57 protein-coding genes (1 of these 57 only partly in view) are annotated in these 56,371 nt (G+C 70.2%); 25 read left to right on the top strand and 32 right to left on the bottom strand.

Annotation, left to right across the window (positions count from 1 at the left end; translation table 11 throughout):
• The 4 genes from IE307_RS19925 to IE307_RS19910 all read right to left on the bottom strand — a co-directional run.
• Positions 1 to 1,338, bottom strand: partial view of an ATP-dependent Clp protease ATP-binding subunit gene (locus tag IE307_RS19925; protein ID WP_191299591.1) — the 5' portion only. 672 nt of this gene lie to the left of the window's left edge; the window shows 1,338 of its 2,010 coding nt (coding positions 1–1,338); the start codon lies at positions 1,336 to 1,338; its stop codon lies beyond the left edge, outside the window.
• A 92-nt stretch (positions 1,339 to 1,430) separates the two neighbouring features.
• Complete coding sequence (locus IE307_RS19920; protein WP_191299589.1) at positions 1,431 to 2,156, bottom strand: DinB family protein; 726 nt, start codon at positions 2,154 to 2,156, stop codon at positions 1,431 to 1,433.
• Positions 2,157 to 2,204: 48 nt separating this feature from the next.
• Positions 2,205 to 2,507: a hypothetical protein gene (locus IE307_RS19915; RefSeq protein ID WP_191299587.1), complete on the bottom strand. Its 303-nt coding sequence runs from the start codon at positions 2,505 to 2,507 to the stop codon at positions 2,205 to 2,207.
• Positions 2,508 to 2,569: 62 nt separating this feature from the next.
• Positions 2,570 to 3,766 (bottom strand): PP2C family protein-serine/threonine phosphatase, encoded by a 1,197-nt coding sequence (locus IE307_RS19910; RefSeq protein WP_229904888.1) that lies wholly within the window; start codon positions 3,764 to 3,766, stop codon positions 2,570 to 2,572.
• 128 nt (positions 3,767 to 3,894) lie between these two features.
• Between IE307_RS19910 and IE307_RS19905 the strand changes: the two genes are divergently transcribed.
• From IE307_RS19905 to IE307_RS19895, 3 genes are all read left to right on the top strand, one after another.
• A complete protein-coding gene (locus tag IE307_RS19905; RefSeq protein ID WP_229904887.1) occupies positions 3,895 to 4,353 on the top strand; it encodes a MarR family winged helix-turn-helix transcriptional regulator in 459 nt (152 codons plus the stop codon).
• A 227-nt stretch (positions 4,354 to 4,580) separates the two neighbouring features.
• A complete protein-coding gene (locus IE307_RS19900) occupies positions 4,581 to 5,021 on the top strand; it encodes an ATP-binding protein (protein ID WP_191299581.1) in 441 nt (146 codons plus the stop codon).
• 82 nt (positions 5,022 to 5,103) lie between these two features.
• Positions 5,104 to 6,300, top strand: a complete 1,197-nt coding sequence (locus IE307_RS19895) for a PP2C family protein-serine/threonine phosphatase (protein ID WP_191299579.1) — start codon at positions 5,104 to 5,106, stop codon at positions 6,298 to 6,300.
• A gap of 3 nt (positions 6,301 to 6,303) precedes the next feature.
• Here the strand turns inward: IE307_RS19895 and IE307_RS19890 are convergent, their stop codons facing one another.
• A complete protein-coding gene (locus tag IE307_RS19890) occupies positions 6,304 to 7,461 on the bottom strand; it encodes a mandelate racemase/muconate lactonizing enzyme family protein (RefSeq protein WP_191299577.1) in 1,158 nt (385 codons plus the stop codon).
• A gap of 74 nt (positions 7,462 to 7,535) precedes the next feature.
• On the opposite strand from IE307_RS19890, the gene IE307_RS19885 reads away from it, so the two are divergent.
• The 4 genes from IE307_RS19885 (at position 7,536) to IE307_RS19870 (ending at position 13,103) form a co-directional block, all read left to right on the top strand.
• Positions 7,536 to 8,261: a FadR/GntR family transcriptional regulator gene (locus IE307_RS19885; protein WP_229904886.1), complete on the top strand. Its 726-nt coding sequence runs from the start codon at positions 7,536 to 7,538 to the stop codon at positions 8,259 to 8,261.
• Positions 8,262 to 8,452: 191 nt separating this feature from the next.
• Positions 8,453 to 9,835, top strand: a complete 1,383-nt coding sequence (locus tag IE307_RS19880) for an ABC transporter substrate-binding protein (RefSeq protein WP_229904885.1) — start codon at positions 8,453 to 8,455, stop codon at positions 9,833 to 9,835.
• On the top strand, positions 9,832 to 11,841 hold the full coding sequence (locus tag IE307_RS19875) for an ABC transporter permease (protein ID WP_191299572.1): 2,010 nt from the start codon (positions 9,832 to 9,834) through the stop codon (positions 11,839 to 11,841). Before IE307_RS19880 ends, IE307_RS19875 begins: the two co-directional genes overlap by 4 nt.
• Positions 11,838 to 13,103, top strand: a complete 1,266-nt coding sequence (locus tag IE307_RS19870; protein WP_191299570.1) for a mandelate racemase/muconate lactonizing enzyme family protein — start codon at positions 11,838 to 11,840, stop codon at positions 13,101 to 13,103. The genes IE307_RS19875 and IE307_RS19870 overlap by 4 nt, the downstream gene beginning before the upstream one ends.
• On the opposite strand, the gene IE307_RS19865 is transcribed toward IE307_RS19870, so the two are convergent.
• Positions 13,100 to 13,840: a ribonuclease activity regulator RraA gene (locus IE307_RS19865; RefSeq protein WP_191299569.1), complete on the bottom strand. Its 741-nt coding sequence runs from the start codon at positions 13,838 to 13,840 to the stop codon at positions 13,100 to 13,102. The two genes, IE307_RS19870 and IE307_RS19865, sit on opposite strands and share 4 nt — an antisense overlap.
• 166 nt (positions 13,841 to 14,006) lie before the next feature.
• On the opposite strand from IE307_RS19865, the gene IE307_RS19860 reads away from it, so the two are divergent.
• The gene (locus tag IE307_RS19860) at positions 14,007 to 16,463 is read left to right on the top strand and encodes a reprolysin-like metallopeptidase (protein WP_229904884.1); all 2,457 of its coding nucleotides are present in this window, start codon (positions 14,007 to 14,009) and stop codon (positions 16,461 to 16,463) included.
• Between the two features lie 44 nt (positions 16,464 to 16,507).
• On the opposite strand, the gene IE307_RS19855 is transcribed toward IE307_RS19860, so the two are convergent.
• Complete coding sequence (locus IE307_RS19855; RefSeq protein WP_191299567.1) at positions 16,508 to 17,404, bottom strand: hypothetical protein; 897 nt, start codon at positions 17,402 to 17,404, stop codon at positions 16,508 to 16,510.
• Between the two features lie 157 nt (positions 17,405 to 17,561).
• Between IE307_RS19855 and IE307_RS19850 the strand changes: the two genes are divergently transcribed.
• Positions 17,562 to 20,414, top strand: coding sequence for an AfsR/SARP family transcriptional regulator (locus IE307_RS19850; protein ID WP_191299566.1), 2,853 nt, complete (start codon positions 17,562 to 17,564; stop codon positions 20,412 to 20,414).
• On the opposite strand, the gene IE307_RS19845 is transcribed toward IE307_RS19850, so the two are convergent.
• The 4 genes from IE307_RS19845 to IE307_RS19830 form a co-directional block, all read right to left on the bottom strand.
• A complete protein-coding gene (locus tag IE307_RS19845) occupies positions 20,411 to 20,827 on the bottom strand; it encodes a hypothetical protein (RefSeq protein WP_191299564.1) in 417 nt (138 codons plus the stop codon). The genes IE307_RS19850 and IE307_RS19845 overlap by 4 nt on opposite strands.
• 90 nt (positions 20,828 to 20,917) lie before the next feature.
• On the bottom strand, positions 20,918 to 21,379 hold the full coding sequence (locus IE307_RS19840; protein WP_191299562.1) for a hypothetical protein: 462 nt from the start codon (positions 21,377 to 21,379) through the stop codon (positions 20,918 to 20,920).
• A 105-nt stretch (positions 21,380 to 21,484) separates the two neighbouring features.
• Positions 21,485 to 22,147 carry a Type 1 glutamine amidotransferase-like domain-containing protein gene (locus IE307_RS19835; protein WP_191299560.1) on the bottom strand — a complete coding sequence of 221 codons (663 nt, stop codon included), beginning with the start codon at positions 22,145 to 22,147 and terminating at the stop codon, positions 21,485 to 21,487.
• A 130-nt stretch (positions 22,148 to 22,277) separates the two neighbouring features.
• Positions 22,278 to 22,958 (bottom strand): alpha/beta fold hydrolase, encoded by a 681-nt coding sequence (locus IE307_RS19830; protein ID WP_191299558.1) that lies wholly within the window; start codon positions 22,956 to 22,958, stop codon positions 22,278 to 22,280.
• A 113-nt stretch (positions 22,959 to 23,071) separates the two neighbouring features.
• On the opposite strand from IE307_RS19830, the gene IE307_RS19825 reads away from it, so the two are divergent.
• On the top strand, positions 23,072 to 24,034 hold the full coding sequence (locus IE307_RS19825; RefSeq protein WP_191299556.1) for a helix-turn-helix transcriptional regulator: 963 nt from the start codon (positions 23,072 to 23,074) through the stop codon (positions 24,032 to 24,034).
• A gap of 80 nt (positions 24,035 to 24,114) precedes the next feature.
• Here the strand turns inward: IE307_RS19825 and IE307_RS19820 are convergent, their stop codons facing one another.
• The gene (locus IE307_RS19820; RefSeq protein ID WP_191299554.1) at positions 24,115 to 24,687 is read right to left on the bottom strand and encodes a DUF3885 domain-containing protein; all 573 of its coding nucleotides are present in this window, start codon (positions 24,685 to 24,687) and stop codon (positions 24,115 to 24,117) included.
• 73 nt (positions 24,688 to 24,760) lie between these two features.
• Between IE307_RS19820 and IE307_RS19815 the strand changes: the two genes are divergently transcribed.
• A complete protein-coding gene (locus IE307_RS19815) occupies positions 24,761 to 25,246 on the top strand; it encodes a DUF6301 family protein (protein WP_191299552.1) in 486 nt (161 codons plus the stop codon).
• Positions 25,243 to 26,043, top strand: a complete 801-nt coding sequence (locus tag IE307_RS19810; protein ID WP_191299550.1) for a TY-Chap domain-containing protein — start codon at positions 25,243 to 25,245, stop codon at positions 26,041 to 26,043. The genes IE307_RS19815 and IE307_RS19810 overlap by 4 nt, the downstream gene beginning before the upstream one ends.
• 2 nt (positions 26,044 to 26,045) lie before the next feature.
• Here the strand turns inward: IE307_RS19810 and IE307_RS19805 are convergent, their stop codons facing one another.
• The 4 genes from IE307_RS19805 to IE307_RS19790 all read right to left on the bottom strand — a co-directional run bounded on the left by IE307_RS19805 (position 26,046) and on the right by IE307_RS19790 (position 32,536).
• Complete coding sequence (locus IE307_RS19805) at positions 26,046 to 27,326, bottom strand: alpha/beta hydrolase (protein ID WP_191299548.1); 1,281 nt, start codon at positions 27,324 to 27,326, stop codon at positions 26,046 to 26,048.
• Positions 27,327 to 27,498: 172 nt separating this feature from the next.
• On the bottom strand, positions 27,499 to 28,677 hold the full coding sequence (locus tag IE307_RS19800; protein WP_229904883.1) for a fumarylacetoacetate hydrolase family protein: 1,179 nt from the start codon (positions 28,675 to 28,677) through the stop codon (positions 27,499 to 27,501).
• Between the two features lie 110 nt (positions 28,678 to 28,787).
• Entirely contained in the window at positions 28,788 to 29,531 is a 744-nt protein-coding gene (locus IE307_RS19795) for a hypothetical protein (protein WP_191299546.1), read from the bottom strand.
• A gap of 134 nt (positions 29,532 to 29,665) precedes the next feature.
• Positions 29,666 to 32,536 (bottom strand): AfsR/SARP family transcriptional regulator, encoded by a 2,871-nt coding sequence (locus IE307_RS19790; RefSeq protein WP_229904882.1) that lies wholly within the window; start codon positions 32,534 to 32,536, stop codon positions 29,666 to 29,668.
• Between the two features lie 171 nt (positions 32,537 to 32,707).
• Here IE307_RS19790 and IE307_RS19785 point away from each other — a divergent pair, with 171 nt between their 5' ends.
• On the top strand, positions 32,708 to 34,507 hold the full coding sequence (locus IE307_RS19785) for an ABC transporter ATP-binding protein (RefSeq protein WP_191299542.1): 1,800 nt from the start codon (positions 32,708 to 32,710) through the stop codon (positions 34,505 to 34,507).
• Between the two features lie 67 nt (positions 34,508 to 34,574).
• Here the strand turns inward: IE307_RS19785 and IE307_RS19780 are convergent, their stop codons facing one another.
• Positions 34,575 to 34,838 carry a GlsB/YeaQ/YmgE family stress response membrane protein gene (locus tag IE307_RS19780; protein ID WP_191299540.1) on the bottom strand — a complete coding sequence of 88 codons (264 nt, stop codon included), beginning with the start codon at positions 34,836 to 34,838 and terminating at the stop codon, positions 34,575 to 34,577.
• Positions 34,839 to 35,130: 292 nt separating this feature from the next.
• Between IE307_RS19780 and IE307_RS19775 the strand changes: the two genes are divergently transcribed.
• The 3 genes from IE307_RS19775 to IE307_RS19765 all read left to right on the top strand — a co-directional run bounded on the left by IE307_RS19775 (position 35,131) and on the right by IE307_RS19765 (position 38,239).
• A complete protein-coding gene (locus IE307_RS19775) occupies positions 35,131 to 36,264 on the top strand; it encodes an acyltransferase family protein (RefSeq protein WP_191299538.1) in 1,134 nt (377 codons plus the stop codon).
• A gap of 68 nt (positions 36,265 to 36,332) precedes the next feature.
• Positions 36,333 to 37,613: a sensor histidine kinase gene (locus IE307_RS19770; RefSeq protein ID WP_191299536.1), complete on the top strand. Its 1,281-nt coding sequence runs from the start codon at positions 36,333 to 36,335 to the stop codon at positions 37,611 to 37,613.
• Positions 37,610 to 38,239, top strand: a complete 630-nt coding sequence (locus tag IE307_RS19765; RefSeq protein WP_191299534.1) for a response regulator — start codon at positions 37,610 to 37,612, stop codon at positions 38,237 to 38,239. The genes IE307_RS19770 and IE307_RS19765 overlap by 4 nt, the downstream gene beginning before the upstream one ends.
• A 44-nt stretch (positions 38,240 to 38,283) precedes the next feature.
• On the opposite strand, the gene IE307_RS19760 is transcribed toward IE307_RS19765, so the two are convergent.
• The 4 genes from IE307_RS19760 to IE307_RS19740 form a co-directional block, all read right to left on the bottom strand.
• Entirely contained in the window at positions 38,284 to 39,513 is a 1,230-nt protein-coding gene (locus IE307_RS19760; RefSeq protein WP_191299532.1) for a hypothetical protein, read from the bottom strand.
• Between the two features lie 101 nt (positions 39,514 to 39,614).
• Positions 39,615 to 40,967: a nitroreductase/quinone reductase family protein gene (locus IE307_RS46850; RefSeq protein WP_229904881.1), complete on the bottom strand. Its 1,353-nt coding sequence runs from the start codon at positions 40,965 to 40,967 to the stop codon at positions 39,615 to 39,617.
• A gap of 14 nt (positions 40,968 to 40,981) precedes the next feature.
• Positions 40,982 to 41,983: an alcohol dehydrogenase catalytic domain-containing protein gene (locus tag IE307_RS19745; RefSeq protein ID WP_191299530.1), complete on the bottom strand. Its 1,002-nt coding sequence runs from the start codon at positions 41,981 to 41,983 to the stop codon at positions 40,982 to 40,984.
• A 2-nt stretch (positions 41,984 to 41,985) separates the two neighbouring features.
• Positions 41,986 to 42,615 (bottom strand): NADPH-dependent F420 reductase, encoded by a 630-nt coding sequence (locus IE307_RS19740; protein ID WP_229904880.1) that lies wholly within the window; start codon positions 42,613 to 42,615, stop codon positions 41,986 to 41,988.
• Positions 42,616 to 42,759: 144 nt separating this feature from the next.
• Here IE307_RS19740 and IE307_RS19735 point away from each other — a divergent pair, with 144 nt between their 5' ends.
• From IE307_RS19735 to IE307_RS19725, 3 genes are all read left to right on the top strand, one after another.
• Entirely contained in the window at positions 42,760 to 43,371 is a 612-nt protein-coding gene (locus IE307_RS19735; RefSeq protein ID WP_229904879.1) for a TetR/AcrR family transcriptional regulator, read from the top strand.
• Between the two features lie 214 nt (positions 43,372 to 43,585).
• The gene (locus IE307_RS19730) at positions 43,586 to 44,146 is read left to right on the top strand and encodes a snapalysin family zinc-dependent metalloprotease (RefSeq protein ID WP_191299529.1); all 561 of its coding nucleotides are present in this window, start codon (positions 43,586 to 43,588) and stop codon (positions 44,144 to 44,146) included.
• A gap of 174 nt (positions 44,147 to 44,320) precedes the next feature.
• Entirely contained in the window at positions 44,321 to 44,755 is a 435-nt protein-coding gene (locus IE307_RS19725) for an HIT family protein (protein ID WP_191299527.1), read from the top strand.
• A 6-nt stretch (positions 44,756 to 44,761) separates the two neighbouring features.
• Here IE307_RS19725 and IE307_RS19720 read toward each other — a convergent pair whose 3' ends face one another.
• Positions 44,762 to 45,796 (bottom strand): aldo/keto reductase, encoded by a 1,035-nt coding sequence (locus IE307_RS19720; protein ID WP_191299525.1) that lies wholly within the window; start codon positions 45,794 to 45,796, stop codon positions 44,762 to 44,764.
• A gap of 30 nt (positions 45,797 to 45,826) precedes the next feature.
• Entirely contained in the window at positions 45,827 to 46,237 is a 411-nt protein-coding gene (locus IE307_RS19715; protein ID WP_191299523.1) for a VOC family protein, read from the bottom strand.
• Positions 46,238 to 46,386: 149 nt separating this feature from the next.
• Between IE307_RS19715 and IE307_RS19710 the strand changes: the two genes are divergently transcribed.
• The 4 genes from IE307_RS19710 to IE307_RS19695 are packed head-to-tail and all read left to right on the top strand — an operon-like array spanning position 46,387 to position 48,701.
• The gene (locus IE307_RS19710; RefSeq protein ID WP_191299521.1) at positions 46,387 to 47,097 is read left to right on the top strand and encodes a type VII secretion target; all 711 of its coding nucleotides are present in this window, start codon (positions 46,387 to 46,389) and stop codon (positions 47,095 to 47,097) included.
• Position 47,098: 1 nt separating this feature from the next.
• Positions 47,099 to 48,118, top strand: coding sequence for a CHAP domain-containing protein (locus IE307_RS19705; protein WP_191299519.1), 1,020 nt, complete (start codon positions 47,099 to 47,101; stop codon positions 48,116 to 48,118).
• Complete coding sequence (locus tag IE307_RS19700; protein ID WP_191299517.1) at positions 48,115 to 48,396, top strand: YbaB/EbfC family DNA-binding protein; 282 nt, start codon at positions 48,115 to 48,117, stop codon at positions 48,394 to 48,396. The genes IE307_RS19705 and IE307_RS19700 overlap by 4 nt, the downstream gene beginning before the upstream one ends.
• A complete protein-coding gene (locus IE307_RS19695; RefSeq protein WP_191299515.1) occupies positions 48,393 to 48,701 on the top strand; it encodes a hypothetical protein in 309 nt (102 codons plus the stop codon). The genes IE307_RS19700 and IE307_RS19695 overlap by 4 nt, the downstream gene beginning before the upstream one ends.
• On the opposite strand, the gene IE307_RS19690 is transcribed toward IE307_RS19695, so the two are convergent.
• Positions 48,698 to 49,468 carry an ESX secretion-associated protein EspG gene (locus IE307_RS19690; protein WP_191299513.1) on the bottom strand — a complete coding sequence of 257 codons (771 nt, stop codon included), beginning with the start codon at positions 49,466 to 49,468 and terminating at the stop codon, positions 48,698 to 48,700. The genes IE307_RS19695 and IE307_RS19690 overlap by 4 nt on opposite strands.
• A 28-nt stretch (positions 49,469 to 49,496) precedes the next feature.
• Between IE307_RS19690 and IE307_RS19685 the strand changes: the two genes are divergently transcribed.
• Positions 49,497 to 50,267 (top strand): helix-turn-helix domain-containing protein, encoded by a 771-nt coding sequence (locus tag IE307_RS19685; protein ID WP_229904878.1) that lies wholly within the window; start codon positions 49,497 to 49,499, stop codon positions 50,265 to 50,267.
• Here the strand turns inward: IE307_RS19685 and IE307_RS19680 are convergent.
• Genes IE307_RS19680 through IE307_RS19660 form a run of 5 tightly spaced genes read right to left on the bottom strand, consistent with a single transcriptional unit; the run spans position 50,182 to position 53,335 of the window.
• On the bottom strand, positions 50,182 to 50,790 hold the full coding sequence (locus tag IE307_RS19680) for a hypothetical protein (protein ID WP_191299511.1): 609 nt from the start codon (positions 50,788 to 50,790) through the stop codon (positions 50,182 to 50,184). The genes IE307_RS19685 and IE307_RS19680 overlap by 86 nt on opposite strands.
• On the bottom strand, positions 50,787 to 51,470 hold the full coding sequence (locus IE307_RS19675; RefSeq protein ID WP_191299509.1) for a hypothetical protein: 684 nt from the start codon (positions 51,468 to 51,470) through the stop codon (positions 50,787 to 50,789). Before IE307_RS19675 ends, IE307_RS19680 begins: the two co-directional genes overlap by 4 nt.
• Complete coding sequence (locus IE307_RS19670) at positions 51,451 to 51,723, bottom strand: WXG100 family type VII secretion target (RefSeq protein WP_191299507.1); 273 nt, start codon at positions 51,721 to 51,723, stop codon at positions 51,451 to 51,453. The genes IE307_RS19675 and IE307_RS19670 overlap by 20 nt, the downstream gene beginning before the upstream one ends.
• Positions 51,720 to 52,898: a PPE domain-containing protein gene (locus IE307_RS19665; protein ID WP_191299505.1), complete on the bottom strand. Its 1,179-nt coding sequence runs from the start codon at positions 52,896 to 52,898 to the stop codon at positions 51,720 to 51,722. Before IE307_RS19665 ends, IE307_RS19670 begins: the two co-directional genes overlap by 4 nt.
• A complete protein-coding gene (locus IE307_RS19660; RefSeq protein ID WP_191299503.1) occupies positions 52,895 to 53,335 on the bottom strand; it encodes a hypothetical protein in 441 nt (146 codons plus the stop codon). The genes IE307_RS19665 and IE307_RS19660 overlap by 4 nt, the downstream gene beginning before the upstream one ends.
• Positions 53,336 to 53,557: 222 nt before the next feature.
• Here IE307_RS19660 and IE307_RS19655 point away from each other — a divergent pair, with 222 nt between their 5' ends.
• Positions 53,558 to 53,932 (top strand): STAS domain-containing protein, encoded by a 375-nt coding sequence (locus IE307_RS19655; protein WP_191299501.1) that lies wholly within the window; start codon positions 53,558 to 53,560, stop codon positions 53,930 to 53,932.
• A gap of 47 nt (positions 53,933 to 53,979) precedes the next feature.
• Here IE307_RS19655 and IE307_RS19650 read toward each other — a convergent pair whose 3' ends face one another.
• Genes IE307_RS19650 through IE307_RS19640 form a run of 3 tightly spaced genes read right to left on the bottom strand, consistent with a single transcriptional unit; the run spans position 53,980 to position 56,233 of the window.
• The gene (locus IE307_RS19650; protein ID WP_229904877.1) at positions 53,980 to 54,975 is read right to left on the bottom strand and encodes a zinc-binding alcohol dehydrogenase family protein; all 996 of its coding nucleotides are present in this window, start codon (positions 54,973 to 54,975) and stop codon (positions 53,980 to 53,982) included.
• Positions 54,972 to 55,883 (bottom strand): catechol 2,3-dioxygenase, encoded by a 912-nt coding sequence (locus IE307_RS19645; protein WP_191299499.1) that lies wholly within the window; start codon positions 55,881 to 55,883, stop codon positions 54,972 to 54,974. Before IE307_RS19645 ends, IE307_RS19650 begins: the two co-directional genes overlap by 4 nt.
• Positions 55,884 to 55,885: 2 nt before the next feature.
• Positions 55,886 to 56,233 carry a 2Fe-2S iron-sulfur cluster-binding protein gene (locus IE307_RS19640; RefSeq protein ID WP_229904876.1) on the bottom strand — a complete coding sequence of 116 codons (348 nt, stop codon included), beginning with the start codon at positions 56,231 to 56,233 and terminating at the stop codon, positions 55,886 to 55,888.
• Positions 56,234 to 56,371 lie beyond the last annotated feature (138 nt).

Genomic DNA, 56,371 nt, shown 5'->3' with positions numbered 1-56,371 from the left:
CTGCCCGAACTCGCTCATGTCGAACCGGATCAGCCGGTCCTGCGAACCGAAGAGCGCCTCCGCCAACGCCCGCGCGACCTCCGTCTTGCCCACCCCTGTCGGGCCGAGGAAGAGGAACGAGCCGATGGGCCGGTGCGGGTGCTTGAGGCCGGCACGCCCCTGGCGGACCGCGTCGGCCACCGCCTCGACGGCCTCGTCCTGCCCGATGATCCGCTGGTGCAGGTGGCTCTCCAGGTGCAGCAACCGGTGCCGTTCGGCCTCGGTGAGCTGCGCGACCGGGATGCCCGTGCTGCGCGACACGATCTCGGCGACGTCGTTCGGCCCGACCTCGGGCGCTTCGGCCAGCGCGGTACGCGCGGCGTCCAGGTCGGCGGCCGCGTGGCGGAGCTCGTCGTCCAGGAACGGCACCTCCTCCTCCGGGGCGGTGTCCCGTTCCCGCTCCAGGCGGCTCACCCGCTGTTCGAGCTCCGCCGGATCCGGTGGCATCGGGGCCTTCTCCCGCAACCGGACGCGCGCGCCCGCGCGGTCCACCAGGTCGACCGCCTTGTCGGGCAGGAACCGGTCGGTCACGTAGCGGGCCGACAGCTCGACGGCGGACACGATCGCCTCGTCGGTGATCCGCACCCCGTGGTGCGTCTCGTACCGGCCGCGCAGACCGCGCAGGATGGTGATCGTCTCGGCGACCGACGGCTCGGCGACGTGGATGGGCTGGAACCGCCGTTCGAACGCGGCGTCCTTCGCGATGTGGCGGCGGTAGTCCTCGGCCGTGGTCGCCCCGATGACCTGCACCCGTCCGCTGGTGAGCACGGGCTTGAGGATGTTCGCGGCGTCCATCGGCGCGGCCTCGGCACTGCCCGCGCCCACGACGGTGTGCAGCTCGTCGATGAACAGCACCACCATCCGGTTCGTGGCGGCCACTTCCTCGATCACGCCCTCGAGCCGTTCCTCGAACTCGCCCCGGTACTTCGCCCCGGCCACCATGCCCGCCAGGTCCAGGGAGACCAGCCGTCTGCCGGCGAGCGTGGCGGGCACGTCGCCACGGGCGATCCGCGCCGCGATGCCCTCGACGATCGCGGTCTTGCCCACCCCGGGATCACCGATCAGGACGGGGTTGTTCTTGGTGCGCCGCGACAACACCTCGAGGATCTCGTCGACGACGTCCTCCCGGCCGATCACCGGGTCGAGCAGGCCGTCCCGCGCGGCGGCGGTGAGGTCGCGTCCGTGGTGGTCGGTGCGCCTCGTCGCAGACGGCGGCTGACCCTGCCCGCCGAACAGCTTCCCGACCAGGTCCTCCCACGAGGTGGACCCGAAGCCGAACACCCAGTCGTCATCACGCACGGCCCGCCGCCTTCACCCGATCGAGGGACTTCCCCTCCGATCCTCCCTCGCAGGAGCCGTGCGCACAGGCCAGAGGCCGCGACGAGCACGTTTCAGGCCGTGGAGGCGTCCCGCGCGTCGATCAGGTCGAGGTCGCGGACGCAGAAGCCGTGGTGCTGGAAGGTCTCGTTGAGCACCGTGCGAAGGCACTGCAGCGCCGAACGCCCACGTGCGTACGGGGGCCAGACGTCGTCCTCGGGCACCGGTGCCGGCGCTGCGAGCTGCTCCGCGGTGACCCCGCCGAGCCAGGCTTCGAGTTCGGCGGCCTGTGCTTCGCGCACGCTCACGATCTCGTCGAGGTCCGGGTCGAGCGACAGGTCAAGGCCGTGCGCTTCGCGGTAGGGCTCGACGTCCGGACCGATGCCCATCGGCGTGAACAGCTCCGCCGAACCCAGGCAGCACCGGCGGAACCACGAGTCGTGGACGAAGACCAGGTGGCGCATCGTCTGCACCGCCGACCACTCGTCGTTCACGCTGCCACGCTCGATGCCGGGCGCACGACGGATCCGCTCGACCGTGGCGGCCCACCCGGCATGCAGCTCACGCGCTGCCTCACGCAGATCGGCGGGGTCGTCGGAACGGAGCAGCAGCCGCACCGGATGACGCCGGTCGAGCTCCGCCTCGACGTACCCGGTGACCTCGACACCGTTCACCACGAGGTTGGTGACGAACCCGTCGATCACGGCGTCCTGCAGGACCACACCGATCAGCCGTGCCCCCGTCAGGTCGCACTCGCGGAACTCCGCACCGTGCAGGTCTTCGCCGATGTACCGCGCCATGCGCCGCATCCTGCCATCGCCGACCGGTTCACGTACGAGATATGGGATTTACTCGGCTTCGAGCTCCTCCAGACCGTCCTGCCAGCGCTGCCGCCGTTCGCCCGCCGTCTGCTCCCACCACGGGGTGCCGCGCTCGCCGAGGGCGGTCTTCGCGAGGTGGACCCGTGCGCGGGCGGCACGCTCCGCCTCGGCGTCCTGGGCGCGGAGGGCGGCGCCGACACCCCGGCGAGCCGCCATCAGCAGGCTGCGCAGCCGTGCCGCCGGTTCGGGCGGGATCTCGGGGTCGGTGGCCCGCCACCGCCGCCCGTTGATGATCACGAAGTGCCCGTCGGGCGTGCGTTCCGGCTCCACCGCACCAGGATCGCACCGGCCGGGACGTCAGGCCTGGCAGGAGGAGTTCGCGCAGGTCGCGGTCACGTGGACGCCACCACGGGCGACGGTCCTCCGTGCCAGTCCAGGCACAGGACCATCGCGTCGTCCGTGACGGTCGTGGTGGTGCGGTGCCCGGTGAGCTGCTGGAGGATCTCCCGGGGGACCTGCGCGGCGGGCAGCAGCCGGGTCAGGTTGATCGCGCGGGCCAGCGCGCGTTCGCCGTAGCGTTCGCCGGCGGGGGAGGCCACGTCGTACACGCCGTCGCTGACGAAGATCAGCCGGTCGCCCGGCCGGACCTGGAAGGCCTCGCTGGTGTACTGCGTGTCCTCGAACATGCCGAGGGGCAGCTGGTCCTCGAACGAGATGGTCTCGATGGTGTTGCCGCGCTGGCGCCACATGCGGGGCGACCCGGCGTCGATGACCTCGACACGCCCGGTCCTGAGCTCGAACCGCAGCAGGAGGACCGCCAGGTGCAGCTTTCCGGCGTGCTGGCCGTAGACCGCCTGGTCGGCCAGCGCGGCCTGGTCGGCGAGCGGGATGCCGGCGCGGCGGGCGTTGCGCAGCGCGTTGATCGCGAGGTTGGTCAGCAGCGCGGCGTTGATGCCCTCGCCCATGCCGTTGGTGACGGTGAGCGTGAGGTGGTCGGCGGAGGTCGACCAGTCGAAGTTGTCGCCGTAGATGGCGTAGGCGGGTTCCAGCTGGGCGCCCAGGTCGTACTCGGAGCGCTTGCAGGACCTGCCGGGCAGCAGCTGCCACTGCATCTCCGCCGCCAGGGTCAGCCGCGCCGCCCGCCTGGCCTGCAGGTACAGGTCGGTGTCGCGTTCCGCGACGACGATCTCGTGACCGAGGGCCTGCGCGACCTTGACCAGTTCTGCCAGGTCGTCCTTGCCGGGTGCCTCCGGCAGGGTGACCGTGAGCACGCCGAGCCGGTCGCCGCGCACGGTGACGGGCAGGTACGCCGTCGCCGTGGCGTCGGCATGGCGTTCGACGAACTCGTGCTGTGCGCCGAAGGCCTGACCAGCGGTGCTGCCGTTCACCGGGATCGGCTGCCGGGTGTAGGGCAGTTCCGAGACCTGCTGCAGCATGGTCAGCGCGTAGTCGGCCAGCAGCAGGTCCACCGTGTTGGCCTTGTACAGCTGTCTCAGCTGTCTGCGTGCGATGTTGAGCAGGTCGTGAGGTGCTCCGGCCCGCAAGGCCTCCTCGACGACGAGATATCTGTTCACTGCTGGTGCGGCCACGAGGCGCCTGCCTTCTGTCGGTACCTGCCGAGCATGCATCGCGGACGTGGCCGGACATGACACGGAATCCTGGAAGTGCGACAGTGGGACATGTGAACCGGATTCGGCCACACGCCACAGTCGACGACGTGCTCCAGGTTCTCACCCAGGTCGTGGAGCAGGTCGAGGTGATGTGGGAGCGGAGCAAGGACGTCTCGCCCGCCCCGCTGTCGGTGTCGCAGCTGCGCGTGATGTTCGTGCTCGAGAACTCGGAGGGTGCCAACCTGCGCACCCTCGGTGAGGCGCTGGACGCGGCCCCGTCGTCGGTCAGCCGCCTGTGCGACCGGCTGCAGGCCGTCGGGTTCCTGGACCGCGACGTGAGCTCCACGAGCCGGCGCGAGGTCGAGCTGTCGTTGAGCGACCGCGGCCGCGCCTACCTGCACGACCTGCGCGAACGGCGCCGGGAGCACCTCCGCGTCGCCGTGGACGCCCTGCCGCCGTCCGCCCGCTCCTCGCTGGCCACGGGCCTGAGGCAGTTGCGCGACGGGGCCGCGGTCCTGCACCGGCTCGACGACGGGGAAGAGGAACCCGGAACGCAGTCCGCCTGACCTCCCGGCTCTCATCCTCATCACCTCCCGCCTCTTCCGCTCCGCGTCTGCTAACGTTTGCCGTGCGACAATAGTTTAGTGACGAGGGCATCTTGTCGTGATCGCTGACACGGCGACAATGGGAGGCTGCTGTGAGCAACTCTCCGGCGTGGCCGTGGTCCTCGCCGAGTGAACTGTGACCGCGCCCGGATCGGTGCACGCACCGATCTCGCGCCGGAACTGGCCGCATGCGGCCCGGTGACGCACCAGTTCGAACGTCACCGCGCGATGTCCTGCGGACCCGGCAGATCAGGTCGGGATCAGACCTGCTCGCCGCGCGGCAGGCGGTGCGCGCGGCGGCCGTCGAGGCGGGGTTCGACCTCGTCGGGCAGACGAAAGTGGTGACCGCGGCGAGCGAGCTCGTCCGCAACGCCTACGTCTACGGCGGTGGCGGCACCATGGGCATCACCCCGATCGTCGCGCCGAGCGGACGCCGCGGACTGCGGCTGGACGTCAGCGACCACGGGCCTGGGATCTTCGACGTCGAGGCGGCACTGGTGGACGGGTTCAGCACGGGCGCGGGGCCGGGACACGGCCTCGGCGGGGCCCGCCGGCTCGTCGACGAGTTCCGCATCGACACCGCCGTGGGCAGGGGCACCACGGTCACCGTGGTGAGGTGGGCGCCGTGATCGCGGAACCCACGTCCAGGCAGGCTGTGCCCACCCCGCGCTCGCACGTCGACGACCTGAGCCCTAATCGGAGATCAACGGCATGACGGCTGACCGCCACGTCACCCCGGCCGCGGCCGGCGACGTCCTCGCGCTGAAAGCACAGATCAGATCGCTGTGCGACGCCCACGACGTGCCCGTCGAACTCCGGGCCAGGCTGGTGCTGAGCGCGACCACGCTGGTCCGCGAGCACCTCGCCACCGACCCCCCGGCCGTCCGCGGCGGCTTCACGACCGAGCAGGATGGCACGCTGGTCGTGACCATGCCCCTGCGCGCGCCCCTCGACCGGACGCGCCTCAACCTCCCCCTGCTCCCGGACGCCTCGGACGCCCCGGAGGCCGTGTGGCGCATCCCCGCCCAGGCGCCGCGACCGGCCCGCCCGACCGACGACGAGACGGCCACCGAACGAGAACTGCGCGCCTCCCTGGCCCGCGTGGACGCCCTGGAACGCGAACACCTGCAGCTCAAGCACGAGCTGTCCGAGACCAACAGCGGCGTCGTGGCCATGTACGTCGAACTCGAAGAACGGGACGAACAACTCCGCCGCGCACACGCCGTGATCTTCCAGGAGCTGGAGGACGCCCTGCGCCCACCGGCTCCCACGGTCGACGGCGTCGAACTGGGAGTCCACTACCAGCCCGCCGACCAGGACGCCCCCACCGGCGGCGACCTCTACGACTGGCTCGTCCTGCAGGACGGCACCCTGCAGATCACCGTCGTCGACGCCATCGGCCACGGCGTCACCTGCACCCGCAACGCCCTGCACGTCACCCACACCATCCGCACCCTCACCCTCGACGGCCACCCGTTCGAGCACCTCGTGCGCCGGGCAGGCGAGATCAGCGAGGGCCTCATGGCCACCGTCCTGATCGCCCGCCTGAACCCCCGGACCGGCGAGCTGCGCCTCGCCGGCGGCGGCCACCCGCCCGCACTGCTGGTCCCCGCCGCCGGCGAACCGGAGTACCTGCCCGCCAAGGGCCGCGGGGTCGGGTTTCCCAACCCCGGCAGCATCGGCATCCACCACAGCGTGCTGCGCCCGGGGGACCAGCTGCTGCTCTACACCGACGGCCTGGTCGAGAGCCGCGGCGACGTGGACGAAGGGGAGCTCCGGCTCATCAGCACCGTCCGGGTCCACGGCGAGAAGCCCTTCGGGTCGGCGCTTCCCGCCATCGTCGAGGACATGCTGGAGATCGTCCGGTACACCGACGACACGCTCCTGCTCGGTGTCCGCTTCGGGTGAGCCCTACTCGAACACCCCGTACCCCGCGACGGCGTGTTTCCGCACCCCGTCCATGTCGAGCTCCACACCGATCCCCGGCGTGTCGGGCAACGTGATGTACCCGTCCTTGACGATCGAACCGCTCCCGTCGGGAGCGCGGACGTAGCTGTCCCACACCTCGCGTTCCTCCAGCGCGTGCCACTCCTGCACGAAGAAGTTGGGAATGGCCCCGCACTGGTGCGACGTGGCCATCGTGCCCAGCGGCGTCGACACCAGGTGCGGCGCGAACGGGATGTAGTGCAGCTCCGCGAGGTTGGCGATCTTCTTGGCCTCCGCCAGCCCGCCGCACTTCGGCACGTCCGGCTCGATCACGTCCACGGCGCCGCGTTCGAGCAGCTCGCGGAAACCCCAGCGCAGGTAGAGGTTCTCGCCCGCGCAGATCGGGGTGCGGGTCTGCTCCCGCACCCGCACCAGCGCGTCGACGTTCTCCGCCGGCAGCGGTTCCTCGAGCCACATCAGGTCGAACGGTTCGAGCTCCCAGGAGATGCGGCACGCGCTCGGCACGTCGTAGCGGGCGTGCAGGTCGATGGCCAGGTCGACGTCCGGTCCGATCGCCTCGCGGACGGCGGCCACGCGTTGGACCATCGACCGCAGCTCGGCGGCGTTGATCGTGTGGTTGAAGTCGTCGAACTTGCCGGGGTGGTGCAGGTCGTCGATGTCGAACTTGATCGCGGTGAAGCCCTCGGCGACCATCCGGTGGGCCCGGTCGACGCACCCGGAGACCGAGCCCGCCGGGTCGTCGCCGTCGCCGCAGTCGGCGTAGAGGCGGATGCGGTCGCGGAACTTGCCGCCGAGCATCCGGTACACGGGCTGGCCCGCCGCCTTGCCCGCGAGGTCCCACAGCGCGAGCTCGATGCCGGACAGGGCGATCACGAACACGCCGCCCTGCGGTCCCGCGAAGACCTTGCTGCGGCGGAGTTTCTCCCAGCAGCGCTCGACGTTGCGGGGGTCCTCGCCGATCAGCAGCGGGGTGAGGAACTTGATCATTCCGACGACGCCGGCGGCGCCGGCGTCGGGGTTGGCCTCGCCGAAACCGCTGAGACCCTCGTCGGTGTCGATCCGGACCAGCGTGGCCTCGCCGTGGTAGGCGACCACTGCCGTGGTGACGTTCACGATCCGCATTTCTCTCCCGTCGCCGGGTGGTGCAGGTGAACGGAGACTGTCGCTACATCCAACTTGTCCTATAAGCTGATGACATGCAAAGGGGACAAGAGTCTCCGGACGTTGTCAAGGTCCGCACTCTGCCGGTGCAGGTGGCAGCACACCTGACCCGGCGCATCGTCAGCGGTGAGATCGAAGACGGCCGGGGGCCGTCGGAGCTCGACATCGCCCGCGAGTTCGGGGTGTCCCGCGTGGTGGCGCGGGAGACCCTCAAAGTCCTGGCCTCGCTCGACATCGTGGACGTGGCGCAGGGCCGCCGCGTCGTCGTGCGCCCACCCGCGGAATGGGACTACCTGAGTCCGTTGCTGATCGAGTGGCTGCCCGCCGAGCTCGTCGGGGAGCTGCTGCAGGAGCTGGACCAGATGCGCGTGCTGCTCGAACCCGAGCTGGCCGCCATGGCCGCGGTCAGCGTCACCGAGGAGACGCTGGAGCGGCTGAGGAACGAGATCGGCCGCATGGCCGCGCTCGAGGGGGATCCCAACGCCTACCTCGAGGTCGACCACGAGTTCCACATGGAGATCTGCCGGGCGGCGGAGAACCGCATCCTGGACCGGATCATGTACTCGGCCCGCTGGCTCGGCACGGCCAGCCGGCGCATCACCAACGAGGCGCCGGCCGCGCTGTGCAAGGCCACCGCCGACCACACGGAGATCTACGAGGCGCTCGTGGCACGCGACCCGGACCGGGCCCGCGCGGCGATGCGCAAGCACCTGGCCAACAACTCCACGCTCCTCGCGGAGAAGCAGAGCAAGCGGTCTTAGACGGCGCTGACATGGTGCCGTGCAAGCAGTTCGTCCCCTTCACCACATGAACGACCCGGCAGTGGGGCTCTCGCCCCGCTGTCCCGCCGGTTGCAACGTCGCCCCGTCGGCACGCGTCCGCTCAGCCGGACGCGGGAGGAGTTGTTGTCATGGAAGCGAAATCAGACTTATCGAGGCGGACCTTCCTCGGGATGAGCGCGCTCGGCGTGCTCGGTCTCGCAGGCTGCGGAGGCGGTACGCCCGCTCCACCGCAGGTGGACGTCCAAGTGCCCCAGGCACTACTGGACCAGGCGGCCTCGCTGCGCGGCGGGTCGGCCGGGATGCTCTCGCAGAAGCTCTACTCCGAGGCCGCGAACCAGGCCCTGGACAAGTCGTTGCAGGTCTTCGCGCAGGCCACCGGCACGACGGTCCGCAACGACCTCGTCTCCGGTGACGCCGGGGACATGGTCGCGAAGATGGACGCCGAGGTGAAGGCCGGCACCAGCCGCGACTTCGCCTTCGTGAGCGATCGGCGGTTCGTCGGCCAGCTCCACAACCTCGGCGCCCTCACCGACGTCACCGACGTGGTCGAGGAGATGCGCAAGCTCTACGGGGAGCCCGCGACGGAGGCGACCAACTACTGCGTGTTCGGCGGGCGCTGGTTCGCCATCCCGTACCACTTCATCGCGTCCGCGATGTACCTGCGCAAGGACTGGTACCAGGAGAAGGGCCTCCCGCTCAAACTGCACTACACGTGGGAAGAGTTGCGCGACAACGCCTTGGAGGTCTCCGACCCGGCGAAGAAGCGCTTCGGCTGGGGCCTCACGGTGAACCGCTCCGGCGACGCCAACGGCTTCATCGCCAACGTCATCAACTGCTACGGCGGCGCGCTCGCGGACAACACCGGCACGAAGGTGGTGCTGAACTCGCCGGAGACCGTCGCCGCTGTCACGTTCATGGGCGACATCTACACGAACCCCAAGTACACGCCCATGTTGCCGCCCGGGATCGGCAGCTGGACCGACTCGAGCAACAACGAGAACTGGCTCGCCCAGATCCTGGGGCTCACGCTCAACCAGTTCAGCGTCTACGCCGACTCGAAGACCAAGAACAACCCGGTCTACAACAACACGCACCCTTTCAACGGCGCCACCGGTCCGGCGATCGACCAGCCGCTCGCGTTCGGCGAGTCCAACTCGTTCGTCGTGTTCAAGGGCGCGAAGAACCCCGACCTCGCCAAGCTGGTGGCGAAGTACATGGTGAGCGGGACCGCGCTGCTCGGCGTCGCGAAGGGAGCGCCGTGCCTGGTGAACCCCTCGTGGGACAAGGTCTGGGACTCGGACCCGTACTACACCAGCGGTGACCCGGCCTTCCCCGCGCTGCGCGAGCAGACCCGCACGAAGCTCCCGCTGAAGACGAAGACCGGCTTCACCTTCCCCCAGACGCCTAGCCCCGGCGAGCAGGCCGCCACCGCCGCCTACCTGCTGACCGACATGATGCAGTCGGTCATCCAGGGCACCAAACCCGCCGACGCCGTCGCCGCTGCCCACACTCGAATGGTCCAGGTCTTCGAGCAGCAGGGCTACAAGCAGTGACCGACCTGCGCACGAGGCCGGCGCCGGTCCGTCCGGCACCGCGCGCGTCGTCCTCGCTCAGCCCGTCGCAGCGGATGTTCGGACGCGACTGGCGCCTCGCCGCGGTGTTCGTCGGGCCTACGCTGGTGCTGGTCGCCGGCCTCATCCTGTTCCCGATCGTCGACTCGGTCGTCACCAGCACCACGGAACGCCACGGTGCCGAGACGGTCTTCGTCGGGCTGGACAACTACACCGCACTCTTCGGCGACTCCCTGTTCCACAAAGGAGTCCTGAACTCGTTCGTCTTCACGGCGTACGCCGAGATCTTCAAGGTGACCCTCGGGCTCATCGCGGCGCTGATGCTGCACCACATGCGCCGCGGCAGGGCGATCGTCGCCGGGCTGATCCTGCTGCCGTGGGTGGTGCCGACCGTCGTCACGGCGTTCACGTGGCGGTCGCTGTTCGACCCGATCTTCGGCAGCGTCAACACCCTGATGACCGACTCCGGCATCGGACCGGCGCTCGCCGCGATCGGGCTCGTCGACCGGTGGCCCGCGGAGTGGCTGTCCGATCCCGCGCTCGCGATGCCGTCGGTCATCCTCGTCAACGTCTGGAAGGGCATCCCGTTCTTCACGGTGACGTTCCTCGCCGGGCTCAAGGCGATCGACAGCCACCTCTACGAGGCGGCCATGGTGGACGGCGCGTCGCCGTGGCAGCGCTTCGTGCACATCACGCTCCCCGGACTGCGCCACGTCATGATCGTGACGGTGCTGCTGTCGTCGATCTGGACGTTCAACAACTTCGACCTGATCTGGCTGATGACCCAGGGCGGGCCGGGGGACGCCACCGCGCCGTACGTGATGGTGGCCTACTCGAAGGCGATCCAGCAGCTGCAACTGGGCGCGGGCGCCGCGGTCACGCTCGTGATGCTGCCGATCATCGCCGTGCTCGTCGTGATCCTCGTGCGGATGATGCGGCGCAACGACCTGCCGGCGGCGAGCGACCTGGGACGCCGGCGGCTCACGCCCGCTCAGCGCGCCGCGATGCCGTGGGTCGTCGTGATCGCCTCGGTTCTCGTGCTGGCCTGGGCCTCACCGCACATCGTGTGGAAGGCCGCGTTGGTGCTGGGCGTGTTCGTGGTGCTCGCGGCCGCGGTCGGACGGCTCGTCTCGGTGCTCGCCGCGCGCGGCAACCGGCTGGCCGCACGCCTGGTCGGCGGCACCGGTTCGGGCATCGCGCTCGTCGGCCTGCTGGGGTTCGTGCTCGCGCCGCTGTACTGGATGACGGTCACGGCTTTCAAGTCCGACAACCAGATCGTCGCGCGCACCGACGACCTGTGGCCGACCCCGTGGACCACCGAGCAGTTCACGAACCTGTTCACGGGCAGGGCGTTCGGCACCTGGTACGTCAACACGATCCTGGTGTCGGTGGCGTCCACGGTGATCGCGTTGATCTGCGCGGCGCTGGCCGGTTATGCCCTGGCACGGCTGAGGTTCCGGGGTTCGGAGAGCTTCACGGTGACGATCCTGCTCACCTACGTGATGCCGGGCGCGTTGCTGTTCATCCCGCTGTACCAGTTGATGAGCGGGATCGGGCTCAACGACTCGTTGTGGTCGCTCGTGCTCGCTTACCCGACGTTCACACTGCCGTTCGCGACCTGGCTGCTCGTCGGGTACTTCAAGTCGATCCCGGCCGACCTGGAGGAAGCAGCGCTGGTCGACGGCTGCACGCGGTTCGGCGTGTTCCTGCGGATCGTGCTGCCGCTGGCGAAACCGGGCCTGCTCGCGGTCGCGCTCTTCACGCTCACCAACGCGTGGAACGAGTTCCTGTTCGCGTTCGTGTTCATCACCAAGGACGACTACAAGACGCTGCCCGTCGGGATGCAGTCGATGATCTTCGGTGACGTCGTCCCGCAGGGACAGCTGGCCGCGGCCTCGCTGTTGATCAGCATCCCGGTCGTGACGATGTACGCGTTCGGGCAGCGGTTCCTGACCGAGGGGCTCACCGCCGGTGCGGTGAAGGGATGAGCATCACGGAGGAGCACGTCGCCACGGGATCCCGCCCGAGCGACCTGCGCATCACCGACCTGCGGGTCGCCAACCTGACCGGCGTGCCGTTCCGCTCGTCGATCATCAGGATCGACACCAACCAGGGCATCGCCGGCTACGGGGAGGTGCGAGACCAGGCCAGCGCCACCTACGCGCTCATGCTCAAGAGCAGGCTCGTCGGCGAGAACCCCTGCAACGTCGAGAAGATCTTCCGCAAGATCAAGCAGTTCGGGCACCACGGACGGCAGGGCGGCGGGGTCTCCGGCGTCGAGATGGCGCTGACGGACCTCGCCGGCAAGGCGTACTGCGTGCCCGCCCACGCGCTGCTCGGCGGCCGGTTCCGCGACCGGATCCGGTGCTACGCCGACACTCCGTCGTTGCCGGACCCGCACGCCATGGGCGCCAGACTGCTGAACCGCAAGCGACGCGGGTTCACGATGCTGAAGATGGACGTGGGCGTCGACCTGCTGTGGGACGTCCCGGGGGCGCTGATCGCGCCACCCGGCGCCCGCGAGGACCTGACGACCATGCACCCGTTCACCGGGATCCAGGTCACGGCGAAGGGCGTCGAGCACCTGGCGTCCTATGTGGACGTCGTCCGCTCCGTCGTCGGCTACGACATCGCGCTCGCCGCCGACCACTTCGGCCACATCGCCCTCGACTCCTGCATCAGGATCGGCCGCGCGCTGGAACCGTTCACCCTGGCGTGGATCGAGGACCTGATCCCGTGGCAGCTGACCGACCAGTGGCGTCAGCTCACCGCGGCCGTCGCCGTCCCGACGTGCACGGGGGAGGACATCTACCTGCTCGAAGGCTTCCGCCCGCTGCTCGACACGGGCGCCATCCGCGTCGTGCACCCGGACCCGGCGACGGCGGGCGGCATCGCGGAGACCAAGCGGCTCGGCGACTACGCGCAGGAACGCGGAATCCCGATGGCACTGCACCTCGCGGCATCACCGATCGCGACGATGGCGAGCGTGCACCTCGCCGCCGCCACCGAGAACTTCCTCGCGCTCGAACACCACGCGGCCGAGGTGGAGTTCTGGAGCGACCTCGTCACCGACCTGCCCCGCCCGTTGATCCAGGACGGCCACATCACCGTGCCGGACACGCCGGGACTGGGTTTCGGCGACCTCGACGAGGAGCTGCTGCAGTGCCACCTCGACCCGCGCGACCCGGTCTTCTTCGCCGAGACGACCCACTGGGACGGCGAGTCGAGCCACGACCGCCTGTGGAGCTAAACCTTGCCCTGCTCGGCACGCCACCGCTCGTACTCGGGCCGGGCCTCCTCCGACAGCGGGTAGTACCGCCGCAGGTCCCCGCCCTCGGACAGCCGGATCCGGGAGAACTCCTCCCACTCCGCGTGTTCCTGAGCGACGGCGACAAGAGCGGGCGCGAGCTTCACCGGCACCACCACCGCCCCGTCGTCGTCGGCGACGACGATGTCACCGGGCTCGACGATCGTGCCACCGCACGCCACCGGCACGTTCACGGCCGTCGGCACGATGTTCGTCTGGGCGTGGTAGTTCGGCGTGGCACCACGGATCCACAGCCCGAGACCGAGCTTCTTGGCCTCACCGACATCGCGCAGGCACCCGTCGATCACCACACCGGCACCACCACGACCCTTGAAGTACGTCAGCATCATCTCGCCGAACACACCGCTGCTCATGTCACCGCGCGCGTCCACGACGATCATGTCCCCGGCCTGGGCGTGGTACATGACGTGCCGGTGCAACTGCTTCTCCGGCTCCTCGTACTCGTCGACGGGGTACAGATCCTCCCGTTTCGGCATGAACTGCAGCGTCAACGCCGGCCCGGCCACGCGCAGACCGGGCGTGGCCGTGACCGGCCCGCGGATGAACGCGCTGCGAATGCCCATGCGGCTGAGCTCGGCGCTGGCCGTCGCGCTGCCGAGGACCGCGAGGGCCGCGCTGAGTTCTGCGGGCGGGCGAACGATGTCGTGCGTCTCGACCACGTCGACAGCTCCCTCGGGTTCGCGATGACCACCGGTGAATCTCGATGAGACGTTCACCCGAGCCTATCCCGTGTCCGGCACTTCTGGTGCGGACAGTCTTTGCACAAAGCCAAAAAAGTAGCTTGGTGAGCCCCTCGGGGCATCGACCTCACCCAGGAGAGCTGACGTGGCACCACGTTCGTCCACACGCCGAGCACTGATCCTCGTGCTGACCGCCGTCACCGCGGGCGCGTTGCTGACCACACCGGGCGCGGCCGCCGCAGCGGACAACCCGTGGGCCAGAGCGGACAGCGGCGTCCTCACGTCACGGCAGGGGTTCACCCTCGACCGGTCCGCCATGGCCGCCGCCCTGTCCGGAACCGGCACCGTCGAGACCCTGCTGCCGACACCCGCGGGCACCTTCGAACGGTTCGCGCTGGAGGACGCACCGGTGATGGAACCGGGGCTGGCCGCACAGCACCCGGAGATCAGGACGTACGCGGGCCGCGGCCTGGACGACCCGACGGCGTCGGTCCGCGCCGGCCTGACACCGCTGGGCTTCCACGCCTCGGTGCGCTCGCAACGGGGACAGTGGTCCGTCGCCCCGCACTCCCACCGCGACCAGAGCCTCTACACCAGCTCCTACAGCCGCGACCAGGCGCCGCCCGACCCGCTGCGGGAAGCCGATGTCGAGTACACGTCACGACGGCCACACCTGACGACCAGCACCCCGAGCCCGGTGGTGCGAGCCCGCACCTACCGCCTGGCCCTGCTCACCGACCCGTCCTACGCGCGCTACTTCGGCGCGGAGAACGTGACGGCAGCCAAAGCCGCCCTGGTCAACCGGATCGCGCAGATCTACGAGGACGAGACCGCGATCCGCCTCCTCCTCGCCGACGGCAGCGACAAGACCAACCTCAACACCGACGCCGAGGCCACCGGCCCGGACGGACCGTGCGGCGCGGCCCCGTGCTTCCGCCCGGACGAGCTGGAACGGTGCGTGACCGGCACCCTCGGCAACGCGGCTACCGTGCTGGGCCAGCTGATCGGCGCGAGCAACTACGAGATCGGACACGTGGCGCTGGGCGTTCGTGGCGGGGGAGCGGGAGTGCCCGGCGTGGGCGGCCCCCACAAGGCGGCGGCCTGCACCGGTCTCGCCACTCCCACCGGCGACTACTTCGCCGTCGACTACGTGGCGCACGAGATGGGACACCAGTTCGGCGCGGAGCACACGTTCAACGGAAACCAGTTCGGCTGCGGCACGGGACAGCGCGTCGCCGCGTCCTCCTACGAGCCCGGCAGCGGTTCGTCGATCATGTCGTACGCGGGCATCTGCCAGCAGGACAACCTCCAGCGCCACAACGACCCCTACTTCTCCCACCGCACCCGCACGGAGATCAGCGCGTTCACCACGTCAACCACGTGGGACGCGGACCAGGTGCAGAACATCTCGCTGCGCGACTTCGACAGCGGCGACTCGTTCACCCTGACCTACAACGGCCGCAGGACGACCCCCATCACCCACGCCACCTACAGCCAGGAGGCGATCAAGACCGCCGTCGAGGCGATCCTGCCCACCGGCGGTCAAGTCGACGTCGCAGGCCTCGGCGACAACGTCAACCGGCCGACACCCTTCGACACCACCGGGTTCCAGGTGACGTTCAACGGAACCTTGAAGGGGCGGAACGTACCCGCGCTGGGCCTCACCGGCGCTTCTGGACTGGTCGGCGAGACGGTCAAGGGCGGCCCGCAGGACAACGCCGGCCACCGAGTCCAGCCCACCGGCAACCACGCACCGGTCGTGACCGTGCCAACACGACGAACCATCCCGGCACGCACCCCGTTCGCCTTGACCGGCAAGGCCTCCGACCCCGACGGCGACCCGGTGACCTACCTGTGGGAGCAGAACGACCCCGGCGGCGACACCAGCACCGCCCTGGTGAACAACACCAAGACCGACGGCCCCCTGTTCCGCGTGTTCGGCACCGCCGCCGTCGTCAGCGACGACGACGCGCTCAAGTACCGCTCGCCAGGAGGCAACACCGCGACCACCGACCCGAAGCGCGTCTTCCCCGACCTGGCACAGATCGCCGCGAACAACACCAACGCCACCACGGGCCGATGCCCGGCCGCGCCACCACCCCCGGCCCCGGAAACCGGCTTCGGCACGAACGTGCCGGCCGCCCTCGTCGACTGCTACTCGGAGTTCCTGCCTACCGCCGACTGGGTGGGCGTGGACGAATCCCGCACCCTCCACTTCAAGCTCACCGCCCGCGACGGCAGACAGGGCGGAGGCGGGGTCGGCAGTGCTGACACCGAACTCGCGATCGCCCCGAACGCAGGCCCGTTCCTCGTGACCTCCCACGCTTCCCCCGCGTCGTACCGCGGCGGTTCGCGGCACCAGGTCACGTGGGACGTGGCCGGGACGGCGACGGCGCCGGTGAGCGCGCACGCGGTTCGGATCACCTTCTCCACCGACGGTGGGCTGACGTTCCCGCACGTGCTCGCCGCGCACACCCGCAACGACGGGGCTGAGAACGTGCGGCTGCCGAGGGTGCGGACGGACAAGGGCCGGATCAGGATCGAGGCCGTCGGCAACGTCTTCTTCGACCTGAACGACGCCGATCTGACCATCACCGGCTGAGGCCGGCGTCCATCTCGTGATCGGCCGACACGGCTCGTGACGGTCTACGAGTAGTCGATGTCCAGGCTGGCGAAGCCCTTGGACTTGAACAGCGCCTTGCCGTCCTTCCTGAACGGGTTGCCACAGTCGACGACCATGATGCTCGCCAGTGTCGGACAGTCCAGCAGCGCCTCGACGTTCACGATCCTCTTCGAGTTCAGGACGGTCAGCTGCACCAGCTCGGGCAACGCCTGGAACACGGTGCAGTCGATCTCCGCACGGATCCCGTTGAGCCGCAACGATTCCAGTGTCGGGATCGCGGCCAGCCGGGCCACCGGGAAGTCGCGTCCGGTGCCGCCGATCTCCAGCACGCGCAGCGGCGCCACCAGGTGGTCGAAGACGTCGACGTTCTTCAGGTGCACCAGCTCCAGGTGCCGCAACGAAGGCAGCTCCTCGAGTTGGCGCAGCACCGCGGCGTCACCGGACACGTTGGTGCGGAGGAACCCGAGCGGCGGCAGCGGATCGACCACCTGCGGCAGCCGGGGCGTGGTGTAGGAGCTGACCCACATCAGCGCCCTCAGGTTCGGCAGGGCGGTGTCGGCGGCGAGCGGGCTCGAGGGCGCGCGGCCGTCGTCGTTGCCGATCACGAGCGACGTCAGCGCTGGGGACGCCAGGTGCGCCACGAGCGGTGCGGGCAGCGTCAGCGACTCCAGGTTCGCCAGGTCGGGCAGGTAGGCGGGCAGCACCGCCTTGCGCAGCTGGGCGTCGGTCGGGCACAGGGCCAGGCTGCGGATTCGCGCCCTGTCCTCGGGCCGCGGCGTGCGTCCCCACGGGATCCGGACGGCGCCGTCCTCGGTGTAGTGGTCGCACTCGGCGGCGTTGCCGACGCAGAAGATCCCGTCACCGTAGAGCGGGCTGAGGTACCGCTCACGGCTCGTGCCGAAGAGGTCGACATCGGTCATGCCGGGCATCATCCAGCTTCCGCGGACCGTGTTCGGCACGGGCCCCTGCGGTTGCGTTCCTTAATTGTCCTTCAGGATTTACGCCATCACCGTGAACCTTATTGGTTTCACCGCGCTTTCCGTGCCGAGGTGCCACCGTCTGCGCGGGGAGGTGCTCATGAAGACGGAGTTCGGCGTGCTCGGACCGCTTCGTGTTGCGGTGGAGGGGGAAGAAGTAGACCTGGACCAGCCGATGCTGCGGCGTCTGCTGGCGGTGCTGCTCTGCCAGGCCAACTCGGCGGTGTCGGCGGGTGCGCTCGCGGAGGCGTTGTGGGAGACGAGTCCGCCGTCGTCCGCGCGGAAGACCTTGCAGTTGTACGTGCATCGGCTGCGGAAGAAACTCGGTGACCCGGACCGCATTTCGCACGGGCCCGGCGGTTATCGGCTCGTCGTGGAATCGGGGGAGTGCGACGCCGACGAGATGCGGCGGCTGGTCGCCCAGGCCCACGCGACCGTCGATCCCGGGCTGCGGGCCGGGCTGTTGCGCGCGGCGCTGGGGTTGTGGCGGGGTGCGCCCCTGGCCGAGTTCGCCGACGTGCCCGTCGTGCGGACGACGGCGGACGCGTTGACCGACCGGTGGCTCGCGGTGCTCGCGGAGCGCGTGGACGTCGACCTGGACCTCGGCCGGCACGACGACCTCGTGCCGGAGCTGACCGAGGTGGTGGCGCGGTACCCGTTGCTCGAAGGGTTCCGCGCGCAGCTGATGCTGGCGTTGTACCGCTGCGGCCGGCAGGGGGACGCGCTCGCCACCTACCACCAGGCCCGCGAGGTGCTGCGCGACGAGCTGGGCATCGACCCCTGCGACGCCCTGTGCGCGCGGTACCAGGAGGTGCTGCGCGCCGATCCGGCGCTGGACCTCCCTGCCCGGCCGGGCCGTCCACGCCCGGCACAGCTGCCCGCCGCGCCCCGCGACTTCAGCGGACGCACCGGGGAACTCGCCGAGCTGGACGCCGTCGTGGCGGACGGCGCGGGGCTCGTGACGATCTCGGCGATCGCGGGTGCCGCGGGGGTCGGGAAGACGGCCCTGGCCCTGCGGTGGGCCCACCTGCGGCGGGCGGAGTTCCCCGACGGCCAGCTCTACGTCGACCTGCGCGGCGCGTCGACGGCGGACCCGGTCGACGCGGCCCACGCGCTCGGTGAGTTCCTGCGCGCGCTGGGCGTTCCCGCCGAGCACGTTCCGCAGGACCTCGAGAGCGCGGCGGGTCTCTACCGGTCGCTGGTCGCCGACCGCCGGGTGCTCGTGCTGCTCGACAACGCGCAGAACGTGGACCAGGTGAGGCCGTTGCTGCCCGGCACGTCCGCGACCGTCACCCTGGTGACCTCGCGGAGCCGTCTCGCCGGCCTGGTCGCGATCAACGGCGCGCGCCGCCTGCTGCTCGCCCCGTTGCCCGCGCACGAATCGCTCGACCTGCTCACGACCCTGCTCGGGGTCGACCGGATCGCCGCCGAACCGGAGGCCGCGGCCGCCGTCGCCGAGGCGTGCGGCCACTTGCCGCTCGCGTTGCGCATCGCCGCGGCGAACCTGCTGGACCAGCCACGCCGCCGGCTGGCCGACTTCGCGGCCGACCTGACGGGCAACCGGCTGGGCGTGCTCGCGATCGCCGAGGACGACCAGGCGGCCGTGCGGTCGGTGTTCGCCCTGTCGTACGAACGCCTCGAACCGGCGGCGCGCACGCTGTTCCGGCGGCTCGGCCTGGTCCCGGACCTCGACGCCACCGCCGAGATCGCCGGCGTGCTGGACGCCGGGTGCGGCGCCCGGTCGCTGGACGTGCTGCACGACGCCCACCTCCTGGACTGCCGCACGCCCGGCCGTTACGCGTTCCACGACCTCATCGGCCTGTACGCCGGGGAACGTGCGGAGGCGGAGGAGGACTCGCGGTGCCGGAACGCCGCGCTGGACAGGCTCCACGCGTGGTACGTCGGCAGGCTGGCCGCGGCGGACCGGCTGCTCGTGCCCTACCGCCCGACCGTGGTCGAGGCAGGCCCGGCGCCGTTCGACACGGCACTGGAAGCGCTCGCGTGGCTGGACGACGAGAAGTCCAACCTCACCGCCCTGGTCCGGCACGCCGTCGCGACGCGGCGCTACGAGCCGGCCTGGCAGATCCCGTTCCTGCTCAGCGGCTACTTCGAGCACCGCGGCACGTGGCTGCTCGGCGTCACCCTGCTGCGGCACGCGGTCGACGCCGCGACCGCCCTCGGCGGCACCGACCTCGAATGCCGCACCAGGGCCCAGTTCTCGATCGCGCTGGTCCACTCCGGACGGATCGCGGAGGCGGTGCTGGAACAACAGCGCTGCCTCGCCATCGCCAGGGAGACCGGGAACCTCCAGCGGGAGGCGGCGACGTTGAACAACCTCGGCTGGATGCACCACGAACAGGGCGACACGGCGGCCGCCCTCGCGTCCTACGAGGCGTCACTGGCCCTCTTCACCGCGCTCGACGACCGCGGCTACCTGGCCATCGTGCTGCAGAACGCGGGCGACGCGAGGTCGGTGCTCGGCGACTTCGCGGGAGCCGTCGCCCACCACGAACGTTCGCTGGCCATCGCGCACGAGGACGATCTCGTCGGCCAGCAAGGAGATTCGTTGCTGTCACTGGGCCAGGCACACGCGCGGGCACAGCGCCACGACGACGCGATCCGATACTTCGAGTCCGCCCTCCTGCCGATCGCCAAGACCGGCAACAAGATGACCGAGGCCATGGCGCACCGCGAGCTCGGCCTCAGCCTCCGGGCGATCGGAGAACCCGCCGCCGACGCCTTCGCCACGGCCGCTCGTCTCTACCACGACACCGACGACGTGCACCTGGCCGTGGCCGCCTACCTCGACCTGAGCGATGCCCAGGCCGAGACAGGCGACCTCGGTGCCGCGCGGCACGCGTTCGACTCGGCGAGGCGGCTGCACCTCCGGGCCCCCGACCCGATCAACGTCCGCCGCCTTGCCCAGGTGGCCGCGCAGCTGATGGCGGACTAGAAGTCCATGACCCCCGCACGGGTCACGTAGTTCCCTCCGCCCTTGAAGATCCGCACGTTGAAGCGCGTGCCGTCTTTCACGTCGGTGGCGATGTTGACCCAGCTCCCGCCGGCCGGGACGGAGGTCTCGTAGTTGCACGCCGACGTGTGGTTCACGAAGATCACGCACGCGCGGTAGCTGGTGCCGTTCGTCGACCTCAGGTTGATGTCGTTGCACTGCGACGACGTGATGTACGCGCCCAGGTCGATGTACGACTCGGTCTCGAAGTACAGGCTGAACGACGCCGAGTAGGGCGCCGCCCGGCACCCGGCCGCCGCGTGCACCGGCCCGCCCTCCGCCTGCGCCGGCGCGAACGACCCGAGCGCGCCCAGCAACGCGAGTGCGGGCAAGACCCTGGTGACTGTCCTGCGCATCTGGATTCCTCCCTGTTCCAGTGGTGATGGGGGAATCCTGCGCAGGGCCGGTTTCACCGCGGTTTCACAGCCGCGCCCCGCTCCGCTCGCCTAACGCAGGTGCCTGCCGATCCGCTCGAACTCGGCAGCCATCTCCGGGGACGCGAGGAAGTCGTCCAGACGCGCGGAGACCTCGTAGTCGACCGCCTCCAGCGACCGGATCGCCAGCTGCGCGACGAACTCGGGGTCGCCACCGTCGAGGAAACCCGCCCAGTGCTCCAGAGCCTCCAACGCCCACAGCACCTGCGGGTCCATGTCCCCGTCGGACAGCGTGCCGGCGTCGATCGTCTCCAGCCACGCCCGCAGCTGGTCGGGCGTGCTGGTGGCCGGGTCTGTGCGCGCCTGCTCGAACGCCTGCTGGGCGTCGTCGTCGAACTCGGCCTCCGCCGCGTCCGCCAGGTCTTCGCCCGTGGTCAGCCGGACCACCGTTTCCGCGCCGAACCGTTGCCGCTTGTCGTCGTCGGCGGCCGCGACGAGTTCGCGGACGGCCTTTTCCACCTCGCTGTAGTGCACGGCGCCATCCAACCAGCCAGACCGGAACCACCGTGCTGTTGGAGCACTAGTCGAGACAGCGCAACGAACCGACTCGATCCCACAGCTGTTCATGACGGTGGGGGTTCATGAGGAAAACAGCTTCCACTGCCCCTCCGAGACGACCTCCACAGTGCCGTCGACAACCTTGATCGCCGTCTGGTCGTCGATCGCGTACGCCGGCCCCGCGATCTCGGCCACCCACTTCTCCGCGGCGGCCATGGTGTTGTACGGCATGAGACCCAAGTGCGGGAAGATCGAGAAATCGACGACCCCGAGCGTGCTGTCACCCCCGTCCGGTGACGTCCACTCGACGAAGTAGTCACCGATCCGGGGAGTCATCACCATGCTGCCCGCGCTCAGCCCCACCCAGACGGTGTCCCGCAGCGAAGGCAGGAGGTCCGCCAGCCCGGACTCCCGCATCCAGTGGCACAGGTACATCGCATCGCCGCCGGCCACCAGCAGGACATCGGCCTCCCGCACCCAGGGAACCCACCGCTCCTCGCTGATGCTGGGCAACGCGGTCAGCTCCAGGACACCCACCGACTTCCACCCCAGATCGGTCATGGGCAGGGGCGACCGGCCGGAGATGAAGCGCCAGGCCGAGTCCGGTCCGCACCAGGGATGCCCGTACTGGGCGGTGGGGATGCACAGGGCATTGGAGTCGGCGATCGGTTTGCCCAGCAGGTCGACCAGCGCATCGCGGATGCTCGGGTTGCTGACACCTGCGGACGTGAGCAGAAGCCTCACGCTTGCCTCCTGTACGTGGCCGTCCTGACGCTCTGCGGAGAGCGATCAGTCGTATGGGAGGACAGACTGGGCACCGCAGCGAAACTCATCGGCACGAGCGGCCTCAGCCCTGTGGCGAGCGCGGTTCCCGTCAGGCCGTGCCGGCCGCGATGAGCCGGGCGAGCTCGGCGGGCTTGGTGTGCATGGGCCAGTGGCCGGAGTCGATGTCGACGAACTCGACGTGCTCGGCCCTGGCGAGTTCCGGCACGTCGCCCGCGCTGATCCACTCCTCGGCCTGAGCGGGGGTGAACTCGGGGCAGACGACCACGACCGGGACCTTGAAGCGCCGCTCGTCGGTCAGCCGCACGACGCCCGTGGCCACAGCACCGGGAACGGGGATGGCGTTGGCGGCGAACGTGCGCCTGGCGTCCTCGTCGAGGTCGGCCGAGTCCGGTCCTTCGAACGGCTCCCAGCCGGGGAAGGGCATGGCGCCGTCCCGCAGTTCGAAGAAGTCGGCGTAGGGCGTGCCGTCGGCGGCCGGGAAGCCGCCGATGAAGACGACCTGGGAGACCTTGTCCGGTCGTGCGTCCGCGGCCAGCCAGGCCAGGCTGCAGGCGGCCGAGTGCCCGACCACCACGGGGTTGCCGGAGGCCGCGTCCACGGCGTCGAGCACGGTCGCCACCTGGTCGTCGAGCGTGGCGGAGGTGGATCCGTCGCCCTGCCCGGGCAGGGTCAGCGGCACGGGGCGGTGACCCCGTGCCCTCAGCGCGGAGGCGACGTCGTCCCACGCGGATCCGTCGAGCCACAGGCCTGCGATGAGCAGGATGTCCACGGTCAGTTCTCCCTACTTCCGCGCGGCCAGGTCGCTGCGGCGCACGCTCACGCTAGAGGCGATTCCGGACGATCTGCTTCCGGTTCATCGGGAAGATCGCCTAGCCTGCCCGAGTGCCGAGCGACATCAGCCCCACCGCCAGGGCACTGCGCGCCCTGGAGATCCTCCGGACGCGCCCCGGCACGACGGCCGACCAGCTCGCCGGCCGGCTGGGCGTCACGGAGCGCGCCGCCCGCCGCTACATCGGCATCCTGCGGGAGGCGGGCATCCAGGTCGAGTCGAGCCGAGGCCCGCACGGCGGGTACCGGCTCCGGCGCGGGGCGAAGCTGCCCCCGGTCGTGTTCACCCAGGCCGAGGCGCTGGGGCTGGTCATGGCGGTGCTCGACGGCCAGCCCGCCGCCACCGAGGGCGAGGACCCGGTCGGCGCGGCGCTGGGCAAGGTCATCGAGGCGTTGCCCGAGAACGTCGGCAAGGAGGCCGCCGTGCTGCGCGAGCACGCCAGCGCCGCACCGGACCGGCGGTCGGCGAGCCCGGATCCCGCCATCACCAGCGCACTGGTCGCCGCGGCGGCGGCCCGGCACCGCGTGCTGATCGCGTACCGGAGCGAAGCGGGCAACGCGTGGAAGTCCGAAGTGGACCCGTGGGCGGTCGTGGTCCGCCACGGTCGCTGGTACCTGTTGTGCCACTCCCATCGAGCGAACGCGATTCGCACCTATCGAATCGACCGGGTTCGCACGGTCGCCCAGACCGCGCACGAGTTCGAACCACCCGGAGACCTCGACCCGGTCGCGGCACTGGAGGAGAACCTGGGCACGGGCTGGGCGTTCCCCACCCACGTCGTCTTCGACGCCCCGCTGGCCGAGGTGGTGCCCTGGATCCGGCCTCCCATGGGACGGTTGCACCCGTCGGGGGAGGGGTGCGTGCTCCTCGGCACCACCAGCAATCCGGCGATGTACGCGCAGGAGTGGCTGGCGGCCGTGCCGTTCGGCTTCCGGGTCGAAGGTGGAGACGAGCTGCGGGCCGCGGTCATGGCGGTCGCGACGCGCTTCACGGCGGCCTTGGGCCAGCCGGACTGAACCCGCCGCGCGCCAGACCTTTGCCGCCTGCCACCGCTCGATTCACCACCCGAGCGCGCCCAAGATCTAGGACAGAGGTTCTACAGCCCGGACGGGTGGGTGGAGAGCCAGTCGGCATGCCGTGAGCACAGTTCGTCGCGTTCGGCGCTCGTGGTGAGGATGACGTCGGCGCCGCCGTCGTACGGGTGGTAGGCCCGTTGCAGATCGGCGTCGATGATCAGCACACCCGATGTGGCGTCGTTGGCCACGGCACGCAGGAGTGTGTCGATGCAGCCGCGTTCCCACGGGATCCGGCTGACGTAGACGTGCGTGTAGATCTGAAAGTCAGGATCCGGATCTTCGAGGACCGAGGTCCAGTGGTGGGCTCCTGGGTGCCACACCGTCTGTTCGTGCGGGCGTTCGGGCGGTGCCGGTGTGCGGGACCAGTCCGATGTGACGACGTGGACGTCGACGCCCGCGAACAGTTCGTCGAGGACGGTGTTGTAGCGGTCCAGGACGATCGCCCATTCATCCTCTGTGTCCGGGTAGCGCTTGGACTCCGGCAGGCTGTGGAATCGCACCCACCGGTCTCGCTCGCAGCGCAGGTCGTGGCCGATGGGCGGGCAGTCCGGCCAGCGTTCTTCCCATCGGCGCAGCAGTTCCTCGTCGGGCACCGGGAGACGCTATCCCGCCGACCACCGTCCGCTCATCAGGTTTTCGGCACACGGTGCATGAGAAGATCGAGAAGTGAGTTGGAAAGCGATGACGCCCGTCGAGGCATGCGACCTCATGGCCTTCTGGGAGGCCGCGCCGTGGCCGCTCACACGGGACCAGGTGCAGCAGCGAGCCGTCGAACGTCTCGGATGGACGATCGAGATCGAGGACGGCGTCTCCTACCTCATGAACTCGGTGTCGGGTTTCACCGCCCAGGACGTGTCGACCATCGGATCCAGGGGCGACCTGTCCTACCTCCACCTCGACCTGGCGGACAAGATCCGTGAGGTCACCGCCGAATCGAGGCGGTTCCTCGGCGATGCCTTCACCCTGAACGTGCGCGAAGCCGAAGGGCGCTGGGGCGTGCCGGCGATGCGCGACGCGGAGTCGGCGACGTCCGCGACCTGGAACACCCCGTCGGGCGGACGGATCTCCTTCAGCCTCGCCCCGAAGAGCCTCGTCGCCACGTTCGAAACCCCGCAGGGCGTCGAACTCGACCGGAGGGCCGGACACCGGTGAACCCCGACCGCATCCCGGCGCCCGGACGATTCGTCCGCTACCGCGAGGTCGAGTACCGGCTGCAGCACTCGCCCGGCAAGTGGTGGATCGCGTCGGACCACGAAGTCGACGAGTCGTTCACCAAGGCGGGGCGCCGCTACTTCGTGAGGCAGATCGGGCACGACGACGTGCTGGACTGCTACGACCTCTCCCGCCCCGGCACCTACCGCGGCATGCCCGTCGAGGTCGTCACCGACTCGCCGCACGGTTATTGGGTGACCACGCGCGACCCGATGGCGGACGTGCAGGGGTTCGAGCGGGCTGATCACCGCGGGCCGTTGCAGAAGCTGATCGCGTTCGGTGACCCGGAGTTGCAGTTCACCGTCACGCACACGCCGGTTCCGGTGCCGTGGAAGATCGCGCACGACTGGGAGGTCTTCACCGAACGCCTCACGGACGCGTTCCGCGACGTGACGGACGGCGTGTTCCTGATCGTCCACGCGGCGGCGGATCCGAGGCGGTACGTGCAGTTCGCCGGTGCGCCCGACCGGCTCTACGCGGAGGCGCCGGGGGCGGACGTCGCGAAGGACGCCGACGAGTTCCAGTTGCGCAGGTTCGACTGGGTCGCGCCGGACGTCGCGCAACCCAACTGGACGTCGGAGCTTCGGCGCCCGGCACTCACGAAGGAGTTCGCACAGTTGGCGCGGCGTTGCGTTGCGGCGCTTCATGAGGCGTACGGGATCACGAGTCCGGAGGAACTCCGGTACCGCGCGTGGCGCGAGCCGGCTACCGCGGTGGAGTTCCCCGCACTCGACTGAGCTCAGCGTTGCCAAGGTGATTCTGTCGCGGTGTAAGGCTTGGCCGGCAACGCTTCTCCGGTGAGGAAGGCGGCTACGGCTCCGCCGGTGTCGAGCGGCTTGTCGGCCAGAACGGTGTGTCCGGCGCCTTCGACGGCCAGCATCGTCGCCTGGGGGAACGTGTCGCGGTACTCGCGGGTCACCTCCCAGCGGAGGTAGTCGCATTGCGCGCGCAGAACCAGCACGGGCGTGGGGTTGTGGCGCAACGCCGGCCGGGGGTCGGTGGCCTTCGACGCCGAAGCGGTGGTGGCGATGTTGACCCAGAGGCCGTATCCGGCGGGAGCGGGCCGTTCGGCCTCAGCGGCATCGGGACAGCCGGAGCTCATGTTGAGGCTGTGCACGAATTGCTGGTAAAGCGCGTCCGCGGTGTCGGCGGGCATCAATGTGCCGGCCGCGCGCAATCCACCGAATTGGGCCAGGAAGTACGTCGCCGCGAATCGGGTGTGCTCCGCGAACTTGTCGGCCTGATCGTTCTGACCGTTCGGTGTGAGGCTGCCGTCGGTGAAAGAATCGCTGGACATGGCTCCGGGACTGGCGACGACCGCCTGGGCGACGTTGCCGGGATGCGTGGCCATGTAATGAGCGGTGAGCTGGCCACCCCAGGACGAGCCGATCAGCACCATCTTCGGCGCAGCCAACTGCTGACGGATGGCTTCGAGGTCGGCGACGTGCCGGTCGAGCGTGTAGTCCTCCGGATCGAGCCGGCTCGACTGGCCGGCACCGACCTGCTGGTAGCTGTACACGGCGAATCCGGCAGCCGCGAGGCGCTCAGCGAACCCGTCGATCGTGGTGGACGGAGATCCTGGGCCGCCGTGAACGAGCAGCACCGGTTCGGGACGCGTGACCGTCCCGGCGGTGCGGACGTAGCCGATCCGGGAACCCGTCGGCAGGTCCCAGTGCTGAACGGCCGGGCCGGCCAGTGGCGTGTGAGTCGCGGGCGCCCCGAACCACGCCCAGGACAGCCCCGCCGCCAGGAGGAGTGAAACCGTGAGGGAGACGGTCAGCCGTCTGCGGCCGTCTGGAAGTCGAACAGACAACCGGGCCAAGCCGAACACGCACACAAACGCGACCAATACCGCAACAACGTAGGACAGCAATGCGTTCTCTGTCGCCTGCGCGGTCAGAAGCAAGGCGGCGAAATAGAGCAGTACGGCGATGAACACCGTTATGGCTGCCAAGAGCCAAGCGGAGGCGATGCGTAATCGGCCGGGCCGGACCCTGTTCGCAGACGCGGAATCGTTCATGGCTTGGACGCTATCGGGACGGAATGTTTCTCCTCATCCGCCGGCGGTGGCTGTTGGAAGTAGTCCTGCGGTATCACGGAAGTAATACCGCAGGACCATGCGCCTGGGTAACAGGGAGCCGGCGACCAGGAGGACACCCCGGGGCCTCCCCGCACTCATGACCCGGCACAGCTCACGCAGGGCGCAGCAGACCGCGGGCGGCGAGGTTCTCCATCAGCGCGGTGATGCCGAACGTCCAGTCCTCCGCGTCCTCGGCCGTGTTCACGACGTTCGTCAACGCGCCAAGCCGGGGTGAGGAGATGCGGACGACGTCCCCGACCTTGTGGGTGAACCCCTCGCCGGGCTGGTCCCGGTCCTCGGTGGGAGCGAACATCGTGCCGGTGAACAGCACGAAGCCGTCGGGATAGCGGTGGTGGGCGCCGAAGGCGTGGGACACGAGTTCCTCGAGCTCCCGGCTGATCTCGGAGACCGGGTTCACGCCGTGCAGCTCGAACCCGTCGGGGCCGGTGACGTCCAAGGCGATCTCGGTGGCCTTGGCGTCCGCCAGGGTGAACCCGTCGTCGAACAGCCGGAGGAACGGTCCGATGGCGCAGGAACCGTTGTTGTCCTTGGCCTCGGTGAGCAGGAGGGCGCTGCGGCCCTCGAAGTCGCGCAGGTTGACGTCGTTGCCGAGCGTCGCGCCGACCGGGTTCCCGAGCGAGTCCACCACGAGGACGAGCTCGGGTTCGGGGTTGTTCCAGGCCGAGCGGGCGAGGACGCCGATGTCGGCCCCCAGTCCCACCGCGGAGAGCACGGGCGCCTTGGTGAAGATCTCGGGGTCCGGGCCGATGCCGACCTCGAGGTACTGCGACCACAGGCCCTCGGCCTGGAGGAGCCTCTTCACCTCCGCGGCCTCCGCGGAACCCGGCTTGAGGTGGGAGATGTGGCCCTGGACGATCGCGCCCACCTTCTCGCGGACCTCCTCGGCCCGCTTGGGGTCCCCGTCGGCGCGCTCCTCGATGACCCGCTCGAGCATGCTGCGGACGAAGGTCACGCCCGCGGCCTTGAGCACCTGCAGGTCGACCGGAGCCAGGAACCGGGGAGCCGCACCGGCCGGGTTCGTCGTGGCGGCCAGTACCTCTGCCAACGGCCACGACGTGCCGCCGGGGTGACTCTTGACGATCTCCAGCGCGTCCGGCCGATCGAGCAGTGACGACACGGTCGGTGCCAGCGACGACAGGTCGACGACCCGCTCGCCGCGGATCGTCACGACCGACGGGCCGCCCGCGGACGGGTCGAAGACCCTCGCGACGAGGGTGGCGTCCGCCGCGTCCTGGGGGAGTACGTCGGCAGCGTTGAGTGAGATCCCCACGGAAGTCCTTCCTGTTCGCACCGCAGATCAGCTCGAACTCGCCGATTCTCCCTGAAAAGGTCCGCGCCGGACCCGGTTCTTCGCGGGTCCGGCGGCTCATGTCCTGCTCGTCAAGCGTTGCTGGCGAAGAAGTAGCACTCGCCGGGGTCGGGGTCCGGGCGCAGCTGCTCGCAGTTGAAGATGATCGAACCGTAGATCGGCGTCGCGGCCGCGGAGCTGATGGGCGGGTCGATGACGTTCCAGCCGAACGCCACCTGGTACGAGCCCACCTCGGGCAGGTAGAGCGACGGGGCGAAGTGGTTGTTGGGGACGTTCGTCGGCATCGGCGTGACCGGGCTCGCCACCGGCGCCGTGCAGCCGAAGCCGCCGGGCAGGCAGACCGAGGCGTGCTGGACCTGCAACGGGAGCGGGGTCAGGTTCGTGACGGTGGTCTTGATCTCCCTGACCTGGTGGCCGCTGAAGAAGAAGCTCGCCTGCACGCCGATCTCGCCGTGCAGGACGCAGTTGACCAGTTGGCCGTTGACCACCTGGCAGCGGTAGTAGTTGAGCGGGATGTAGACGCCCTTCTTGAGCTTCCACCCGTAGAAGCGGCCGTTCGCGCCGTTGTTGGTCAGATAGCCGGACTGGGTGGTGAAGGCGGCGGCGGACATCTCCTCGGCGGCGGTGTCCAGGTAGCTCGCGACGGCGGCGGGGGAGGAGCCGGCCTGGACGCCCGCCTCGCGGCAGGTGTCCAGCGAGAGCGTGCACCCGTACTGGAAGGTGTTCTTCGGCGCGGCCGTGGCCGTTGCCGGGAACACCAGAGCGGCGAGCAACGCGGCGAGGCCGAGTGCGATGGAGATCGGGTTCCGTAGCAAGATCGTCTCCTCGGTTCAGAGGTGATCACTGGCTGGAAGCCCCGACTCAAACGGGTGGAACTGGACGAGAACTGAACTTCGACTGGACTTGCCCGCACGGCAGGCCCAGCGTCCGAAGTGGACTGTCGAACCGCTCAGCCCCGCCGACCAGTGGACGCGTCTTCGCCGCACGACGCGATACCGGCTTTGGCACGTGACTGCTCGTCCTGGTCACCGGTCTCGGTCGCGATGGCCAACGCCTCCCGGTGCGCTGCGGGCGCACCCGGCCGTCCGGCCGCGCGCAGGGCTTCGGCCAGACCGTTCAGCGAGCTCGCCTCGCCGTACCGGTGCCCGGTCGCGCGGAAGATCTCCAGCGCCTCCTCGTGCAGCGCGATCGCCTCTTCGGCGCGGCCCAGGTGGACGTGGACCTGGCCCAGGATCGACAGCGCGGTGGCCTCGCCGTAGCGGTGGCCGAGGTCGCGGAAGTGGGCGAGTGCCCGGTGCAGGTGCGTCGCGGCGGTGGTGTGGCGGCCGAGGTGCGTGTACGTGTCGGCCAGGTTCGTCAGCGCGGCCGCTTCGCCCGCCCGATCGCCTAGTTCGCGGAACAGGTCCCTGCCCGCGTTCAGGGTTTCGGCGGCGCCCGCGTGGTCGTCCGTCTGGCTCTGCACGGTGCCGAGGTTGGTCAGCACCGAGGCCGTGCCGTGCCGGTCGCCGAGTTCCCGGTACCGGGCGAGCGCCTGCTGGAGGTAGCCGATGGAGGCGTCGACGTCGCCGAGGCGGTCCTCGACGATGCCGAGGTGGGACAACGCGCGGGCCTCGCCAGCACGGTCGGAGTGGTCGCGGTGCAGGCGCAACGACTGGCGCAGGCGGGCGGCCGCGGGGCTGTAGCGGCCGAGCAGGCGGTGCGCGGCGCCGAGGTTCGTCAAAGCCCTTGCCTCGCCCTCCCGGTCGCCAACGAGCCGTGCGGCGCGCAAACCGTTGGTGTGCATGACGAGCGCCTCGGAATGGTGCCCGGCTTCGAAGTACCGGTACAGCATCTCGGCCAGGCGCATCGCCTGCCGGGGGCGGTCGTGGCCGGTGGCGAACGCGCAGAGGTCGGTCAGGTTGGACCGTTCGGCGTCGAGCCACGCGCGCATCAGGGACGGGTCGGCGGTCGGCGCCGCCACGCGGCCCGTGGGGTAGACGCCGTCCATCGCCGCGGCCGCGGTGCTCAGGTAGTGGTCCAGCAGTCGGTCGAACGCGGCGGTCCGCTCGGGATCGTCCCGCACCAGGTCGACGGCGTAGGCGCGCAGCAGGTCGTGCACGCCGTGACGCCCGGCCGGACCGCGGTCGACCAGGTGCGCCCGGACGAGCACGTCCACCAGCCGGCCCGCGGCGTCCGGGTCGAGATCGGTGAGCGCGGCGGCGCAGGCCACGTCGAAATCGCTGCCGGGATGCACGCCCAGCAACCGGAACAACCGCGCGGCCCCGGCCGGGAGGTGCTTGTAGGACCAGGAGAGCACTTCCCGCACCGCCGCCCGGACGTCACCGCCGCCGTCGAGCAACCGCAGCCGCCGCTGCCGGTCGCGGAGCTCTCCGACCAGCTCGGCCAGCGCGGTCTCCGGCCGGCTGACGACGAGCTCCGCGGCCACCCGCAACGGCAGTGGCAGGAACGCGCACTGCCCGGCCAGTTCGGCCAACGCCGCAGACTCGGCCCGCTCGCCGATCAGCCTGCGCAGCAACACGATCGCGTCCCCCCGCCGCAACGGCCGCAGGTCGAGCCGCCGCGCGCCGTGCACCGCGACCAGGCTCGCCAGGCTGTCCCGGCTCGTCACCACGACCACGCACGACGGCGCACCGGGCAGCAGCAACCGCACCTGCTCGACCCCCGCCGCGTTGTCCAGCACGATCAACAGCCGCCGGTCGGCCACCTCGGTCCGGTACCGGGCCGCACGCGCGTCCACGTCGACCGGGATCGCGGACCCGGCGACCCCCAGCGCCTCCAGGAACCCGCCCAGCACCTCCGCGGCGGCGAGCGGCTTCCCGGCCTCGTACCCGCGCAGGTTCACGTACAACTGGCCGTCCGGGAAACCGGCGCGCATCCGGTGTCCCCAGTGGACGGCCAGGGCCGTCTTGCCGACCCCGGCCGTCCCGCAGACCGCGATCACCGCCGTCGCCAGCGGGTCTCGTTCGGCGAGCAGCCGGTCGAGAACGTCCAGTTCGTCCGTGCGGCCGAGGAAACCGGATGCGTTGGCGGGCAACTGCGCCGGCACCGGACCGGAGCGAGGGGAGGTGACTGGCGCTGGTTCGTCGAGCAACTCCGCATGAGCACCAACGAGTTCGGCTCCAGGGCCGATCGCGAGTTCGTCCCGCAGCACCCGCCGAGTGTTGTCGTACACGGCGAACGCGTCCGCCCGTCTGCCGGAGGCGGCGTACGCACGTACCAGAAGCGCTTGCGCCGCCTCGTCCAACGGATGATCGCCCGCGTGCTCCTCCAGCAGTGGCAGGAGGTCCGCCGTCCGGCCCAGCCCGATCATCGTCTCGGCGTGGGCGAGCAACGCGGTGCGCCGTTCGCCCAGCAGCGCAACGACTTTCGCGTGCCCGGCCAATCCGGGGTGGTCGGCGAACGGCCGCCCCTGCCACAACCCGAGCGCGGTGCCGAGCAGACCGGCGACCTCCTCCGCGACGCTGGTCCTCCCGGCCGCGGACACGAGAGCGCGGAACCGGTCCACGTCGACCTCGTCGTCCGGGACGCGCAACGCGTACCCGCCACCGACGAACGGAATGCTGGTGCTGCGCGCATATCTGTGCCGCCCAGGATCGAACAACCGGCGCAGGTGCTTGACGTGCGTCTGGATCACGTTGGTGGCACTGGGCGGCGGGTTCTCACCCCAGAGCGCGTCAACGAGGTCCGCCCGCGGCACCACCCGTCCGCCGGCCAGGGCGAGCAGGCCGAGCACCGCGCGTCTCCCCGCCGGACCGAGCTCGATCTCCCGGCCGTCGTGCCAGGCCCGCACCGGGCCGAGAACCTGGACGCGCAACGACACCCCCGAATGCCGATGCCATGCTGGCACAAGCCGTTCGGCCGCGGCAACGACCTCGCGGAGATCGCGATCGTGTCATCGCCACACACTCCGCCGACCACGTCCGCACGGCGATATTCGATCGCTGCGACCCGGCCTCCTGGGGCAGCATGAGATGTCAGAAGGGGGTGGCGGATGGTCGTACCAGAACCGGAAAGGCCTGTCCGCAGGGGCGCGGTGCCGCTCGCCCTGCGGCTGTACGGAAGAGAACTGCGGCGCCACGGGTTCATCTCGGCGGGCGCCCTCGTGCTGCCCGCGCTGGGCGTCACGTGTCAGCTCTACCTGGCGCCGCTGGCGGTCGGCGGACTCGTGGGAAAGCTCGCGTCCGGTGGTGGCACAGGACTCGGCGCCGTCCTGCCGTACGTGCTGGCCTTCGGCGGCTTCATGCTGCTCTCGGAACTGTTGTGGCGCATCGGACTGCACTGCCTCAACCGCGTGGACGGCCGCGGGATCGAGAGCCTGTCCGCCCTGGCGATGGACGAGCTGCTGGGCAAGGACGCGGCGTTCTTCCACGACAACTTCGCCGGTTCGCTCACCAAACGGGTGCTGAGCTTCGCGTTCCGCTTCGAGGACTTCGTCGACGCGCTGGCGTTCAAGATCTTCGCCAACGTCATCCCGCTGGGTTTCGCCTGCGTCGTGCTGTGGACCTACAACCCGGTGCTCGTAGCGGTGCTGGTCGGCCTGATCCTCGTCACGGGATGCGTGGTCGCGCCCCTGATCCGCCACCGCCAACGGCTGGTCGACGAGCGCGAGGCCGCCATCGCCCAGGTGTCCGGCCACGTCTCGGACACGCTCACGAACATGGAGACGGTGCGGGCGTTCGCCGCCGAGCCGCGGGAGGGCGCGGAGCACCGCACCCGCGCCGCCAGGCAGCGAACGCTGGCACTGCGGTCGTGGGACTACAACAACCTGCGCATCGACACCGTGATCGCACCGCTGTCCGTGCTCACCAACGTGCTCGGGCTCGTGGTCGCGATCGGTGTCAGCGACGGGCTCGGCATCGAGGCGATCGTGGTGACGTTCGCGTACTTCGGCAACGCGACGCGGATCATGTTCGAGTTCAACCAGATCTACCGGCAGGTGGAGAGCGCGCTGACCGAGGCGGCCCAGTTCACCGAACTGCTGCTCGACCCGCCGACCGTGCTCGACGTCGAGGACCCGGAACCGTTGCGCGTGAAGAACTCCCGCGTCCAGTTCGAGAACGTCGTGTTCACGCACGGCGGCGGCGAGCCGCTGTTCAACGGACTGGACCTGGACATCCCGGCGGGCACGCGGATAGGGCTCGTCGGCCGTTCCGGTGGCGGCAAGACCACGCTCACCCGCCTGCTCCTGCGGCTGATGGACGTCGACAGGGGCCGCATCCTCGTCGGCGGCCAGGACATCGCCCGCCTGAGCCAGGCCGACCTGCGCGGCCTGATCGGCTACGTCCCGCAGGACCCGGCCATGTTCCACCGGACGCTGCGCGAGAACATCGCTTTCGCACGGCCGGGCGCGACCGATGCCGAGATTCTTCGTGCCGCGCGTGCCGCGCACGTGACGGAGTTCGTGGACGCGCTGCCCGACGGGTTCGACACGATGGTCGGCGAACGCGGCATCAAACTCTCCGGCGGACAGCGGCAGCGGGTGGCGCTGGCCCGCGCCATCCTGCGCGACGCGCCGATCCTGCTGCTGGACGAGGCGACCAGCGCCCTGGACTCGGAGAGCGAGGTGCTGGTCCAGGAGGCGCTGTGGCGGCTCATGGAGGGGCGCACCGCGATCGTCGTGGCGCACAGGCTGAGCACCGTCGTGCGGATGGACCGGCTGATCGTGCTGGACCGGGGCCGGATCGTCGAGCAGGGCACCCACGCCGAACTGCTCGACTTCGACGGGACGTACGCGAAGCTGTGGCGCCACCAGTCCGGCGGCTTCCTCGACGAGGCGGTCAGCACTCGTTGAACCGCAAGGACGAGCAACGGCCCTGGTCACCACGAAGGTGACCAGGGCCGTTGAGGTTCAGTCGGTGTTACCGCACGCTCGAGCGGTTGCGGCCGGCGACGGCCTCCGCGACACCGATGAGCAGCACGGAAGCGATCACGGCGATGATGAAGCCCAGCACGTTGAGCTCGAAGATGTCTCCGGTGCCGAGCAGGTTGGCGATCGTGCCGCCGATGACGGAGCCGACCAGCCCCAGCAGCAGCGTCGCCACGATGCCGAGGTTCTGCTTGCCGGGCTTGATCAGTCGGGCGAGCGCGCCGATGATCAGTCCGGCGACGATGAACCCGATCACGTCAGCCTCCTGGTAGTCGATTGTCCTGCTCCACCGGGCTACCCGATCAGACCGTCGACCAATCGCCCGCGGACCGGATGTCAGCGTGATCACGTCGCCGCTGCGCCGTCCATCCTCCGATCGGAGGATGGAGGGGTCTACCGCGTCCGCCGTCATCCCCGCCCGCGTGGTCGATCCGGCGCGTCGCCGCGGGCGGCAGGCTTTCGAACATGGTCATCATCGAGGTGCACGGCCTCGTCACAGTCGCTCCAGCGCTTCCGTTCGCCCAGGCCGAGTTGACGGGTGCCGCCCTGTGAGGCCGCAGACCGAGGTCGTCGGCACTGCGCGCCCGGCGCGCATGTTCTACATCGACAACCTCCGCGTCTTCCTGACCTTCCTGGTGGTCGTGCACCACTCCGCGGCCGCCTTCAGCAACCTCGACGTCTGGCCGAAGTGGCAGGAGACAACTTCGTCGTCCGCGGCGGTGCCGCTGGACCTGTTGCTCGTGGTCAACCAGACGTTCTTCATGGGGTTCTTCTTCCTGCTGTCCGGGTTCTTCGCACCCGGTGCGGTCGATCGGCGGGGGCCGCGCGAGTTCGTGGTCGAGCGCCTGAAGCGGCTCGGGATCCCCCTGCTCGCGTTCGTCGTGCTACTACGCCCGCTCTTCCTGCTGCCGGACCACCTCACCCTCCCGGCCGGGGCCCGGCCGTCCTTCTCCGCCTTCTACTTCACCGAGTGGGAGGTCGGGCCCACCTGGTTCCTCGAAGTGCTGCTGATCTTCTCGCTCGCGTACGCGCTGGTGCGGCACCTGCGTCCGGCCGCGGAGCCGATGCGGGCACAACCGTTGCGGCGGCGGGACCTCCTCGCCTTCGTGCTCGTCCTCAGCGCGGTCACCTACGCCTGGCGGATCTTCGTCCCCCACGGCACCAACGAGCCGGTGCTCGGACTGCCCAGCCCGGCCTACATGCCGCAGTACGCGCTGCTCTTCGCCGCCGGGATCGCCGCGTACCGCCGCCGCTGGTTCGCGACGCTGCCGCGGAGGTCGGGCTGGTTCGGCGCGCTGCTGGTGGTGGTGTCGTTCGTGCCGCTGGGACTGGGCGGCTACCGGGGCTTCGGGGCGTCCGGTGCCCTGCCCGGTCACGACCTCGCCCACCTGGCTCTGGCCCTCGCGGAGGCGCTGTTCGCGGTCGGCGTGATCCTGGTCCTGCTCCGCGTGTTCGAACGCTTCTTCGCCGGCACGTCGCGGTTCCGGCGCTACCTGTCCGACAACGCCTTCGCCGTGTACCTCGTGCACGCGCCGGTCATCGTCGGAGCTGAGGCGGTGCTGCTGCGACTCGACGCGGGACCCCTGACCAAGTTCCTGCTGACGGTGGTGCTCGCCGCGGCGGGGAGCTGGGCGATCTCGGGTGCTCTGCGCCGTGTGCCCGCTGTGCGGGCCGTGGTGTAGCACCATTTCGGATTGCGGCTGCCCGGCGCTACGGTGCATCCCGCTGGTACTTCCGCTGGAGTGGGGTCGTGGGTGTAGAGGCCGAGTTGCGCGAGGAGTTCGACCGCTGGGAGCGCAAGGAGACCGCGGTCCTCACCGTGCTCCCGTACCCGCTGCTGGCGGTCAGCGTCGTGCTCACGCTCCTGCAGCCGCTCTGGAACGCGCAGGTGTACCTCCCGGGGGTGCTCGGGCTCACCACCCTGCTGACAGCGTGGGTGATGTGGTTCCACACGCTCCACCCGGAGCAGCACCACAGGACCCGGCGGATGGGCCTGTACTACACGGGGCTCGTGGCGCTGACCGCCTGCCTCGTCGTGCTCACGCCCTGGTTCGGCTTCTTCGCGTTCATCGGCTACGTGCACGCCTTCCAGTACCTGAGGGGCCGGTGGCGCTATGTCGGCGTGATCGCCACGGCCGTGGTCTCGGCGGTCTCCTACGTCGGCGGGTCGGCCAACATCACGGCCGAGGAGTGGTGGAAGTGGCCCGCGGTCAGCGTGCTCACCGCGGTGATGGCGACGGTGGCCTTCTACGCCGACGTGATGTCCGACCGGCGCAACCACCGGCAGAAGCGGGCCCTGGTCGAGTTGAACAAGGCCAACGCCGAGCTGGAGACCGCCCTGGCGGAGAACGCGAGCCTGCACGCCCAGCTGCTGGTGCAGGCCCGCGAGGCCGGTGTGCTCGACGAGCGGCAGCGGATGGCACGGGAGATCCACGACACGCTCGCCCAGGGGCTGGCCGGCATCCTCACCCAGCTCCAGGCCGCCGAGCAGGCGCCGGACGAACCGGCGGTGTCGAGCCGGCACGTCGCGAACGCGATGGACCTGGCCCGTGAGAGCCTCACCGAGGCCCGCCGGACGGTGCTCGCCGTGGGACCGTCCGCACTGGCGGAGGCCCGCCTCCCGGACGCGATCCGCGACGTGGCCCGGCGCTGGTCGGAGGTGAACCGCGTCGAGGCCGTGCTGACCACGACCGGTGACGCCCGTCCGATGCACACCGACGTCGAGGTGGCGCTGCTGCGGACCGCGCAGGAGGCCCTCGCCAACGTCGCCAAGCACGCACGCGCCGGTCGGGTCTCGCTGACCCTGTCGTACATGGAGGACCTGGTGACGCTCGACGTGCTGGACGACGGAGTGGGCTTCCTGCCCGGCGCCAAGCGCGCCGGCGGTGCCGCGGGCGGGGGCTTCGGGCTCGCCGGCATGCGGCAGCGCGTCCAGCTCCTCGCGGGGCGGCTGGACGTCGAGTCCGAACCGGGCGGGGGCACCGCGATCACGGTGACGGTGCCGGCGATTCCCGCCGGGAGCGGAAGTTGATCTCACTGCTGATCGTCGACGACCACCCCGTGGTGCGGGACGGCCTGCGCGGCATGTTCGGCGCCGACCCGCGCTTCGAGGTGGTCGGCGAGGCCGCTGACGGCGCGGAAGCGGTCTCGGCGGGGGAGCGCCTGCGCCCCGACGTGATCCTCATGGACCTCCGGATGCCCGGCACCGACGGGGTCACCGCCATCAGGGAGCTGGCGAAGCGCGGGGTGCCGTCACGGGTGCTCGTGCTCACCACGTACGACACGGACAGCCACGTGCTGACGGCCATCGAAGCCGGCGCCACCGGCTACCTGCTCAAGGAGGCGCCGAGGGAGGAGCTCGTCCGCGCGGTGGAGGCCGCGGCGCGCGGGCAGGCGGTGCTCTCCCCGGCCGTCGCGACCAGGCTCGTGGGACAGGTGCGCAAACCGGCCCCCGCACCGCTGTCGCAGCGTGAACTGGAGGTGCTGGAACTGATCGCCAGGGGCTCGACCAACCGCGAGGCGGCGAAGCGCCTGTTCATCAGCGAGACGACGGTCAAGACGCACCTGCTGCACGTGTACGCGAAGCTGGGCGTCAACGACCGGGCAGCCGCTGTGGCCGCCGCGTTCTCCCGCGGCTACCTGGCGCTGCCGGACTGACAACGCCGTCCTGGGAGGCCGGCCGGCCTCCCAGGACACGCCGTCTAGGCCGCGTGCCAGACGCCGGCGTCGGAGATCCAGGCGCCGGTGCGTTGCAGCGTGGTCCGGTCGACGACGCGATAGCTGGTGGTGTCCCTGTCCCACTGGGCGAACAACGGGAACAGGGCGGCCGCCGCGTGCTGCCGGTAGGTGATCACGATCTCGTTCACCAGGGCCTTGGCGTCGCTGCTGAGGATCGTGCTGTGCTCCAGCGCGTCGGTGCGGCGCTTGGCCAGCATGGTCTCGTCGAGGGGGACGATGGCGCCGCCGGGGAGCAGGACCCGTCCGTTGATGCCGTAGCGGGGGCGCAGCGGTGCCTTCGGGTCCTTGTTGTCGTCGACGAAGATCGCGCCCATGTCGCTGCTCTGCGCCAACCTCAGGCGGGTGAACTTGCTGCGGTACTCGCGCAGCTTGTCGGTGTCGGGCTGATCGAGGGAGGAGATGGCCGCGAAGACCTGGGCGTCGGTCTCGGTGGGTGCGGGCGTGAACACGACCACGGCCTCGTCGTAGGGCTTGAGCTGCTTGAAGATGGGGCGGGCGGAGCTCAGCAGGGTGCCGCTGAGGTCGTACAGGCCCAGCTCGTCCGTGCGGTTGGCGCTGGCCGGGCCGGAGAAGGAGTTGGCCGGGGTGGCGCGGGCGAGGATGCCGCCCGGACCGCGGTCGAGGTAGATCTCCCGCTCCTTCGCGGCGTCCTTGCGGTCGTACCGGTTCACGATGTTGAACCTGCCGCCCCTGCCCTTGGCGTTGACCTGGCGGGCGGTCATCCGGTTGGCGGTGAACACGGTGTCCCAGTTCTCCAGCGCCTCCCGCCGCTTGACCCCTTCCCACCACGCACCGATCTGCGCCGCACGTGCCGCCCAGGTCGTCCCGGCGCCGCCGAGGGAGTGCAGCCCCGCCTGCAGCAGCCGCTGCTCGGTCGCGGCCTGCGCCTGCCTGCGCTCCTCGGCGAGCTTGGCCTGCTCGAGCTGCCACTGCTTGTCGGTGCGCCGCTTGAAGTCGTTCTCGACCTTCTCGAAGTCGGCCTTGGGCAGCCGCGACGGGTCCGCCTGGCTCAACAGGGCCACGACCTTGCGGAAGTCCTCTTCCGGCAACTCATCGGTGTATTCGCGGTAGACGGGGTTGATCCGGTTCTCCACCGTGTCGAAGGCGACGCCCCCGGCTTCCAGCAACTTCAGCAGCGTGGGAGCGGCGTCCTCGCCCACAGCCAGGACCCACTTGCGCCGTTCGATCTTCATGAACCATCTCCCGCCCGTCGGACAACCACGGACAAGATCTGCTTTGCATGATCAACCGTTACGGCCGTCGCGAGAACCTGTCATGGTGCCCTGGAATCGGTTCAGGCCCCTGCGGGTTCGAGGAGGACGAGCGGCACCTCGCGGTCGTCGGCCGCCAGGGCGCGCATGTCCGCGAAGAACGGGTAGAGGCCGTCGGCGTAGGCGAGCCAGCTCTCCCGTTCCGCGCCCTCGGCCACCCTGGCCGTCATCAGCGCGCGGTCCGGGCCGTCCTGCAGTTGGACGACCGGGTGCGCGAGGAGGTTGTGGAACCAGTTCGGGTGGCGTGCCTGCCCGCCGGCGGAGGCGCCGATGGCGTAGACGCCGTCGCGTTCGATGCGCATCAGCGCGACTTTCCGCAGCTTGCCCGAGCGCGCGCCGCGCATGGTCACGACGACCACCGGGCCTCCCAGCATCGTCGCACCTTCGCGGCCGCCGGTGCGTTCGTAGAGTTCGACCTGTTCGCGGGTCGTCGGATCGGGGCTGGGAACGTACTCGCCTTCGAGCAGATCCTGTTCGGTGCCAGGACTTTCCGCCTGGCCGGGGACGAGCTGCGGGTAGTTCCGAGCGAGGAACTCCCGGTAACCCGTGGGCCGGTAGCCGATCAACCGTTCGAGGTCTCCGGTGTTCTCGCCGAACGCGCCGCCGGCGATCGCGGTGGCCCAGGAGGTCAAGAACTCCGCCACCTCGCGCGGAAGGCCTTGTGCGAGAAGGCTCTCGGTGTGCTCCTCGGCGGTGATCGGCAGGTAGGGCACCTCGGAGCCGTGGATCTCGGTCAGCGCGTTCGCGATGTCGCGGAACGAGGCGGGTTCGCTGCCGCCGAGGGTGTAGGTGGCGTTCTCGTGGCCGTCCTGGGTGAGCACGGCGACGTTGGCGGCGGCGAGGTCGTGCCGGGTCGCCGGTGCCACGGTGCCGTCGCCTTCGGGGACGCGCACGCCCTTGTCGTAGACGTCGGCGCCGAGGTGGCCGCCGAGGACCTCCATGAACACCGGGTGGCGGAGGATCGTGTAGGTCAGACCTGAGGATTTGAGCGCGTTCTCGGCGAAGACGTCGCCGTCGGTGACGCCGACCTGCCGGGCGCCGGAGTCCTCGCGGCGCTGGACGGCGGTGAAGATCACGTGCTGAACGCCTGCCCGTGTCGCTGCCGCGATCACGTTGGCGTGCTGGGTGTCTCGGTCGGTGAACGCCTCCGCGGACACGAGCAGCAGCCGGTCCACGCCGGCGAACGCCTCGACGAGTGATTCCTGGTCGAAGTAGTCGCCCTTGCGGATGTCCACGCCCCGTTCGGCAAGGTCCGCGGCGCGAGAGGGGTCGCGGGCGAGCCCGGCGAGACGGTTCGGCGGCACCTGGGCGAGCAGGGCTTGCAGAGTCAGGCGCCCGAGGTGGCCCGTGGCACCGGTGACGAGAAGCTTTCCCATGTGGAGCAGTCCTTTCAGCGGTTTCGGTGGGGGTCGAGGGAGATCACGGTCTTGCCGATCGTCAGGCCGCTCTCGGCGAGGGTGTGCGCGGTCCTCATGGTCTCCGCCGTCAGCCCGTCGAGCGTCGTGGTGACGATGGGGCGCAGACGGCCCGCGGTGACGTCCTGCGCTGTGCGGGCGAGGATCCGGCCCTGGCTGCTCACGTCCCCACCGGCGGTGATCTTGCTGAACACCGTTTCGGTGTGCAGCGACAGGGATCTGCCCGCGAGCGCGCCGAGGTCGACGGGACCGGGGGCGTCGATGAAGGCCACGTGGCCGAACGGCCGCAGCACCTCGGTGATCGATTCCAGGCGGCTCCCGGTCCCCGAGGTGGAGAACACCAGGTCGACCGTGCCGCGGAGCTGTCCCGGCAGGTCGCGGTGGTGGTGGACGACCAGATCGGCGCCCATCTCCGTGACCCAGCGCGCCGATTCCGGTCGCGACGCCGTGCCGATCACGAACGCGGACGTCGTCGCCTTCAGCAGCTGGGTCGCCATCGATCCGACGCCGCCTGCCGCACCGATGACGAGCACGCGCTCGACACCCGCCGGCAAGGAGTCCTGGTCGCGGAACAACGCCTCCCACGCCGTGAGCACGCCGATGGGCAGGGAAGCGGCGTCGGTGAACGACAGCTCGTCCGGGATCTTCGCGACGACCCGGTGGTCCACCGCGACGCGCTCCGCCCAGGCCCCGTCGCGGGTGATGTCACCGGTCCCCATGACGCGGTCACCGATCGCGAAACCGGTTGCCACGTCTCCGATGGCGACGACCACGCCGGCGAACTCCCAGCCGAGGACGACCCGGCCGCCCGGCGCGGCGCTGCGCGTCTGCCGGATCGCGGCTTCACCAGGGTTGATGCCGATGGCGGCGACCTCGACCAGGACGTCGCCGTCGCGCAGCCGGGGTTCGGCGATGTCGACCAGTTCGATGGCGAACGCGTCGAGTGGATGTGCCTTCTCGTAGGCGAGAGCCTTCATGATCAGTCCAGCTTCACGGCGTGCAGTGCCGAGAGCACGGCGCCCAGCTGCATCAGCCGGCCGCCTTCCCGCAGTGATCCCGCGTCGACCGGGGCGAACCCGATGTCGTCGAAGACCGCGCGGAAGTCGGCCTTGGCCGCGTCGTCGTCACCGGCGTGGAAGAGCAGCTGCCTGCCCTCCGCGTGCCGGGGATCGGCGGCGATGTACTGGGCGTAGAGGGTGTTGAACGCCTTGACCACCCGCGCGCCAGGTGCGCGCTGGGCGACGAACTCGCTGGAGGTCTCCACCCCGAGGTCCTCCACCGCGGGTGGCGCGAACCCGGAGTTGGTGGTGTCGACGAGGATCCGTCCGTCCCACGAGGACAGACCCGACAGCGCGTCGCCGACCTGAGGCCACGTCACGGCGAGGAACACCACGTCGGCCGCGGCGGCCTCCTCAACTGTGCCCGCTCGAGCGAGCGGACCCAGCCGGGCCACGACGTCGAGCAGCGTGTCCGGGCCACGGCTGTTGCTGAGTGTCACCTCGTGGCCGGCGGCGACCAGATGGGCGGCGATGGCCTGCGCGACCGTTCCCGCACCGATCGTCCCGAAGTTCACATCGGGCTCCTCCCTGTTATTGATGACGTACGACATCAATAAGAATGATGATGCCCGACATCGTTGCGCTGTCAAGGCTGCGCCTCTGTGGACACGTGTTTTGATGATGGGTAACATCGCAGGTAGGCGGATGTCGGTCCTGGTCACCAGGTGCCGCGCCCCGTCAGGGAGGTGGTCTGCGTGCCCCGCATCACACAGGAGCAGAAGCGGCTCAACCGCGAGAAGATCGTCGGCGCGGCCGGCGAGGGCTTCCGGCTGCGCGGCATCGACGGCATCGGCATCGAGGAACTGATGAAGTCCGCAGGCATGACCCACGGCGGCTTCTACAACCACTTCGCCTCGAAGGACGACCTCGCCCTCGCCGTTCTCCACGAGGGTTTCACCGACTCGCTGGCGGCCCTGGACGCCATCCGCACGTCGCACCCCCGCTCGGCGCGAGCGGCCCTGCACGACATGCTGGACGACTACCTCAGTCCGCAGCACCGCGACCACCCGGAGATCGGCTGCGCCTCAGCCGCACTCGTCTCCGACGTCGGCCGCCACGGCACCGAGGCCCAGGCCGAGTACAAACGCGGCCTCGACGGCTACTTCGGTGCCATCACCGAGATGCTGCTGGAACGGGCACGCCAGTCCGGCGTCGACCTCACACCCGCCGAAGCACGCGAACGCGCCATCGCGCTGTTCAGCCAGATGGTCGGGGCGATGATGGTCGCCCGCGCGGTCGCCGACGCGGACCCGGCGCTGTCCGATGAGGTCCTCACGGTCAATCGCAAGCGGCTCAAGAAGGTCTGACCACCGTCATCACGGGTGGCTGACGCACCGTGACGACCATTCGCCCTCTTTCCAGACTTTTCACCGCATTCGTCCGGATAGCGGGCAACGTCAACCGTCAAGAGCGCTGAACCGCGTCACGCTAATGGCGGGCGAGTGCGCACGACGACTTTCCTTACGTTGGTTGACGGAACCCGAGGTTCCATTCTTCGCACCCTGCAAGCGAGGAGAACCCATGCTCAAGAAATTCGTCCTGTCCGTCGCGCTCGCCGCGGCCACGACCGTCGTCGCACCCCTGACCGGCCAGGCGGCGGCCGCCGAGGGCCCGATCACCGCGGCGGCGGTCAACGTCTACTACGACACCAGCAGCGCACCCACGTTCGCGAGCGCGATCCGGCAAGGCGCGGCGAACTGGAACGCGCGGGTGTCCAACGTGAAGCTGGTGGAGAACCGCAGTGCGGCCACCCTGCGCTACCGCGAGGGCAACGACCCGCGCGGTTCGTACGCCTCCACCAACGGTCACGGCAGCGGCACGATCTTCATCGACTACACGCAGGCCCGGCAGTACTACGTCACCCGCATCACCGCGCACGAGACCGGGCACGCCCTCGGCCTGCCCGACCACTACAGCGGCCCGTGCTCGGAGCTGATGTCGGGCGGCGGTCCCGGCACGTCGTGCCGGGTCGCCACGCCGAACTCCGCCGAGGTGTCCCGGGTGAACTCCCTGTGGGCCAACGGGTTCGCCGGCACCTACGAGTGGAAGGTGATCTACGAGCAGATCCCCGTCCACTCCTGACCGCGCAGGACGGCGAGGCCCGGGTCCTCCGTGGACCCGGGCCTCGCCCGTGCTGATCAACGAGTGCGAAAGTCGGAGGCAGGCCAGAACAATGGTCACGCGCTATTGGATGTGGCGAGCCCGGGAATGAATGGACAGCCGACACATTCCAATCGATCGCCTCTAAGCTGCACCATGACCGATCAACAGGACGACTGCGTCTTCTGCGCCATCGTCGCCGGAGATGCCGAAGCGAGCGTGGTGCACGCGGACGACCGGGTCGTCGCGTTCATGGACCTCGGTGCGGTGACGCCTGGCCACGTCCTCGTCGTGCCCAGGCTGCACGCCGTCGGCCTCGAAGACCTGGACGAGGACACGAGCACGCACGTCTGGAGGACCGGCCACCGCCTCGGCCGCGCCCTGCGCCGGTCCGGACTGCGCTGCGAAGGCGTCAACGTGTTCCTCGCCGACGGGGAAGCCGCCTTCCAGGAGGTCTTCCACTTCCACCTGCACGTGTTCCCGCGCTTCCGCGGCGACACCTTCCGCATCGACGCGGACTGGGCCACCCGCGACCGCTCCCTGCTCGACGCGGACGCGGGTCTCGTGCGTCGCGGACTGGCCGCTCTCTGAGGTGAGTCAGGCCGCGGCGCGGTCGTCCACCGCACGGCGGCGCAGACCGGAACGGGTGAGCGCCTCCGGCACCGGGGCGACGTCGACCGCGCCCAGGTCGGTGCCGGGCGGTACGACCTCGTCGATCCGGTCCAGCACGTCGTCGGTGAGGGTGGTGCCGGCCCCGGCGAGGAGGTCGTCGAGGTGGGCGGCGGTGCGCGGGCCGATGATCGCCGACGTGACGCCGGGGTGGCTCACCACGAACGCGAGCGCGAGGTGGGTGAGCGACAGTCCGGCCTCCTCGGCGATGGGGAGGAGCCGTTCGACGGCGGCGTGTTTGTGCTCGTCGGTCATGTGCCGGGGGAGCCAGTGCATGCTGCCGGCCGAGATCGGTTCGCCGCCGGGCCGGAAGCGGCCGGTGAGCAGGCCCGCCGCCAGCGGGCTCCACGTCAGCACGCCCAGCCCGTACCGCTCGCAGGTGGGCAAGACGTCGCGTTCGACGCCTCGGTTGAGGATCGAGTAGTGCGGTTGCTCGGTGCGGAACCGGGCGAGGCCGCGGCGTTCGGCGAGCCACTGCGACTCGACGATCTGGGCGGCAGGGAGGCCGGAGGTGCCGATCGCCCGCACCTTGCCCGCGCGCAGCAGGTCGGTCAGCGCGGACAGGGTCTCCTCCGCGTCGGTGCGGTGGTCGGCGTGGTGAACCTGGTAGAGGTCGAGGTGGTCGACCCCCAGGCGGCGCAGGGAGTCCTCGACGGCGGTCATGATCCACCGGCGGGAGTTGCCCTGCCGGTTGGGATCGGTTCCCATGGGACCGTTGAACTTCGTGGCCAGCACCACGTCGTCGCGCCGGCCGCGCAACGCCTTGCCGACGATCCGTTCGGTCTCGCCGTCGCCACCGTAGACGTCGGCGGTGTCGACGAAGTTGATGCCCGCGTCGAGCGCCCGGTGGATGATCCGGGCGCAGTCGTCGGGGTCGGGGTTGCCGTGAGGGCCGAACTTCATGGTGCCCAGGCAGAACGGGCTGACCTGAACACCGGTGTGCCCCAAGGTGCGCATGCGCACAGGAAGAGCCTTTCGTCAGAAGGGATCGGGTCAGGCGGCGAGGTCGAGGGTCCAGGTGACCCCGAACCGGTCCCGGAGCATCCCGTACAGCGGCGCCCACCCGGCCGGGCCGAGGTCGGCCAGGACCGTCGCGCCCTCGGACAGGCCCTTCCAGTAGCCGGTGAGCTCCTCGACGTCGTTGCCGCGCACCGAGACGAAGAACGGCCGGTCGCCCGCGTCGTAGGTCTGGTTCTCGCGCACGTCGTACGCCATGACGTGGAACCCCGCCTCGGTGCGGACCTCGCCCCACGAGACGCGCTCGGCGTCGGCCGGGTGCTCGACGTCCTGGGCCTGGGCGTAGGTGAACGCGACCACGTGCCCGCCGAAGACGGACCGGTAGAACTCCAGCGCCTCACGGGCGTTGTCCCGGAAGTTCAGGTGGACGGTGGTCTCGATGCTCATGGTTTCTCCCTCTCGTGTGCAGACCGAGTCTCACAGCAGTAGGTGACAGGGAACGTCCGCTTCTGCCGCGATGGTCTCTCCGCGCAACGCTGCTGTCCCAGCGCGCAACGCCGATGTCGCGGGCGGCGGCGAGCGGCCAGGCTGACCGCATGAGCAAGTTGAGCCCCGAGCAGATCGCACAGCACGCCCGTGCCGCCGGGTTCGAGGGCGAGGGCCTCACGATCGCGATCGCCGTCGCCCTCGCGGAGTCCGGCGGGGACCCCCGAGCGCACAACGCCAGGCCGCCGGACGACTCCTACGGTCTGTGGCAGATCAACATGCTGGGCGGGATGGGGCCCGAGCGGCGCAGGCAGCACGGGCTCGACTCGAACCGCGAGCTGTTCGACCCGCGTGTGAACGCCAAGGTGGCCAACTCGCTGTCCAAGGACGGCAAGTCGTGGACGCCCTGGTCGACCTACACCAACGGCGCCTACCGGAAGTACCTCGACGTCGCACGCGAAGCAGCACGGGGGAGCAGGACGCCGGCCCGGCTCGGCGGCGGTGGGGGACGCGACGGGTTCACAGTGGACCCGGCCGCGCTGGACCGGTACGTCAAGCAGGGCAGGGACATCGCGGACGACCTGGCGTCGATCGGCACGAAGCACGTGCGGCAGGTGCGCGAGATCGCCGACAGCAGCTTCGGGCGGATCGGCAAGGAGACCGGCTTCGCCTCGGCGCTGGAGACGTTCGGAGCCGCGCTGCACCGGCAGGTGAACGGCGTCGGCCGCAACGCCGACCGCCTGGCGCGCTCGACCGGGCGCATCGCGCGCACCTACCGCGCGCAGGACGACGCGATCGCCGACGACTTCAAGCGAGGATGACGTGGACACACGAGCGTTGGCGCGCGAGTTCGCCACCAGGATGGTCGGGCACCGCAACGCGTTGGCGGGCAAGGCCGATGACGCGATGCGCGTGCAGTTCGCGTTGAACCAGGCGGGAAGCGCCCTGGACGACCAGCAGGACGTCGTGCGCAAGGCGGCCGGACACGCCCTCGGCCAGTGGGAAGGGGCGAACTCGGAGCAGTTCGAACGGCGTTCCGACCGGCTGGTGAAGCAGATCCGGGCGACGGCGTCCGTCAGCGCCCAGGCCGAGAAGGCGGTGGCCGGCGCGAGCAGCGCCCTGGTCACCGGGCACACGGCCGCCCAGCGCCTGGTCGACGAGTACGTCACCAAGGCCGCCGCGATGCTCGACGCGGGGGTCGCGAGCGGATCACAGGCCGCGCTGATGAAGGCCGTCGCTACTGCGGCGGACCTGGAACCGAAGTACACGCGGGAGTCCGTGCGCAACGTCCGGCAGGTCAAGGCCGAACTCGACGAGGCCAAGCGGAAGCTGAAGGCGCTCGAGAGCGAGATCGAGCCCGACAAGGTCGCCGATCCTCGCACCGCGAAGCGCGGCGGGGGAGCCACCAGGCCGTCCGGCACGAAGACCCGCAAGATCGTGTCCGCCGCCCGCGGCGAGATCGGCACGAGGGAGAGCCCGCCCGGCAGCAACCGCAACCCCTACGGGCCCACGACCTTCTGGTGCTCGTCGTTCGCCACGGCGATGTGGCGCAAGGCCGGTGTGGACATCCCGATCCTGCCGTTCACCGGCGACGTCTACCGCTGGGGACAGCGCCACGGCAAGGCGTACGGCAACGGCGACCTGAAGCAGAACGTGCGGCCCGGCGACGTCCTGCTGTTCGGCACCGGCCCGCAGAGCCCGTCCACCAGCAAGCACATCGGCATCGTGGAGAAGGTCGACGGGAACACCGTCACGTTGATCGAGGGCAACTCCGGCGACCAGGTGCGCCGCAACACCCACCAGCTCAGCGGCACGAAGTTCTACGGAGGAGTGCACCCGTGATCACCGGACACGCGCACCACGCCACGGGCATCTCGATCGAGGTCGGCGTGGGCGGCGGGATGCGCGCCGTCACGCTGACCGAGCGGTCGATGCGCCTCGGCCGCGCGGCACTGGCGGACGAGATCCTCACCCTGGTGCGGATCGCGACCGCGCGGGCCAACGAGCGGGCCCGGCACGCGCTCGGCGACGAACACCTGGAGACGCTCGGCATCCACCTCGACGCCGAGCTCACCGAGGAGATCGAGTCCACCACACCGGAGAGCTGGATGGTCCGATGACGCACGAACCGCGAACCCTCGAAGAGGAACTGGCCGAGGACGAGGAACGCGAACCGCTCGGCCTGCGCGCCGCGCTGGACGCGATCACCCGCTCCGCCCAGGCGGACGACGTGGTGGTGACGGTCGACCTGCACGGCAAGCTCGTCGGCCTCGAGCTCGGCCCGCGCGCGATGGAGCTCAGGCCCGTCGCCCTGGCCGCCCGCCTGCAGCGGCTCACCGCCCACGCCGCCGAAGCCGCGCTGGCCGCGGGCGCCGAGGTGCTCGCGGCCGTGCTGGACGAGCCGGTGGAGCTCCAGCCGTCCTAAGAGGACTGCGCCACCAGGTCGGTGAGGCGCCGGGTGATCCAGGTCAGGTCGGCGGGGACCACCCGGACCCACTGCTCGTCGCGGACGTCCTCGGTCGTGACGACGTACCGTCCCGCGGTCGTGTCGGACCACGTGAGCACCGGCGAACGCCCTCGGGCGCCGTTCACGGCCAGCTGCCCCGCACCGAGCCTGCCCGCCTCCGCGATGGTGATCAGCGGACGCATCGCGCTGCCGCGCACGCCCGCGTCGGCCAACGCCCGTTCCAGACCGCCGTAACCGCTCTCCGCGTACCCCCGCAGCGCCGCCGAGTACGCCGCGCGCGGCAACCGCAGCTGCTCACCCGGACCGGCCTGGCGGTCACCGAGCACCCTCACGACCGCGCTCACGAGGCCCTCGGCCGGGAAGGGTTCGAGCGCCAGCTCCCCGGCGTTGAGCACGGCGAGCACGCCCCGGCTGCCCCGCACCGCGGCGAGCACCCGCCACGGCTGCTCGCCGAACACCACCGCGTCGACGGACGTCGTGTGGTGGCGCAGCATCCCGAGCAGTTCCTCGAACTCGGGATCGACCTCGTCGTCGCGGAGCAGACCGGCGGTCGTCAGCGACGCGAACACCTCGGTGCCCAGCTCGTCCCGTTCGGCCTCGGTGGCGCCGTGCGACGGCACGTCGAGCGCCATCGGCGGGTCACCGAAGCCGAGGTCCTCCCACACCAGGTCGAACTCGAGGTGGGACAGGACGACCGCGCCGGTCGCCGGTGAACGCCGTGCCATCAGAACTCCCGTGGTTAATCTTGTCCGCGTGCAACAGGACGCGGAGGTCGCGAGCGGTGTGCTGGTCGTGCGCGCCTCTGGTGCGGCGGCGGCCAGGGCCGCCCTGACCGGCTCGCCGTCCACGCCCCAGTCCGTCCAGCTGCTGATGCGGTGCCCGGTCCACCGCTCCGTGCCCGGGAACACGCACGTGTTCGGCGACTGCTCCCTGCACGTCCTGCCCGTCGGCACGATCATGCTGACCGTGCCCGAGGCCAAGCTGTCGACCGGGTTCACCGACCTGCGCCGGCTCATGTTCCAGCCCGTCGAGGTCGGCGAGGGCCTGCGCACCGCGTTCTCCAGCGCGGTCGGGCACGTCCTCGCCGCACGGGACGTGCTGGACCCGGTCGGCGTGGCGCACCACCTCGTCGGACTCGCGGAGATGGTGCTGCGCAGCGCGTTGCGCGACGAACTGGAGCGCGCCGACATCGCCACCGGGCACCGGCGTGCCGCGCTCGAGCACATCCGCGCGCACCTCGGCGACCCGTCCCTGACGCCCGGCGAGGTCGCCAAGGCGCTGAACATCTCGCTGCGGCGGCTGTACCAGGTGTTCGAGGGCGAGCCGAACGTCGCCGAGCGGATCAAGATGCTGCGCATCGACCGCGCGAAGGCCCTGCTGGCCGACCCGGCAAAGGCCGACCGCGGCGTCGGCGAGATCTCCCGCGACTGCGGGTTCGTCAGTGCGACGCACTTCTCCCGAGCCTTCCGCGCGCTGGTGGGACAGCCTCCGACCGACTACCGCCGGCACGCGCTGCCGAGGTGAACTCCACGCCGTTCACGAACCGCCCGGCGATGCCGGCCAGCTCCAGCCACCCGCGCCCGGTGGGGGAGTGCAGGGTGAACACGGCGATCCTCGGGCGTGCCGGATCGGGCACGACGATCTGCAGCTGCGCCCCGACACCGGTCGCCGGGACCCGCTCGACGATCACCGCCGGATAACCGCGCGCGGTTATGGCGCTGGTCATCTCGGTGATGCCGGGACCACCGGCGTCGGCGAGGTGGAAGCACAGCTCCCGCGCGGCCTCCGGCGTCAGCACGCGCTCGACCGCCACCAGACCCGCCACCAGCACCGCCGGGTCGGCGTCGAGGTGCTCGACGATCGCCACGACACCGGCGTCGTGGCGCTGCGCCAGCTCGGCGGCCTGCGCGGCCGCGATCTCCAGACCGGGGTCGCGCGCCCGGTCCGGCCCGCGCAACCGCCGCAGCAACGACAACAACTCGGCGGACGTCGCCTCGGCCGAGCTCACGGAGACCGGGGTGACGCCCCGCACCGGCGTGAGTCTCACCGCTCACCGAGTGCCGAGACGAAGGCAGCCGCTCCACCGCTGGGCCTGGTGGTGGTGCGCGGTGCGGCGAGCAGCGTCCCGGCCAGTTCGCCACCCAGCGCCGAGTAGGCGTTCAACGCCTGGACGACGCCACCGAACAGCTCCTCGCGACTGGGCACGTTCCCGGCCGCCTCCACCCCGCCGCCGAGCAGGTGGCGCAACCGCTCCGCGACCCGCCGCGCGGTGCTGTGGTGGTCGGCTTCCAGATCCCGCGCCGCCGCCAGCACACCGTCGAGGTCCCGGCGCAGCTCCTCCAGCCGCGCCGTGGCGGCCACGTGCGCCGGACCCCCGCGGAAGGACGCCAGGACCACCTCGTTGTCCGCGTCCTCGACCGCACGCCGCAGCTCCCGTGCACGCCTGTCCAGCTCTTCCGCCCTGCGCTGGTTCGCCAACACCGTTCCCGCCCAGTCCTCCAACGCGCCGGCGGCGGCGTTCAACGTGCGCCGCGCCGTCTCGAGCTCCTCGCGCACACCGGCCAGCCGGGCTGTGAACGCCTCGGCCGCGGCCCCTTCCCAGCCGCCCGGCGGCGCCGGAACCTCCACCAGGAGCCGGCACCGCTCGCCGGCCGAGCTGACAGCTCCCGCATCACCCGGCACCGGGTCGAAGCCGAGGCCCCGGTAGTCACCCATGACCCAGCTCATCAGCGTCGCGGTAGGCCGCCGCGGCCGACCGGAGCTCAGCGGACGCGTCCGCGAGCGTGGAGCGCAGCGCTGCCACCTTGTCCTCCCACGACCGCATCAGCTCGTCCGCGGCCTCCGTGACCCCCGGCCCCAGATCCCCGGCCGAACCGAGTCCGAGCGCGTCGACCACCTCGCCGAGCGCCTCACCCGCGTCGTCCAGCCGCTCCGCCGTCACGCGGACGGCGGCGACGTCGACGACGAACCCGTCGCTCATTCGCCCAGCACGGGCGGCGCACCCGGCGGGATGTCGTCCAGGAAGTCCATCCGCTCCGCGTACCGGTTGGTGTGCTGCCGGTCCTCCTCACCACCGCCACCGGCCGCGGGCGGCATCATGCCGTACCCACCCGCCCCCGGCGCGCCTCCCGGACCACGACCGCTCAGGCCCGCCGCAGTGCCGCTGCCCGCCTGCTGACCCAGCACGCCGGCGGCACCGCCCGGCACCCCAGGTCCGCCCTGCAGGCCCGCGGCAGTCCCGCCCGGCGTGGCGCCGTGGACACCGCCGATCGGTGCGCCGAACGCCGTCGCGCCGTGCGGACCAGTTCCCGCGCCGGTGGGGCCGAACGCGGCGACCGACGTGGTGTCGTCGTCCTCGTGTGCCGGCGGGCGCACGTCCGGTGCCGGTACCGGCTCCAGCGGCCGCGGCGTCGCCTCCGGTGTGCTCTCGGGCGGCACGGTCACGGGTGGCGGCGGTGGCGTCGGCGTGACAGGACCCGGCGGCTGTGCGACCGGCGGTGCCGTGTCGAACACCGGCAGAGTGCTGCGGGTGTTCCTGCTCTCGTTCTCGTACACCTGCATGACGGCCACCGCCTCCGCCTTGGCGTTGCGCGCCTCGGCCTTGGTCGGCATGTGGTCGTCGGTCAGCTGCTCCAGCAGGTTCAACCCCTGCGGCCCGTCGACCACCTTGACGTCGTAGCCCTCCCGGAAGTGCCGCTCGGCCCAGTAGTGCACCGGCTCCGGCAACCGCCGCTTCGTCTCCTGCAGCACCGACGTGTAGTTCTCGAGACCACGCGCCACCCGCTCCGCGGAGTCGCCGACGTTCTCACCCCACGAGGTCAACGCCGAGGCCGCCTGAGCCGCCAGCTCCGCCGACGGCCCGCGCCAGGACGCGGTGAGCCGGTTGACGACGTCCTGCACCGACCGCGACGTGCCGCGCAACCCGGGCGCGAGCTCCTGCCACTGCCCGCTCCGCACCGACATCCCCGGCACGTCCGCCGCGTGCACCATGTCCCACATCTGCTGGTGCGTGTACGCGTCCCAGCGAATGGTCCCGGAGTCGAACGCGTCCTCGACGAGATTCCTGCGCCGCTGCGCCCGTAGCCTCCTCTCGCGCCGAGCCTGCCTAGCCGACGGCCTGTGCTCCTCGGAGTAGTACCCCTTGTCCCTGCTCATGCCTGCCTCTTGAACGTCGCGGCGGCGTTCTCGTCCACCGCCACCTGCGTCTTCTTGACGTTCTCCAACGCCTCGATCACCAGGTCGAGCTGCCGGACGTAGGACGTCAGCGCGGCCCGGACACCACCTTCGGCATCCCGGGCCCGCAACCCGAACGCCTTGCGCATCTGCACCGCGACCGGCCCCTTGCCGTCCGGCAACGGCGTGGCCAGAACCGAGCTGCCCGCCAGGTGGCCCGCCAGTTCGTCCCGGCGCTGGTGCAGCAGCCTGATCGCCTGGTCGAAGTCGCCGGGGTCGATCGCGATGCTGTCCGCGCTGGTCGTGGGCACGCCCACCAGGCCGATGCCGGACACCGGGCCGACGACCTCCAGGACCCCCCCGTCCTGGATCGACTTCCTCAAGCGCTCGGCCTCGTCCACGCTGTCCACCCTGACCACGGGCGCACACTCCCCTTGTTCGTGTTTCGACGACTCAGCCCACATAGTGACCGGATGGGACCGCTGGATCCAGTCCCCGGTGCACGGATCGGCACGAACGGTGCGCCCCCAGGCACGGCGGCGTCGAGTTGAGGATCCTGTGAGCGCAACGTAGCGTCGGAATGTACGCGCGGTGATGACGTCTTTTGGAGGAACAGTAGTGATGCGTCCGCAGGGTGCACGATGACGGTCGAGCCAGCCGACGGGCCCGCGGCCGAGGTGCAGACCGCCGATCGCGACGGAGTGCTCGTCGCCACGGTCACGGGAGAGCTCGACCCGGCCACCGTCGACGGCGTCGGCACCGCCCTGGGTGATCTGCTGGACAAGCGGCCGCCCGCCCTCGTGGTCGACCTCGCGGTGTCGTTCCTGAGCTCGGCCGGGTTGTCGATGCTGTTGAAGCTGCACGGGCGAGCCCAGAACGACGAGATCGGGTTCGTGATCGTGGCGGAGGACAACGCTGCTCAGCACCCGCTGTTCATCACCGGGTTGAGCGAGGTCCTCCCGCTCGCCGACACGGTCGACGCCGCTGTCGAGTCGCTTCGCAAGTCCGGGAGCTGACGAGGTCGTGGACGGTGTGACCGGTCCGGCACGGACCGGGCGCCCGTTCAGGTGACCACCACCCCCTTGCCTCCCAGCGAGTTCGCCTCCATCTCACGATGAGCCGCGACGATCTCGTCGAGCCGGTACCGGCGCGCCAGCGGCACGTGAATGCGATGGGAGGCGACATCGTCGAGGAACTGTTGCAGCACCTGAGGGCTCAGGTTGTGCGCCTCACCCGCGTAGGCGGTGAGACGCACGCCCTGAGGGATCACGTCCATGGGGTGGAACTGGGGAATCGTCCACTCGTTGGCGAGCATGCCGGTGAAGCACACCGTGCCCTGAGTGCGAGTGGCCCGCAGCGTGTCCGGCAACGTTCCGGTTCCGACGAGTTCGATGGCGCCGTGCACCCCTTCGGGAACGAGGCGGCGGACCTGCACCGCGACGGCGCCGTCCTCGATCAGCACGTGGTCGACGCCTTGTGCGCGCAGCAAGTCCGCTTTGGCGGGATCGCGCGTGGTGGCGAGCACCACGGCGTCCATCTTCTTCGCCAGCAACGCCGCCGTCAGTCCTACTGACGACGTGCCGCCGCGGATCAGCAGCGTCTGGCCGGGTCGCAGATCGACGCCCGTGGTCAGCGACCCGTGCGCTGTTTGCAGCATTTCGGGCACGGCACCGAGAACGGCCCAGTCGAGGTCGGAGCTGAACGGGATCACCACGGATGCCGGGACGCACACGTACTCGGCGTATCCGCCGTCGAACTTCCTGCCCATCCCGCCCATGATCGCCGCCACCTGCTGCCCGTGCCGCAGCGTGCCCGAGGGGTCGACGTCCACCGTGCCGACCGCTTCGATGCCCGGCACCCGCGGGAAGGTGACCGCGTCGCCCGACAACCCCTGCCTGGTGTACAACTCGGAGCGGTTCAGCCCGAACGCGCGCACGCGGATTCGCACCCAGCCCGGTTCCGGCTCGGGCAGTGGCACGTCCTGGACCACCAGCGACTCCGGTGGTCCGGGCGCGTTGAGCACGACGGCGCGCATGCTGGACTTCCTGGGAACGGTCATGTGACCACCTGCAGGAAGTCCTGGTCGATCTCGCGGTGCGTGTAGTTGATGCCGCGAGCGGCTTGGTCCATGGTCCACGTGATGGGCCGGAAGTCGGGGCCGGTGCGGTAGCCGCCGGAGAAGACCTCGTTGCGGTTGCCGGCCGGGTCGAAGAAGTAGATCGTGCCGCCGCGCGTGATGCCGTGACGTGCCGGACCGAAGTCGATGGGGACGTCGTCCATCGACATGATGTCGCCCGCCTTGAGCAACGCGCTCCAGTCGTCGATCTCGTAGGCGAAGTGGTGCAGCTTGCCGTTGTCCCCCTTGACGAACGCGATGTCGTGGGGCTGATCGCCGCAGAACATCCACGACCCCACGAGGTCGGAGTCCTCATCGCCCGCGACGAGCCGTTCGGCGGGGCGGAACGAGAGCACGTCCTGGAAGAACCGTTCGAGCAACGCGGGGTCTTCCGTGGTGATGAGCGCGTGGTTGATCCTCGGCACTCCTATGCCCCGCAGGTTGCGCGGCCACGGGTCGGGGTTGAGCTTGCCGACCTTGGTGCCCAGCAGTTCCACGTCCGAGTACAGCTCCAGCACATGCTCGGAGGGCAGCGTGATGCGCAGCCCGTCGCCCACACCGGCGTTGTCGCCCTTGGACATCCGTTCGCACGAGGCGCCGAAGGTCCGCGCCTTGTCCTCGATCGTGTCGAGCGTGCCGTCACCGGTGACCTTGTAGCCGAACTTGACCAGTCCGACTCCGCCTTCCTCGAGCACGACGGAGTGGTGGTCGTCCTCGTCCCACGACTTGAGGTAGACCTTGCCGGGCTCCTCGTGGACGGCGTCCATGCCCAGTGTTTCCAGGTAGTGCACCCGTGCTTGCTCGAGATCGGTGACGCGCACGTGCACGTAGCCGAGTCTGATCACTGCCATGGTCAACGTCCTTTTGCGACGGTGGGATTGAGGTGGTGCTCGGGGGAGGGGCTGGTCAGCACGGCACGCAGCGGTCGTGCACCGAAGTCGATCACCACGTCCGTGGTGGGCACGGCGCGGCACGGCAGGCATTGCCCGGCCTTCCGGGCGGCTTCGTCCAGCACCGACTCCGCCACCGGCACCGGGTAGCGAACGTGCCCTTCGACCAGGTGCGCCCGGCAGGCTCCGCAGCCACCGCGACGGCACTTGTACGGGCTCCGCCAACCGTTGCGGCGCAGAGCGTCCACTACTGACTCGTCGGGTCTTGCGCGCACCTGCACGCCCTGCGGCACAACGTGGATGACTGTCATGGCACACCTTTGCGCGACGTGGGCGAACCCTTCCTCCGTCCTCGCAGAATAGAAGCCGCCGACGGGTAGTTCAAGTTCGAACATCTGTCATTCTTCCGCAAAGTTGCATAAGTTTCGGCTGGTATCTGTTGGCACACA

Origin of the sequence: Lentzea cavernae, assembly GCF_014653695.1 — a bacterium.
GTDB lineage: Bacteria > Actinomycetota > Actinomycetes > Mycobacteriales > Pseudonocardiaceae > Lentzea > Lentzea cavernae.
Note: the sequence above shows the minus strand (reverse complement) of the source record. Positions and strands in the feature narration are given on the sequence as shown.

Bases quoted from the DNA above. Each gene is read 5' to 3' on its own strand.
- IE307_RS19695 (WP_191299515.1), top strand. From the start codon at position 48,393: ATGACGCACGAACCGCGAACCCTCGAAGAGGAACTGGCCGAGGACGAG.
- IE307_RS19855 (WP_191299567.1), bottom strand. From the start codon at position 17,404: ATGACCGATGTCGACCTCTTCGGCACGAGCCGTGAGCGGTACCTCAGC.
- IE307_RS19870 (WP_191299570.1), top strand. From the start codon at position 11,838: ATGAGCATCACGGAGGAGCACGTCGCCACGGGATCCCGCCCGAGCGAC.
- IE307_RS19725 (WP_191299527.1), top strand. From the start codon at position 44,321: ATGACCGATCAACAGGACGACTGCGTCTTCTGCGCCATCGTCGCCGGA.
- IE307_RS19845 (WP_191299564.1), bottom strand. From the start codon at position 20,827: ATGCGCAGGACAGTCACCAGGGTCTTGCCCGCACTCGCGTTGCTGGGC.
- IE307_RS19675 (WP_191299509.1), bottom strand. From the start codon at position 51,470: ATGAGCTGGGTCATGGGTGACTACCGGGGCCTCGGCTTCGACCCGGTG.
- IE307_RS19670 (WP_191299507.1), bottom strand. From the start codon at position 51,723: ATGAGCGACGGGTTCGTCGTCGACGTCGCCGCCGTCCGCGTGACGGCG.
- IE307_RS19895 (WP_191299579.1), top strand. From the start codon at position 5,104: ATGACGGCTGACCGCCACGTCACCCCGGCCGCGGCCGGCGACGTCCTC.
- IE307_RS19645 (WP_191299499.1), bottom strand. From the start codon at position 55,883: ATGGCAGTGATCAGACTCGGCTACGTGCACGTGCGCGTCACCGATCTC.
- IE307_RS19730 (WP_191299529.1), top strand. From the start codon at position 43,586: ATGCTCAAGAAATTCGTCCTGTCCGTCGCGCTCGCCGCGGCCACGACC.
- IE307_RS19880 (WP_229904885.1), top strand. From the start codon at position 8,453: ATGAGCGCGCTCGGCGTGCTCGGTCTCGCAGGCTGCGGAGGCGGTACG.
- IE307_RS19805 (WP_191299548.1), bottom strand. From the start codon at position 27,326: ATGAACGATTCCGCGTCTGCGAACAGGGTCCGGCCCGGCCGATTACGC.
- IE307_RS19655 (WP_191299501.1), top strand. From the start codon at position 53,558: ATGACGGTCGAGCCAGCCGACGGGCCCGCGGCCGAGGTGCAGACCGCC.
- IE307_RS19890 (WP_191299577.1), bottom strand. From the start codon at position 7,461: ATGCGGATCGTGAACGTCACCACGGCAGTGGTCGCCTACCACGGCGAG.
- IE307_RS46850 (WP_229904881.1), bottom strand. From the start codon at position 40,967: ATGGGAAAGCTTCTCGTCACCGGTGCCACGGGCCACCTCGGGCGCCTG.
- IE307_RS19715 (WP_191299523.1), bottom strand. From the start codon at position 46,237: ATGAGCATCGAGACCACCGTCCACCTGAACTTCCGGGACAACGCCCGT.
- IE307_RS19665 (WP_191299505.1), bottom strand. From the start codon at position 52,898: ATGAGCAGGGACAAGGGGTACTACTCCGAGGAGCACAGGCCGTCGGCT.
- IE307_RS19690 (WP_191299513.1), bottom strand. From the start codon at position 49,468: ATGGCACGGCGTTCACCGGCGACCGGCGCGGTCGTCCTGTCCCACCTC.
- IE307_RS19920 (WP_191299589.1), bottom strand. From the start codon at position 2,156: ATGGCGCGGTACATCGGCGAAGACCTGCACGGTGCGGAGTTCCGCGAG.
- IE307_RS19710 (WP_191299521.1), top strand. From the start codon at position 46,387: ATGAGCAAGTTGAGCCCCGAGCAGATCGCACAGCACGCCCGTGCCGCC.
- IE307_RS19785 (WP_191299542.1), top strand. From the start codon at position 32,708: ATGGTCGTACCAGAACCGGAAAGGCCTGTCCGCAGGGGCGCGGTGCCG.
- IE307_RS19850 (WP_191299566.1), top strand. From the start codon at position 17,562: ATGAAGACGGAGTTCGGCGTGCTCGGACCGCTTCGTGTTGCGGTGGAG.
- IE307_RS19650 (WP_229904877.1), bottom strand. From the start codon at position 54,975: ATGACCGTTCCCAGGAAGTCCAGCATGCGCGCCGTCGTGCTCAACGCG.
- IE307_RS19885 (WP_229904886.1), top strand. From the start codon at position 7,536: ATGCAAAGGGGACAAGAGTCTCCGGACGTTGTCAAGGTCCGCACTCTG.
- IE307_RS19740 (WP_229904880.1), bottom strand. From the start codon at position 42,615: ATGTCGTACGTCATCAATAACAGGGAGGAGCCCGATGTGAACTTCGGG.
- IE307_RS19640 (WP_229904876.1), bottom strand. From the start codon at position 56,233: ATGACAGTCATCCACGTTGTGCCGCAGGGCGTGCAGGTGCGCGCAAGA.
- IE307_RS19760 (WP_191299532.1), bottom strand. From the start codon at position 39,513: ATGAAGATCGAACGGCGCAAGTGGGTCCTGGCTGTGGGCGAGGACGCC.
- IE307_RS19900 (WP_191299581.1), top strand. From the start codon at position 4,581: ATGCGGCCCGGTGACGCACCAGTTCGAACGTCACCGCGCGATGTCCTG.
- IE307_RS19745 (WP_191299530.1), bottom strand. From the start codon at position 41,983: ATGAAGGCTCTCGCCTACGAGAAGGCACATCCACTCGACGCGTTCGCC.